Consider the following 57,671-nt stretch of genomic DNA (forward strand, 5'->3'; position numbering starts at 1 on the left):
CATCGCCGCGTGCGCGATCGGCCTGGCTCAGGCGGCGCTGGACGAGGCGCTGTCGTACGCGGCGCAACGGCGCCAGTTCGGCAAGCCGATCGCCGACTTCCAGGGGCTGCGCTTCATGCTCGCCGACATGGCGACGCAGATCGAGGCGGGGCGTGCGCTCTACCTCGCCGCGGCCCGGCTGCGCGACGCGGGCCGGCCGTTCGCCCGGCAGGCGGCCATGGCCAAGCTGCACTGCACCGACACGGCCATGCGGGTCACGACCGACGCCGTGCAGATCCTCGGCGGCTACGGCTACACCGCCGACTTCCCGGCCGAGCGCTACATGCGCGAGGCCAAGGTGCTGCAGATCGTCGAGGGCACCAACCAGATTCAGCGCATGGTCATCGCCCGCCATCTCGTGGGTCCAGAGGAACGCTGAACTGGTCGAGGCCCCGCCAGGGCGCCGCGAGCCGCATCCACTCCGGGTCGTGCCGGCCCGGCAGGGTGCGCCCGCCCGCGGCCCAGGTGCGCATCAGGTCGCGGTAGATCGGCGGGTCCTGATACCGCGGCGGACCCGGCCGAACCGATTCTGCGGGCGGCGGGACGTACAGGAGGCGCTGACGCCCGGTCGCTGAGGAGATGGGGGTCATACCCGGGCAACGCGGCAGAGGCCGGACAGGTCACCGGGTGGGGGAATCGGGCGTGCGTTCCCCGGGCCCCCGGCCGCGGACGCACCAGGCCCGCACCACGGCCGTCAGGGAGCCGCGGCGCGGGCCGGTCATCGGGGTGGAGCGGGCGGGCGGTGCGGGCCCGCGCTCAGGCCGCGTCGCGGCGCATCACCGGCACCCTCATCGGGCGCGAGCCGGGGCCGCCGACGTGCGAGAAGGGCTGGGTCCGCCAGTCGAGTCCCTGGGGGAGCGTCAACAGCAGGGCGGTGTCCTGCTCCTGCGGAGCCACGGACTCGTCCGCGGGGCGGGCGTCCGCGGCCCGGCGGCCGGTGCCGGCACAGACCGTGAGCCCGAACGGGTTCCACGGCGAGGCGCACAGCGCGTGCTCCGGCAGCACCTCCTCGTCCGCCAGCAGGGCGATGGGCTGCGCGCAGTCCGGGCAGACGACCCGGAACATCTCGAAAGTGTCGTAGGCGTCGAGTTCGTCGTCGAACGGGTCGGGTTCGACGCCCTCCGGCTCGGGCTCGACGACGAGCTGCGGCCGCTTGGGTGCGGTGCGACCAGGGCGCTTGAGACTCTGCATTGGGTACTCCCCCTCGGGCTGGGCCGTATCAGGCACTGCGGCCTCGACCACAGCAAGCACTTCCCGTCCCCCCTGGGTGGTAATCACGAGAACATCACGGAGACTGTTCGAGCCCTGTGGCGTTCGTCACATGCCGCGCGCGGGTGTTCCCCGGGGCGGGTTTGTCCCCCGGACGGCGGACCGTCGGCTTCCGGCCACATCACGAACCGGGTATGACCTGCGCTCCTGAGGTATCCGAGGAGATCAACCGCCCTGTAGGTTCTTGCGCCATGGAGGAGCTGGACCGACAGATCGTGCAGCTGCTCGTCAAGGACGGGCGGATGAGCTACACCGACCTGGGCAAGGCCACGGGGTTGTCCACCTCGGCCGTGCACCAGCGGGTGCGGCGGCTGGAGCAGCGGGGGGTCATCCGGGGCTACGCGGCGGTCGTGGACCCGGAAGCCGTGGGGCTGCCGATGACCGCGTTCATCTCGGTGAAGCCCTTCGACCCGAGCGCGCCGGACGACATCGCGGACCGGCTGGCCGGGGTGCCGGAGATCGAGGCGTGCCACAGCGTGGCCGGCGACGAGAACTACATCCTCAAGGTGCGGGTGGCGACCCCGCACGAGTTGGAGGAACTGCTGGCGCGGGTGCGGTCGCTGGCGGGCGTGTCCACGCGCACGACGGTGGTGCTGTCCACGCCGTACGAGGCGCGGCCGCCCAGGATCTGACCGGCGGCTCCACCCCTCGGCTGCGGTTCGCGAGCGGGGCCTGTGAAACTGTGCTCCATGAGTGAGTCCCCTACGCCGCCCCAGACCGTCCTCCTGCGCCGCGGAGAGGTGCACAGCCCCGCCGATCCGTTCGCCACCGCGATGGTCGTGGAGCGGGGGCAGGTCGCCTGGGTCGGTTCCGAGGGTGCCGCCGACGCCTTCGCGGACGGGGTCGACGAGGTCGTCGACCTCGACGGAGCGCTGGTCACCCCCGCGTTCACGGACGCGCATGTGCACACCACCGCCACCGGCCTCGCCCTCACCGGCCTCGACCTGTCGAACGCGCCCTCCCTCGAAGCCGCCCTCGCCCTCGTCCGGGACTTCGCCGCCGCCCGTCCGCAGGACCGCGTGCTGCTCGGCCACGGCTGGGACGCCGCACGCTGGCCCGGCGGGCGCCCGCCCACCCGGGCCGAGCTCGACGAGGCCACCGGGCACCGGCCGCTCTACCTCAGCCGGATCGACGTCCACTCGGCCGTCGCCACGACGGCTCTGCTCGACCTGGTCCCGGACGCATCCCGCGAGGACGGGCCGCTCACGGCCGACGCCCACCACGCCGTACGGGCGGCCGCGTTCGCCGCCGTGACGCCCGCCCAGCGCACCGAGGCGCAGCGCGCCGCCCTGGCGCACGCCGCCGCGCTCGGCATCGGCACGCTCCACGAGTGCGCCGGCCCCGAGATCTCCTCCGAGGACGACCTCACCGGCCTGCTGCGCCTGGCCGCCGAGGAGCCCGGACCGCGCGTCGTCGGCTACTGGGCCGAGCAGGACGTCGCCAAGGCGCGCGAACTGGGCGCGATCGGCGCCGCCGGGGACCTGTTCGCCGACGGCGCCCTCGGTTCGCACACGGCCTGCCTGCACGAGCCGTACGCCGACGCCGGGCACACCGGCCGGGCGTACCTGGACGCCACCGCGATCGCCGCGCACGTCGTCGCCTGCACCGAGGCCGGGCTCCAGGCCGGCTTCCACGCCATCGGCGACGCGGCCGTGGACGCCGTGGTCGAGGGCGTGCGCGCCGCCGCCGAGAAGCTGGGACTCGCCCGGGTCCGGGCCGCCCGGCACCGCGTGGAGCACGCCGAGATGCTCACCCCGGAGTCGATCGCCGCCTTCGCCGAACTCGGGCTCACCGCCTCCGTCCAGCCCGCCTTCGACGCCCTGTGGGGCGGCGAGGAGGGCATGTACGCCCAGCGGCTCGGAGCGGAACGCGCCCGCGGCCTCAACCCCTTCGCGGCCCTGCTGCGGGCCGGCGTACCGCTCGCCTTCGGCTCCGACAGCCCGGTCACCCCGCTCGACCCCTGGGGCACGGTCCGGGCCGCCGCCTTCCACCGCACGCCGGAGCACCGCGTCTCCGTGCGCGCCGCGTTCACGGCGCACACGCGCGGCGGCTGGCGGGCCGTCGGACGCGACGACGCGGGGGTCCTGGTGCCGGGCGCCCCGGCCGACTACGCCGTCTGGCGCACCGGCGAACTCGTCGTGCAGGCTCCGGACGACCGCGTCGCCCGCTGGTCCACCGACCCCCGCTCCGGCACCCCGGGGCTGCCCGACCTGACCCCGGGCCGTGACCTGCCCGTCTGCCTGCGGACCGTCGTCGGCGGGCGCACGGTCTTCGTACGGCCGGGCGAGTGATCTACGGGGGTGGCGCGCACGCGATCGTGCGCCGCGCCCCCCGCGCGCGACCTGCGCATCCACCGCACTGACCAGGGCTTTGCCGCACAAGGCGCAGGTCAGAGGGCTGTTGACAGGCAGCCGCAGGGGGCCGGTAGGTTCGGCCGAGTCCACCACCGGACGCCCGACCGGGGAGCGTTCGCACACTCGCCGCAGCGCCGCCGGGTCAGGGACGGTGTGCCGCACCGGGGCACCGCCACTGGGAGCCAGGCTCAGGCCGGCGCAGCGCCGAGGGAGCGTTCCGGCCGGTCGGGGAGGTGTGACCCGGGTGGGGCCCGGCCGCTCAGTAGACAACGGCTTTCGGTCGATCCGCAGCCGGCGGATCCCAGGCCGGCCCGAAGGGCGCCGGGCCCCCATCCGCCGTCCGCGCGCGCCGCGAGGGCGCATTCCTCCCCGCGTTCCGCGGATTCGACGCCACCATTCGAACGTCCTGTCACGTCGGCGCAGGCGGGGGCCACTATGGTGGACCCCTGCGTACGGACATGAAGGGGCAGCAGTGAACGACGGCGACGGCACCCTCGCGGCAGGAGCCCAGGGGAGGAAGTTCGGCCCGCTCGGCACGGCCTTGGTGATCATCCCGACCTACAACGAGGCGGAGAACATCAAGAGCATCGTCGGCCGGGTGCGCGAGGCCGTCCCGGAGGCCCACGTGCTCGTGGCCGACGACAACAGCCCGGACGGCACCGGCAAGCTCGCCGACGAACTGGCGGTCTCGGACGACCACGTCCACGTGCTGCACCGCAAGGGCAAGGAGGGCCTCGGCGCCGCCTACCTGGCGGGCTTCCGCTGGGGCCTGGAGCGCGACTACGGCGTGCTGGTCGAGATGGACGCCGACGGCTCCCACCAGCCCGAGGAGCTGCCCCGGCTGCTCACCGCGCTCAAGAGCGCCGACCTGGTGCTGGGCTCGCGCTGGGTGCCGGGCGGCCGGGTGGTGAACTGGCCGAAGTCGCGCGAGGTGATCTCCCGGGGCGGCAGCCTGTACTCGCGGCTGGCGCTCGACCTGCCGCTGCGGGACATCACCGGCGGCTACCGCGCCTTCCGCCGCGAGACCCTGGAGGGCCTCGGCCTCGACGAGGTCGCCTCGCAGGGCTACTGCTTCCAGGTGGACCTGGCCCGCCGCGCGGTCAAGGCCGGCTACCAGGTCGTGGAGGTGCCCATCACCTTCGTCGAGCGCGAACTCGGCGACTCCAAGATGAGCCGCGACATCCTCGTCGAGGCGCTGTGGCGGGTCACGGCGTGGGGCGTGGGAGAGCGGGTCGGGAAGGTCACGGGGCGCGGCGCCAAGCAGTCCAAGCCATCCGTGCCGTAGCACCCGAGGGCCCGCCCGGCGTACCGGAACGCCTGCTCGGGGCCTTATCCCGCGCTGAGCAGGGGCCAGGCACACTGGAGTCATGACGACTGGCGCTCAGACCCCCAGCCACCCCGCCCGGCCCCGGCGCTCCCGCCTGCTCAGGTTCCTGCCGCTGGGGATCGCCGCATGGCTCGTGCTGGAGGTCTGGCTGCTCACGCTGGTCGCCGGGGCGTCGAGCGGGCTCGTGGTCCTGCTGATCCTGCTGGCGGGCCTGGTCCTGGGCTCCGTCGTCATCAAGCGGGCCGGCCGGCGCGCCTTCCGCAAGCTCTCCGAGACGCTGCAACAGCAGCAGGGCGGGGCGATGCCCGCGTCGGCCCGGCCGAACAGCGAGGGCAACGGCCTGATGATGCTGGGCGGTCTGCTGCTGATCATCCCCGGCCTGCTCTCGGACGCGGTGGGTCTGCTCCTGCTGCTGCCCCCGGTCCAGAAGGCCGTGAGCCGCTCCGCCGAGCGCACCTTCGAGCGCAAGCTCCGCGCGGCCGGCCCGGGCAGCCTGGGCGGCGCCTTCCAGCAGGCGCGCATGTACCGCCCGGACGGCAAGGTCGTCCAGGGCGAGGTCGTCCGGGACGAGCCGGCCGGCGGCGCCGCCGAGCGGCCGCGTCCGCCGCTGACGCACTGACCGGGCCGGGGGGAACGGCCGGGGGGAACGACCGCATGAGACTGATCCGGCCGGGAGAACGACGGCATGAGAAAACCGCGGGCGCCGTACATGACGTACGGCGCCCGCGGTTACCGGTGTGCGCTGATCAATCCGCCAGGCCTTGCAGGGACCTAGGCCGACTTGCGGCTGTCCCGGGGATGAACAGCGATGTTCATCGCACCGGAGCGGAGAACCGCCAGACGCTCCTCGAGGACCTCTTCGAGTTCCTCGCGGGTACGCCGCTCCATCAGCATGTCCCAATGCGTACGCGCGGGCTTGGCCTTCTTCTCTTCCGGGCCGTCGCCGTCCACCAGGAGTGCCTGGGCCCCGCAGACCTTGCACTCCCACTCCGGCGGGATCTCCGCCTCGACCGAGAAGGGCATCTCGAAGCGGTGCCCCTTCTCGCATGCGTACTCCACGGCCTGGCGCGGGGCCAGGTCGATGCCGCGGTCCGTCTCGTAGCTGGTCACCACGAGGCGCGTGCCGCGAAGAGCTCGCTCACTCATGAATCGTGCCTCCCGGGCTTGTCGCCCACAGGACAGGTGTCGCTGTCGTCGTCATCCGGTCAACGTCCGGTCGGCGGTAAAGATTCCCGTTCCGAGTCCCGTTCCGGGTCATGCGTCGCCGTCGTAGCCGCCCTTGTTGTACCCACCAGCGCCCGGTTTGTCACATCTGCTAGCAGATGTAACCCACCGTTTCGGCATCTTTGACGCGCAGTAACGGTACGCCTGGCAGGCCAAACGCGTACACTACAGCCCTTTCGCTTCGAGTGCTAAATCCTGTCAGGAACCGGATTCCCCGCTTCTTCGATCGCACGCCGAACCGGCACCCGGGCGAGCAGGGCGAATCCCAGGACGAAGAAGATCACCAGCGAGATGATCGCGTCCCGGTAGCTCCCGGTGAGCTGGTAGGTGAGCCCGAACAGCAGCGGACCGAGCCAGCTCATGCCCCGGTCGCTCAGCTCGTACGCGGAGAAGTACTCGGCCTCCTTGCCCGGCGGGACCAGGTGGGAGAACAGGGACCGGGACAGTGCCTGGCTGCCGCCGAGGACCAGACCGATCCCGGCGGCCAGGACGAAGAACCACACCGGCGCCCCGGCGGGCAGGAAGAATCCGGCCGCGAGCGTGACCGTCCAGGCGATCAGCGAGCCGAGGATCGTGCGCTTGGCGCCGTAGGCCCGGGCCAGCCGGCCCATCGACAGGGCGCCCGCCACGGCCAGCACCTGCACCAGCAGGACGGCGCCGATCAGGGTGGACTGCCCGAGGCCCAGTTCCTTCGAGCCGTAGACCGAGGCCTGGGAGATCACCGTCTGGATGCCGTCGTTGTAGACGAGGTAGGCGAGCAGGAAGGCGAGGGTCAGCGGGTGGCGGCGCATGTCGCGGACGGTCGCCGCCAGCTGCCGGAAGCCCGGGAGGGCCGCCTCCCGGGCGGGGGACGCGCGGTCGCGCAGCCGGGTCAGCGGGATCAGCGCGAAGGCGCCCCACCACAGGCCCGCCGACGCCAGGCAGATGCGCACGGCCGCGCCCTCCGAGAGGCCGAAGCGGTCGTGACCGGTGTACAGGACCAGGTTGGCGACGAGGACGAGCGAGCCCGCCGCGTACCCGAAGGCCCAGCCCCGTGAGGACACCGCGTCCCGCTGTTCGGGCGGGGCGATCTGCGGCAGGTAGGAGTTGTAGAGCATCATCGCCACGGACTGCGCGGCGTTGGCGACGACCAGCAGGGCGCCGCCGAGCAGGTAGCGGTCGCCGTCCAGGAAGAACATGGCCGTCGTCGCCCCGGCGCCCGTGTACGCGGCGGCCGCCAGGAGCGGCTTCCTGCGGCCGGTGCGGTCCGCTGCGGCGCCCACCAGGGGCATCACCAGCACGGCCACGATCACCGACAGGGACACCGAGTACGCGAAGAAGGATCCGGCGCGCACGGGGATGCCCAGCGGGTGGACGTATCCGTCGCCGTCCGCGGCCGACTCGGCGACCGACGTCAGATAGGGGCCGAGGAACACGGTGAGCACGCTCGTCGAGTAGACGGAGCAGGCCCAGTCGTAGAAGTACCAGCCGCGCTGCTCGCGTCTGAGATCCGCCCCGCCGGCGGGCGGTGTCCGCAGGGTGTCGGTGCCCACCCGTGCCCTCGCTTCCCCGTGAACGCGCGAAGGCGCCGGGCCCGGGCTCTCAGACCCAGACGCCGCGGTCCTCCATGACCTTGCGCAACGTGTCGATGTGATCGGTCATGATGCCATCCACACCGAGGTCGAGAAGCCGGTGCATGCCGCCGGGGTCGTTGACCGTCCAGACGTGCACCTGGAGCCCGCGCGCGTGGGCGGCGCGGACGAAGCGGGGGTCGACGACCTGGATGCCGGACTGGACCTCCGGTACCTGCGCGGCGACCGCCGAGCGGCGCACCGCCGCCGGCAGCCCCCAGGAGCGCAGCCGCAGCCCGAGCACGCCCCGGGTCCCGTACGAGGTGGCCAGCCGCGGGCCGGCCAGGCGCTGGGCGCGCACCACCCGGGCCTCGGAGAACGAGCCGAGGCAGATCCGGTCCCAGGAGCCGGTCCGGCCGACCAGGTCGAGGAAGGGGAGCAGGGCGGCCTCCGCCTTGACGTCCACGTTCCAGCGCACGTCCGGGAAGGTCTCCAGGAGTTCCTCGAAGAGCGGTACGGGTTCCCGTCCCGCGACGCGCGCCCGGCGCACCTCGGACCACGGCAGGTCGGCGATGCGGCCCGTGCCGTCGGTCACCCGGTCCAGGGTCGTGTCGTGGAAGGCGACCAGATGGCCGTCCCGGGTGGTGTGCACATCGGTCTCGATGTACCGGTACCCGGCCTCGACGGCGGCGCGGAACTGCCGCACGGTGTTCTCCAGGCCGTCCGCCGCCCCGCCCCGGTGGGCGAAGGGGATCGGGCCGGGATGATCGAGGTAGGGATGGCGTATCCGCGGGGTCACGGACGCAGTATCGCTCCTTCGGGTTGACCGGCGGCAACGACCGTGCCGCCGGCGGGTGCCGCCGGGACGGCGAACATCCGCAGGAACAGCTGGGCGAGCGGGCCGATGGCCAGCGCGTACAGCAGGGTGCCCACGCCGACGGTGCCGCCCAGGGCGAAGCCGGTCGCCACGACCGTGAGCTCGATCCCCGTCCGCACCAGGCGGATCGACACACCCGTGAGCTGGTGCAGGCCGGTCATCAGGCCGTCGCGCGGGCCCGGGCCGAAGCGCGCGGCGATGTAGAGGCCGGTCGCCGCGCCGTTCAGCACGATCCCGGCCGTCATCTCGCTCACGCGCAGCGCCCAGCCGTGCGCGTCCGGGACCAGGGCGAGGGTCGCGTCCATGGCCATGCCGATGACCAGCACGTTGGAGATGGTGCCGAGGCCCGGCCGCTGGCGCAGCGGGATCCACGCGAGCAGTACGGCGGCGCCCACGATCGTCAGCACCACACCGATCGACAGTCCCGTCCGCTCGGCCAGGCCCTGGTGGAGCACGTTCCACGGCTCCAGCCCCAGCCCGGACCGGACCAGCAGGGCCGAACTGGCGCCGTACAGCGCGAGACCGGCGTACAGCTGGACGAGCCGCCGGGCGAGATGTCCCCGCGTGGCCATGATGTGCCCCCGTGTGGTGGTAGTGGACTGCCGCATGACACCCTGTGGCGTGGATGGAGCGGCCATCCAGGGCCAATCCGGGGAAGGTGGACTGATTCCGATGGCGCAGTGGACCTCGGCCGTGGGGGCGGCACAGCTCGCCCGGCTGCTCAAGTCCCAGCAGGACCGCCCGGCCGGGCCCGGTACGCGCCGCCCGCCGGCCTATCGCGCGCTCGCCGACGGCATCCGCCTGCTGGTGCTGGAGGGGCGCGTCCCGGTGGCCGCCCGGCTGCCCGCCGAGCGGGAACTCGCCCTCTCCCTCTCCGTCAGCCGTACGACGGTCGCCGCCGCCTACGAGGCGCTGCGCAGCGAGGGCTTCCTGGAGTCACGGCGGGGCGCCGGCAGCTGGACCGCCGTCCCCGCCGGGAACCCGCTGCCCGCGCGCGGGCTGGAGCCCCTGCCCCCGGAGGCCCTCGGCTCGATGATCGACCTCGGCTGCGCCGCGCTGCCCGCCCCCGAGCCCTGGCTCACCCGGGCCGTGCAGGGCGCGCTGGAGGAGCTGCCGCCGTACGCGCACACGCACGGCGACTATCCCGCGGGGCTGCCCGCGCTGCGGGCGATGATCGCCGAGCGGTACACCGCGCGCGGCATCCCGACCATGCCCGAGCAGATCATGGTGACGACCGGGGCGATGGGCGCGATCGACGCGATCTGCCATCTCTTCGGCGGGCGGGGCGAGCGCATCGCCGTCGAGTCGCCCTCCTACGCCAACATCCTCCAGCTGATGCGGGAGGCCGGAGCACGCCTGGTGCCCGTCGCGATGGCCGAGGGACTCACCGGGTGGGACATGGACCGCTGGCGGCAGGTCCTGCGCGACGCCGCGCCCCGGATCGCCTACGTCGTCGCCGACTTCCACAACCCCACGGGCGCGCTCGCCGACGAGGACCAGCGGCGGCGGCTGGTGGACGCGGCACGGTCCGCGGGAACCGTGCTGATCGCCGACGAGACGATGAGCGAGCTGTGGCTCGATCCGGAGGTGGACATGCCGCGGCCGGTGTGCGCCTTCGACCCGGCCGGGTCGACCGTGATCACGGTGGGCTCGGCGAGCAAGGCCTTCTGGGCCGGCATGCGCATCGGGTGGGTGCGGGCGGCGCCGGACGTGATCCGCAGCCTGGTCGCCGCGCGGGCCTACGCCGATCTGGGCACGCCCGTGCTGGAGCAGCTGGCCGTGAACTGGCTGTTCGGCACGGGAGGCTGGGAACGGGCCGTGGAGGTGCGCCGGGACCAGGCCCGGTCCAACCGGGACGAGCTGGTGGCCGCCGTCCGCCGCGAGCTGCCCGGGTGGGAGTTCGAGGTGCCGCAGGGCGGGCTGACCCTGTGGGTGCGGACCGGTGGGCTGTCCGGGTCGCGGCTGGCGGAGGCGGGGGAGCGGGTGGGCGTGCGGGTGCCGTCCGGACCGCGGTTCGGGGTCGACGGGGCGTTCGAGGGGTATGTGCGGCTGCCGTTCACCGTGGGCGGGGCGGTGGCCGAGGAGGCGGCGGTGCGGCTGGCCGCGGCGGCGGGACTGGTGGAGTCGGGCGGGGTGGGAGGCACGGAGGCGCCGCGCACCTTCGTGGCCTAGGCCGTGTCCGTAAAGTCCCGTCGTCCGCCCGGAGGGCGGGCCCTGCGGCAACCGTTAACAACGCTCGTGATCAATACACCTAGGGCCCGCCCGGCCGTTCCCGTCGTCGCCCGGGGGGAGCGGACGGGAGTGGCCGGGCAGGCCCTGGCGGGGTCGGCCGTCACGTCCCTGCGCGTGCGGACGGAGGACGGTCAGCGCCGTTCGGCCTCCGTCGGCTTGGTCAGGACCGGGACCGGGTTCGGCAGCGGGTCCTTGGTGAGGACCGGCACCGGTCCGGGCTGCGGCTCCGGCGGCTCCGTGGTCGCCGTCGCGGGAGAGGGCTCCGCGGTCACCGCCGCGGGCACCGGCTCCGCGGTTGCCGTCACAGGTACCGGCTCCGCGGTCGCCGTCGCGGGAGTGGGCTCCGCCGTCGCCGTCGCCGGCACCGGTTCCGCCGGCAGGTGGTCCGGTTGCGGTGTCGGGTCCGTCGGCAGGGGCTCCGGCTCGCCGGGTGACCCGTCCGGCTCCGGGACCGTCTCCCCGTCCGCCGGTGTCGTGCGGGGCGGGAGGAGCGCGAGGACCGCCTCCCGGTGCGCCGCGGGGGTCGCGTCGTCGTAGGGGTTCGGCGTGGCCGGGACCTGGACGCGGTGGACCGGACCCGTGCCCAGGCGGGCGTACCCGCGGCCGGGCGGGATCTCCTCGATGGGCGTGCTGTGCGGGGGCGCGCCCAGCACCGACTGGAGCTGGTCGGTCGTGGCCGGGCCGAGGACCACCCGTGCGCGGGTGTGCCGGCGTACCGGCTCGCCGAGCGCCTCGAAGCAGTCCAGCTGGTCGGCCACCACCACCGTCACGTTCGCCGGGCGGCCGTGCCGCAGGGGCACCTGGAGGAGCGCCTGCGGGTCCTTGCGGTCCTCCGCCGCGGCCAGGTGGGTGAACGCGGTGGGCCGGTCGAGGAGGACCCACAGCGGCCGCTTGGTGTCGTCGGGCGGGGGATGGCCCGCCTGGTGGGCGCGGTTGGCGGCGATGAGGCGGCGCTCCGTCTCGGTCGCCACCCACTCCAGGCTGGCCGTCGCCCCGCTGAGACCGCACTCGACCGCCAGGACGCCGTCCCGGCCGGTCAGGCAGGCGTACTCGCCGGTGCCGCCGCCGTCGACGATCACCACGTCGCCGTGCTGGAGGGCCTGCAGTGCGAGCGAGCGCAGCAGCGTCGACACGCCGCTGCCCGGCTGGCCGAGGACGAGCAGATGCGGCTCGGTGGAGCGCAGCCCCGTGCGCCAGACGACCGGGGGTACGTCCCGCTGCTGCGCGCCCTGGCCGACGGGCAGCGTGCGCCGCACGTGGGTCGGGTCGGTGAAGCCCAGGACCGTCTCGCCGGGAGCGGTGACGAAACGCTGGGCGGTGATGTCGACGGGCAGGGGCAGCAGCACGCCGAGCGTCAACTGGTTGCCCTCCTCGTCCCACGTGAAGTGGTACTCGCGGCCACGGCCGGACTTGGCCGCGAGGAGGTGCTCGATCCGCGCTCTGGCCTCGGCCTCGCCGTCGGTGAAGTACGCCGGGTAGCGCACCACCAGGTGGGAGATCCGGCCGCCGCCGTCGAAGGCGTAGGTGGGGAAGGCCTTGTCCCACGCGCCGCCGTGCGCGTACAGCGGCTCGGGGTCCTCGGCGGTGGAGAAGTACGGCACGAGCGCCTCGAACAGCGACTTCAGGCGCTCGGTCTGCGACTCGTCGGGCCCGTCGGGAGCCGCCGGAGTGCGGTCCCGGCCCTGCCAGGCCGCGGCCGCCATCAGGGTGATGGCGGCCAGCAGCGGCCCGTACGGCACCAGAGCGACCACCAGGATCACGGAGGCCACCAGGAACAGCAGCGCCCCCCGTTTCTCCTTCGGGGTCTCGGTCCATCTGCGCCGGCCGGCCGCTGCCAGCCGGCGCAGACCCCGCATGATCGTGATCAGCGGGTGGAGGACGTCGGTGGCGCTGTCGGCGGCCGTCCGGGCCAGCTCCCGGCTCCGGGCGAGCTGGGCGCTGCCGTTGCTCAGAATGCGGGGGAGGGGGCGCCGGGCCACTGCTGCCTCCAGTCGGTGCGTACGGGCGGGGTGCGTACGGGGAGCGGGATCGTCAGAACTTGATGCCGCCGAGGAGGCTCGCCAGGCTCTCGCCGCCCGCCTTGATGCTCGGGGCGATGGCCGTGCTCGCCAGGTAGAAGCCGAACAGCATCGCCACCACCGCGTGCGAGGCCTTGAGGCCGTCCTTGCGGAAGAAGATGAAGACGACGATGCCGAGCAGGACCACGCCTGAGATGGACAGGATCATTTGAGTTCTCCTGGTTCGCGGGGACAGTCACCATGAGTACTTCCAGGCTCACAGGATGTATCCATACGATAAAAGGTGCAACTGGGTGAAATTCGGACGATTTCCCCCGCGTGGCGGAGTGGTCCGTGATCCGGTCGAGCTCGGCTGTTGCGCCCGGCCACGTCTGTGGTGATCTTTACCTCGGGCACATCGGGTCATGTGCCGCGCGAGCCAGTACCCTGGCGATTCACTCGTACGGCTGCACCCGGCGCAGGCGTACGCCCGGCGTGACGTGAGTGGAGAGGCGGTCCGGCAGATGACCGAAGTCCCCGACCCCGAGGTCGTGGAGCTGGCGACCAAGATCTTCGATCTGGCCCGGCGGGGACAGACCGAGGCGCTCGTCGCGTACGTCGACGCGGGCGTCCCGGCCGACCTCACCAACGACCGCGGCGACTCGCTCGTGATGCTCGCCGCCTACCACGGCCACGCCGACGCGGTACGCGCGCTGCTCGCCCGCGGCGCCGAGGCCGACCGGATCAACGACCGGGGCCAGACCCCCCTCGCGGGGGCCGTCTTCAAGGGCGAGACGGAAGTGATCAAGGCCCTCCTGGAGGGCGGCGCCGACCCGTCCGCCGGCACGCCCTCGGCCCGCGACACGGCCCGGATGTTCGGCCGGACGGAACTGCTCGAACTGTTCGGCGAGCAGTAGGACGACCGCTCCGACCTGGAACGACGCGAGAAACGGGGGAGGCGGAACGGGGCCGCCGAAATTTCGGTCGCGGCAGACGGAAGTGCCGAGTCATCATGACGACGTGGTTCACGGACGTGATGGTTGGGCAGGTGTTGCCGCACCGCGCGGGCCGTGACGCGGTCCGCAAGGGCCACCGACGAGAGGCAGAGGAAGATGGTCTACAGCAAGCAGGAAACGGCGGGCACTCCGACGTGTTGTCGCGCGGCCAGGTAGTACACGTCCCCGGTTGCGTCGACGCTTGATGTGAGGCTGTTTCCCATGTTCGATCCGGTCATAGCGCCCAGCGGTACGCTGCTCGGCCTGCTCCAGCGGGGCCGCGGCGACGGCACACTGCACGCGCTCACCGCCCCGCGCCCCGAGGCGCTCGCGGCGCTGAACCACTGCGTGCTGCGCGATCCCCGCCACGACTGGCAGGTGGAGAACCGCTCCCTCTACTACGCCCGCCTCTACCTCGACCTGAACGGCGAACTCGACGAGATCGAGGCGCACCTCTTCGACGCCGAGGACGTCCTCGACGCCGACGAGTCGCGCACCGGGCTGGCCCTCGCCGTCCTCGGGCACCTCGCCTCCTACGGCAGGCGCGACGCGCTCGAACTGCTGCGCAGATACGCCGCCCACGGCACCAACTGGGCCTGGGCCCTCGACGAGCTGGCCCTGCGGGACGACGACGCGGGCCTGCGCGCCCTCGCCGCCCCCGTCCTCGCGCGCTTCCCGGCCGACCCGGAGGGTGAGGCCGAGCTGGCCGCAGCCGTCCGGGACGCCTTCGAACCCCGGCCGTGGCGGCTGTGGGCGGAGGACCCCCGCGAATCCGTCGCCACACGCGTGCGTGCCGCCCACGAAGCCGGCTGTTTCGACCGCTGGCAGCGGCAGATGCGCCCGTCGGGGCCGCGCCCCGGATGGAGTGTGCAGGCCGTCTTCGAATGGGCCCAGCAGGGCCTCGACCGCGGCGCCGCACTGCACGTCCCGGCCGCCCGCTGTCTCACCGCGGTGGCGGGGCCCGAGGACCGGGCCGAGATCGTCCGCGCCGCGCGGGACGGCGGCGACGGTGCCCGGTGCACCGCCCTGCGCTACCTCGCCGACGGCAACGATCCCGACGCCCTCGACCTGATCGAGGGCGCCGTGACCACCGGCTCGACGGTCGTCGTGGACGCCGCCGTCGACGCCTTCGAACGGATGCGCTCCCTCGCCGCCGTCGACCGGGCGCGCGGCTGGGCACGGCGGCCCGACGCCCTCGGCGCCGCCGCCGGACGCGTCCTGGCCTGCCGCGGCGGCGCCCAGGACCGCGATCTGGTCCTCGCGGCCCTCAGGGAGGCCGTACGGGGCGAGGGCCCCGACGCGCCGACCCTGTGGACCCTCGTCGACGGCACCGGACGGCTCGGCATCGCCTGCGCCGCCCCCGTCCTGCGCCACGTCTACCGCGAAACCGCCTCCTCCCACCTGCGCGGCCGCACCGCCCGCGCCCTCGCCGCCACCGACCCCTCCTTCGCCACCGGCTTCGCCGTCGAATGCCTGTGGGACTGCGAGGAGACCACCCGTGAACTCGCCGCCCGGCACGCCGAGACCGGAGACGCCCGCGTCGTCGAGCGCCTGCGCCGGCTCGCCGCCGACCCCGCCGAGGAGGCCGAGGTCCAGACGGCCGTGCGCAGCCGCATCGGTCCCGGGGAGACCGCTGTGTGATCCCCCTCGCGCGGAAAAACCAAGGCGGAATCAGGCCGCGGAGGTGAACGGGGGGTGACCCGCGGGTCAGGCGGGCATGGACACGGTCCGACCTGGGCGGGACACCTCGGAACGCTCATGGGACGTTCCTCGTCCGGAAAGATCCACGTTGACGCGTCCACGTCCGGCACGGCGACAACACCGCTATGCGTGTCGTCATCGTGACCGAATCCTTTCCCCCCGACGTGAACGGCGTGGCCCACTGCGCGCTCCAGACCGCCCGGCACCTCGTCGAGCGCGGTCACGCCCCCGTCGTCGTCGCCCCGGCCCCCGCGCCGGGCAACAAGCCCGACGCGTCCGCGCCGTGCCCCGTCGTCCACGTCCCCTCCCTCCCGCTCCCCGGCTACCCCCAGGTCCGCGTCGCCCTCCCCAGCCGCCGCCTGGCCGCCACCCTCGCCGAGCACCGTGCCGACGTCGTCCACCTGGCCAGCCCCTTCGTGCTCGGGGTGCGGGGCATGGCCGCCGCCGCGCGCCTCGGCATCCCCGCCGTCGCCGTCTACCAGACCGACCTGGCCGGATACGCCCGCACCTACATGGGCGCCGGAGAGGCCGCCGCCTGGCGGCGCATCCGCTCCGTCCACGGCGCCGCCGACCTCACCCTCGCCCCGTCCAGCGCCGCCCTGAACGACCTCGTGTCCCACGGAGTGCCCCGGGTCGAGCTGTGGCCGCGCGGCGTGGACACCGAACGGTTCCGGCCCGACCGCCGTGACGAGGCCCTGCGCCGCGAACTCGCGCCCGACGGCGAGCTGATCGTCGGCTACGTCGGCCGGCTCGCCCCCGAGAAGCACGTCGAACTCCTCGCCGGCGTCTGCGGCCTGGACGGCGTCCGGGTCGTGGTCGTCGGTGACGGCCCGAGCCGGCCCGGCCTGGAGCAGGTGCTGCCCGGCGCGGTCTTCCTCGGCCGGCGCACCGGTGACGACCTGGCCCGGATCTTCGCCTCGTTCGACGTCTTCGCGCACACGGGCCCCTTCGAGACCTTCTGCCAGACCGTCCAGGAGGCCATGGCCAGCGGCCTGCCCGTCGTGGCGCCCGCCGCGGGCGGGCCGCTCGACCTGGTCGCCCACGGGCACACCGGGCTGCTGGTGCCCCCGCGCGAGCCGGCCGCCGTCCGGGACGCGGTACGGGCTCTCGCCGCCGACCCCGGGCTGCGGGCCGCCTTCGGGGCCGCCGGGCGGGCCACGGTCGAGGGCCGCACCTGGGTGGCCGTCGGAGACCGGCTGATCGGGCACTACACGGACGTGCTCGCCGGGCGCCGGACGGCGGTGGCGGCGTGAACGCGAACACCGCCGACCGCCGGTCGCTGCGGATCGTCCGGCTGGCCAACTTCGTCGCGCCCGCGTCCGGCGGGCTGCGCACCGCGCTGCGCGAACTCGGCAAGGGCTTCCGGGCCGCGGGCCACGAGCCCGTCCTCGTGATCCCCGGCGAACGGACCAGCGACCAGGAGACCGAGCAAGGGCGGGTGATCACCCTCCCCGGGCCGCTGCTGCCCGGCACCGGCGGCTACCGCGTGCTGGCCGACAAGCAGCGGGTGGCCCGGCTGCTGGAGGAGCTCGCGCCCGACCGTCTGGAAGTGTCCGACCGGACGACCCTCAGATGGACCGGCAAGTGGGCACGGCGGGCCCGGATCCCGGCCGTGATGGTCTCCCACGAGACCGCCGACGGCGTCCTGCGCACCTGGGGCCTGCCCGAGGGGGCCGCCCGGCGCGCCGCCGACGCCCTCAACGTCCGTACGGCCCACTCGTACGCGCGCGTGGTGTGCACCACCGAGTTCGCCGAGCGGGAGTTCGTGCGGATCGGGGTCCGCAATGTCGTCCGGGCCCCGCTCGGCGTCGACCTGGTGCAGCGCCACCCGGCCCTGCGCGACCCGGGGCTGCGGGCGCGGCACGCGCGCGAGGACGAGACGTTGCTGGTGATGTGCTCGCGCCTGTCCGTGGAGAAGCGGCCCGGCACGGCGCTGGACGCCCTGGGGGCGCTGCGGCGGCGCGGGCGCCGGGCGGTGCTGGTGGTGGCCGGGGACGGCCCGCTGCGGCCCCGGCTCGAACAGCGGGCGCGCGAGAGCGGCCTGCCGGTCACCTTCCTCGGGCACCTGGCCGACCGTGCCCTGCTCGGCGCGCTCCAGGCGTCCGCCGACGTGGCTCTGGCCCCCGGGCCCGCCGAGACCTTCGGACTCGCCGCGCTGGAGGCCATGGCCTGCGGCACGCCCGTGGTGGCGAGCGTGTCGTCGGCGCTGTCGGAGGTGATCGGTTCCGCCGGAGCCGTCGCCGCGGACCACGGGGAGGCCTTCGCGGACGCCGTGGACCTGCTGCTGGAACGTCCGGAGGCGGACCGCCGCGAGGCCGCACGCGCGCGTGCGGAGTGCTTCGGCTGGGACGCCGCGGTCGACGCGTTCCTCGCCGCCCATGACGCCGCCGTCCCCGTGCGGCCGTCCGCTCCCGTGCGGCCGTCCGCTCCCGTGCGGCCGTCGGTCCCGGTGCGGCCGTCCGTTCCCGAGCGGCCGTCCGTCCCCGGGGGCGTGGCGTGAGACCCGCGCCGGACGGGGAGGCGTCCCTGCTTCGGGAGGGGGAGGTGCGGTTCGTGGCCCTCGGGGACTCGCTGACCGAGGGCGTGGGAGACCCGGCGGGCGACGGGTGGCGCGGCTGGGCCGCCCTGCTCGCCGCCAGGCTGCGGACGGGAGGCGTCCGGTTCACCAACCTCGCGGTGAGCGGGGCGCAGACCGGGGACGTGCTGGAACGGCAGCTGCCCGCCGCGCTGGAGTTGCGGCCCGGCCTCGTGTCCGTCGTCGTCGGCGTCAACGACACCCTGCGCTGCACCTTCGACATCCGGGCCGTGGCGGCCCGGCTCGACCAGGTCTACGCGGCCTGCGCCGGGCAGGGCGCGGTCCTGCTCACGGCGTGCCTGCCCGACCCGGGCACGATGCTCGGGCTGCCGGGGGCGCTGGCGCGTCCGCTGGCCCGGCGGCAACGGGCCGTGAACGCGGTGGTGCACGCCCTGTCCGAGCGGTACGGGGCGCTCCACCTGCACGCCTGCGAGGGCGACTGGGTCACCGACCGGGCCATGTGGAGCGCGGACCGGCTGCATCCGGGGGAGCGGGGGCACCGGCAGCTGGCCCTGCGCTTCCACACGCTCCTCGCGGAGCACGGTCTCGCCGCCGGGCCCGCGCCCTCGCCGGAGCCGGGGTCCCCCGGCCCCACGAGGGCGGTGAGCTGGTGGTGGCTGGCCACGGCCGGCACCGGATGGGTGGCTCGGCGGTGCACCGACCTGCTGCCCCAGCTGCTGACCCTCGCCGCCGACGAACTCCGGCACCGCGCCCGGGGCACGAGTGCCCGGCTCGACCTGCGGGCGTCGGCGGCCGTGTCCGCGGCCCTGGCCGCCCTGTCGGCGGCGGAGCGGACGGAGGTGGCCTGACCGGGCGGCGGATCCGCGTCCCCAGGGGCGCGGGGAACCGCGCGGACACCCCCGCCGTCCCGCGGACGGCACACGACCGCAACCTGCTGCCGGGGTACGCCCGCCGGTCCGGCCGTGTCCGGCATCCTGAGGTGTCTCCCGGGGGGCGCAGCCGGTATGCGCTTGCCGGGCGGGGTGTGTCCGGTGCCCTGGCGCGTATGGCACGTCTGGCGCGTCTGGCGGGGGTGGGGCCGCCGTCTCCGATACCCCCGCGCGTCTGCCGGGGGCGGGGCCGCGCCCGGTAGTGCTCGCCGGTCCGGCCGTGTCCGGTACCCCGCAGCATCCAGGGCCGCCCTGCCGGCGCGGCCGACCTAGGTCGTGTCCGTAAAGTCCCGTCGTCCGCCCGCAGGGCAGGCGGAACTTTACGGACACGGCCTAGCGGCGGCGTACCGCCACGAACCGTACCGGCGTGCCCGGCGGCGCCTGGGCGGCGGCCGGGAGGTCGGCGGAGCGGACGACGGCGATCACCGGGTAGCCGCCGGTCGTCGGATGGTCGGCCAGGAACACCACCGGCCGCCCGTCCGGCGGGACCTGGACGGCGCCCAGCACCATGCCCTCGCTGGGCAGTTCACCCGGCCGACCGCGCTCCAGGGCCGGCCCGTCCATGCGCAGGCCGATGCGGTTGCTCGCGGGGGACACCCGGTAGGTGCGGGACACGAAGGCCTGTACGGCGCGCGGCGTGAACCAGTCGTCGCGCGGGCCGAGTGTCACCCTCAGGACGAGCTCGGCCGGTGGCCCCGGCTGCGGGGCGACGTCCACGCGCGCGTGGACGCCCGTGGGCCGGCCCAGCGGCAGCACCGTGCCGTCGGTGAGGGGGACCGGGCCGAGGCCGGACAGCAGGTCGGTCGAGCGGCTGCCGAGCACCGGCTCGACCGCGATGCCCCCCGAGACGCCCACGTAGGCGCGCACGCCGGCGAGGGCCGGGCCGATGTCCAGCAGCGCACCGCCCGGCACCCGCACCGGCGCGGCCCAGGCGACGGGCCGTCCGTCCACCGTGACCCGGCAGGGCGCGCCCGCCACCGCCACCGTCACGTCGGAACGCGGCCGGACGGCACAGCCGTCGAGGGTCGTCTCCAGCACGGCCGCTCCGGCCGGATTGCCGGTCAGCCGGTTGACGAGCTCCGCCGCCGGCCCGTCCAGCGCCCCGGAGCGGGGCACGCCGAGGTGCGCGTGCCCGGGGCGGCCCCGGTCCTGCACGGTGGTGAGGGCCCCGGCGCGCACCACGGCCAGCGCGCGGTCCGTCATGACCCCGCCTCGGGGACGAACCGCACGCGCGCGCCGGGCGACAGCAGCGCGGCCGGCACGCGCGCGTGGTCCCACAGGACCGCGTCGGTGGTGCCGATCAGCTGCCAGCCGCCCGGCGAGGAGCGCGGGTAGACGCCCGTGTACGGGCCCGCGAGCGCCACCGACCCGGCCGGGACCGCGGTGCGCGGGGTGGCGCGGCGGGGGACGTCGTAGCGGGGCGGCAGGCCGGTGAGGTAGCCGAAGCCGGGTGCGAAGCCGCAGAAGGCGACCCGGAACTCGGTGCCCGCGTGGACACGGGCCACTTCGCGCTCCGACATGCCCCAGTGCGCGGCCACGTCGGCCAGGTCCGGGCCGTCGTAGCGGACGGGGATCTCGACCACGTCGCCGGCCGGCGGGGGAGCGGGCGGGAGGTCGGCCGTGGTCAGTTCGGCGGCGATCCGGGCGGGGGCGTCGAGGCCGTCGAGGAGGACCGTGCGGGCCGCCGGGACGATCTCGCGCGCCGCCAGCGAGCCCTCGGCGCGGCGCCGCAGCAGCTCCGCGTGCAGGGCCTGGGCCTCGTCGCCCGAGGAGACCTCGACGAGCAGGGCGTCGTCACCGACGGACAGCACCTTCATGCGAAGGCCTCCACCCGGACTCCGGAGGACTCCAGCCGCTCCCGGACCCGGCGGGCCAGCTCCACCGCGCCGGGCGTGTCGCCGTGCAGGCACAGGGACCGCGCGCGTACCGGGATGCGGGCCCCGGACTCGGCCACGACCTCACCGGAGGAGGCCAGCCCCAGGGACCGCTCCACCACGGCGTCCGCGTCGGTGATCACCGCGCCCTGCCGGGAGCGGGGCACCAGGGTGCCCGCGTCGGTGTAGGCGCGGTCCGCGAACGCCTCCGTGACGACCGGCAGCCCGGCCTTCCCGGCCAGCTCCAGCAGGCGCGAGCCGGGCAGGCCCAGGACGGGCAGCGCGGGGTCCGCGAGGAGCACACCGTCCACGACCGCGGCGGCCTGCTCCTCGTCGCGCACGACCCGGTTGTAGAGCGCCCCGTGGGGTTTGACGTAGGCCACGCGGGAGCCGGCGGCCCGCGCGAACACCTCCAGGGCGCCGATCTGGTAGGCGACCTCGGCCGCCAGCTCGGCGGGCGGCACGTCCATCGCGCGCCGCCCGAACCCGGCCAGGTCCCGGTAGGACACCTGGGCGCCGATGCGCACCCCGCGCTCGGCCGCCAGCGCGCACACCCGGCGCATGGTGACCGCGTCCCCGGCGTGGAAGCCGCAGGCCACGTTGGCGCTGGTGACGACGGACAGCAGGCGTTCGTCGTCGGTGAGCTGCCAGCGGCCGAAGCCCTCGCCGAGGTCGGCGTTCAGGTCGATGCAGGCCATGATTCCAGTGTCTCCTGTCAGGCCACGCGGTACTGCTCGTCGCGGGCGTCGGTGAGGAACATCTGCCCGGGGGCGTGGGTGAGGGCGAACGGCGGGCGGGAGGCCATGACGGCCGCCTGCGGGGTCACCCCGCACGCCCAGAACACCGGGATGTCGTCCGGCTCGGCGTCCACCGGGTCGCCGAAGTCGGGGCGGCCGAGGTCGTCGATGCCGAGCCCGGCGGGATCGCCGCAGTGCACCGGGCTGCCGTGCACCGCGGGCAGCAGGCTGCTCTCCCGGATCGCCGCCGACAGGTGCCGGGGCGGCACCGGCCGCATCGACACCACCAGGGGTCCGTGCAGCCGCCCCGCCGGACGGCACTGCCGGCTCGTCACGTACATCGGGACGTTGCGGCCCTGCTCGACGTGGCGGATCGGCACGCCCGCCTCGCCCAGCGCCCACTCGAAGGTGAAGCTGCACCCGATGAGGAACGACACCAGGTCCTCGCGCCAGTACCCGCGCACGTCGGTCGGCTCGTCCACCAGCTCGCCGTCCCGCCACACCCGGTAGCGCGGAAGATCGGTGCGCAGGTCGGCGCCCTCGGCGAGCACGGTCGTCCAGGACCCGGCGTCCGTGACGTCCAGGACGGGGCACGGCTTGGGATTGCGCTGGCAGAACAGGAGCATGTCGTAGGCCCAGTCGGCGGGCACCGAGATCAGGTTCACCTGGGTGTGGCCGCCCGCGACCCCGGCCGTCGGGCCGGTGAGGCCGTCGCGGAAGCGGGCCCGGGCCGTTTCCGGGCTCCACGCGCGCGCGTGCTCGTCGACCAGGACCACGGGGCGGTCCCCGGCGCTCGTGCGGTTCACGTGAGCTCCTTCCCGCGCGTCTCGGGCAGTCCGAGCAGCGCCAGCGCCGCGATGCCGTAGCCGATCGCGCCGAAGACCAGCGCGCCGCCCACGCCCCAGCTGTCCGCCAGGAAACCGACCGTCGTCGGGAACACGGCACCCACCGCGCGCCCGGTGTTGTACGTGAAGCCCTGCCCCGTGCCGCGCACCGCCGTCGGGTACAGCTCGCTCAGGTACGAGCCGAAGCCGCTGAAAATCGCCGACATGCAGAACCCGAGCGGGAAACCGAGCACCAGCAGCAGGGTATTGGCGCCGCTCGGGATGTTCGCGTACGCCAGGATGCACAGCGCCGACAGCAGGGCGAAGAGCCAGATGTTGCGCCGCCGGCCCAGCTTGTCCGTGAGGTAGCCGCCGGTGAGGTAGCCGATGAAGGCGCCCGAGATGAGGAACGTGAGATAGCCGCCGGTGCCGACGACCGACAGGTCGCGCTCGGACTTCAAATACGTCGGCACCCAGGTGGCCAGCGTGTAGTAGCCGCCCTGGACGCCGGTCGACAGCAGTCCGGCGAAGAGCGTCACGCGCAGCAGGCCGGGCCGGAAGATGGCCTTGAACGAGCCCTTCTCCGCGCTCTGTTCGCGTGCCGCGGTCGCCCCGGGCGCGTCGTGCACGCTGCGCCGCAGCCAGATGACCAGCAGCGCGGGCAGCGCCCCGGTCCAGAACATGATGCGCCAGGCCAGGTCGTCGCCGGCCAGCGAGAAGATGACGGTGTAGGCGATCACGGCCATGCCCCAGCCCACCGCCCACGAGCTCTGGATCGCGCCGAGCGTACGGCCCCGGTGCCTGGCGCTCGCGTACTCGGCGACCAGGATCGCCCCGACCGCCCACTCGCCGCCGAAGCCCAGGCCCTGCAGGGCGCGGAAGACCAGCAGCGTCTCGTAGTTGGGCGCGAAGCCGCAGGCGACGGTGAAGACCGCGTACGTGATCACGGTGATCATCAGGGCCTTGACCCGGCCGATGCGGTCGGCGAGGACGCCCGCGAGGGCGCCGCCGACCGCGGACACCACCAGGGTGACCGTCGTGAAGAGGCCCGTCTGGCCGCTGTTCAGGCCGAAGTAGGCCGACAGCGCCACCATGCTCAGCGGCAGCGTGAAGTAGTCGTAGGAGTCCAGGGCATAGCCGCCGAAGGCGCCGGCGAAGGCGCGGCGGCCGCGCGGGCCCAGGGCCCGCAACCAGCCGAACGCCCCGTCGTCCGGGGTGCGTTCGGCCGCCGCGGGAGGTGTCCCGTCGGTCAGGGCCTGCGGTGGAGGAGTCGTGCTCATGGGCACCTCGCAGAGGGAGGACGGAGGGTGCTTTCGGGTGAGCGGGCCGTGCGGGAGCGGTCGGGGCCGCGGTGAGGGAGCGGCGCCCTGCCCAGCACCGTAGAGGATTGTTCAACGATCCCTCAATACCCATGTTGGTTCGTTCTTGGGATCTGCGGTTGAATCCCGGCATGGCAGAGCAGCTGAAGGACCTCGCCGACGACCGGGCCCTGCTCGGGCGCACCAGCACCGCGGAACGGGTCGCGGACATCCTCAGGAGCCGCATCGCCGAGGGCTACTTCCCGCCCGGGACCCGGCTGTCGGAGGACAGCATCGGCGGCGCGCTCGGGGTCTCGCGCAACACGCTGCGCGAGGCGTTCCGGCTGCTCACCCACGAACGCCTGCTCGTCCACGAGCTGAACCGGGGCGTCTTCGTCCGGGTGCTGACCGTGGAGGACGTCGAGGACATCTACCGCACCCGGCGCCTGGTCGAGTGCGCCGTCGTCCGGGGCCTGGGAGAGCCGCCGTACCGTCTCGACGGGCCGGCCGCCGCCGTGGAGGAAGGGCGGCGCGCGGCCCGCGACGGCGACTGGAAGGGAGTGGGTACCGCGAACATCCACTTCCACCGGGAACTGGTCGCACTGGCCGGAAGCGAACGCACGGCCGAGCTGATGCGCAGCGTCTTCGCCGAACTGCGCCTGGCCTTCCACGTGGTGGACGAACCACAGCGGCTGCACGAGCCGTACATCGCGCGCAACGTCGCGATTCTCCAGGCCCTTCAGGCCGGGGACCGGGAACAGGCCGAGAAGCTGCTCGCCGGCTACCTCGACGACTCGCTGGAGCGGGTCGTCGAGGTGTACCGCCGCCGCGTCGGAGAGGACGGCTGAGCACCCGGCGGCGCGGGGGCCAACGCGCCGTTTGGGCCGATGTCGGACCCAGGACCTAGTCTGTGCACCGTGACTTCGCCTGCATCGACGGACAGCGTTCCGCCCCAGCTCAGCGCGGGGCCGCGCCCCGCGCCGGGGCCGGCCGCCGACGAGGGCCTGGCGCGGCGCCTGCGCGCGCTCGCCTGCACCGCGCCGCTGCACGACCTCGACGCGCGCAAGGCCAACCTCGCCGGCGAGTACTCGGTGTACGGCATGGCGGAGATCGCCCTCGCGGCCATCGACCTGGTCACCCTGAACATGGACTTCGACACGGGCGCGGACCACGACCAGATCGTCGCCCGCCTCGTCCCCCGCATCGCCGCCCAGGCCCCGCAGCGCCCCGCCGCCGAGCACGAGCGCGTGGCCCGCTGGGTCCTGGAGAACCTGATCAACGTCGGCAGCGTCGACCGCGGCTTCCGCGCCGTCTACGGCACGTTCGGCCCGGACGGCACGTACGTGCGCCGCGACTACGACTTCAAGCTGATCGAGGAGGTCCCCGGCCCCGGCGGCACGGTGTACCTCCGCACGACGGACGAGGCGGTCAACGTCCTCGTCGGCGCCCTCGACACGGACGTCACCAGCGCGCAGATCGCCGCCGAGGTCAAACTGGAGGTCCTGATCAGCCGCGGCCGGCTCGCCGACGCCCAGCTCGCCGCCGAACAGGCCCGCTACCGGACCGTGCAGTACTCGGAAACGCTGCGCAGGGCCCTGGACGCGACCCGGCGCAACGTCCGCGCGGTCGACTGGCTCCGTGCGGTCCCTGACATGATCGCCGAGGCCCTGGAGCACGTCGCCGACCGCTACCGGCACGAGAACGCGATCCTCACCAACATCCGCAAGGCACGCGACGAGTCCGAGGACCCCGAGCACAAGCGCCGCGCCGCCGAGCTGGTCGACATCGTGAAGGACTGCATCCGGCGCCACACGCAGCTGCAGTCCCGGCTGCTGGAGGCCGGGCCGCTGTTCCGCGCCGAACAGGACCGGCAGGCCTTCGCGACGCCGATGACCACGGCGGGCACAGACGTGTACGGGCATCTCCTCGCGCCCGTGCTGCCGCTGCCCCTGGAGCAGGCCGTGCGCGTCACGGACGCCTTCTTCGGGCACGGCACGGGCCTGCGCACCCCCGTCTCCGTCCGGGTCGGCGACCTGGTCGACATACTGCTGACACCGCCCGTGGAGCGGGAGCACCTCGGCGCCGAGATGCCCGAGCCGGACCTCATCGCCACGCCCGACGACAGCCGGTTCAGCGAGGAGCAGCTGGCCGCGGCGCAGGAACTGCTGGACCTGCCGGCGGACGCGCCGCGCCGGTTGTCCGGACTGCTGGCCGAGGCCCGCCGGAAGGACCCCGACCTGCCGTACCTGGTGGCACTGCTGGCGGTGCACGCCGCGAGCCCGCCGGTCGGCACGGCCTACCGGCAGGGGGAGCAGAAGCTGCTGTTCGCCGTGGACGACGGGACGGAGCTGGACGACCCGGAGTTCGGCGGTGCGGACCTGATCGTCGGGACCGCGCTGCTGGACGCGGCGGGGATGGCGGCGGACCGGACGGAGGCCGCGTGATGCTTGCCCCGGTGGCCGGCCGCGGCGCCGTCGTGGCCGGCCGCGCAGTTCCCCGCGCCCCTGAGGGCGTGGCCCGCACTGTCGTCCACAAGATCAAGGAGTTCACGTCGTGAGCGAGCACGTCGAGTGGAGTGAGCCGGAGGGGACGGTCCCCGCGGCCACCGCCGCCGTCACCCCCGCCGACGCCGCCGACGCGGCCCGGCTCGTCTCCTTCGGGCTGCAGCCCAAGCTGCAGCCCGCCCGCGACCAGGAGTACGCGGACCTGCTGCGGCGCTACCGCGAGGACCCGCCGTTCGCGCGGCTCGCCGACGCCGTGGCCACCGGTCTCGGCCTGATCGTGCTGGAGGTGTCCCCGCGCGCGGGCATGGCCGTGACCGCCGCCGAGGACTCGGTGTTCGCCGTCCGCATGGGCGACTACGCGCGTCGTACGTCCGCCGACGGCGGCGACCGCTTCCTGCACGGACTGGCCCATCTCGCCGTCGCCGCCATGGCGTTCCCCCGCCCCGAGGACCTCGCCGACGACGGCTACATCGGCCGCGTCACGGTCAACGGCGTCGACGCCTTCGTGCGCCAGGCCTGCCGCCGCCTGGAGGAGCGCGCCGCCGAGCAGGGCGAGAACACCGACCCGGCCACCGACGCGCCCGGCCTGGAGGCCGCCTGGCGCATCTGGGTGCGGCGCAGCGCCACCGGCGCCACCAAGGACGCCCGGCGGCTCGCCGGTTCCACCACCGGCATCGTCGCCAAGGCCGTCGCCTTCCTCACCGACTCCGGCTTCCTCCAGCGCACCGGCGACGACAACGGCGGCACGTACCGCACCACCGCCCGCTACCAGCTCCAGGTCCGCGACATGGCCGGCAGCGCCGCCCTGGCCGAGCTGCTGGACCTGGGCGTCGTCCCGGTCACCGACGGCACGCCCACGCTCCTGCCCCCCGAGGAGAGCGACGCCCTGGACCTGGTCGCCGACGCCGGTCTGCCGTTCCACTCCGCCTGAACTCCCCCCATCTGACGAAGACTTCGAGAGTCCGCCATGTACGAGCTGTCCCGCGTCCGCCTCTACTCCATCGGGCCCGCCGGTGCGCGCTACGCCGACACCGTGCTCGACCTGCGGGGCGTGGGCGACCTCGTGCCCGACCCCGCGCCCACGCAGGCGGAGTTCTTCGAGGACGAGCCCGTCGGCCCGCCCCGCCGCCCCGCACCCGCGGGCGTGCTGTTCCTGGAGAACGGCGGCGGCAAGTCGGTGCTGCTCAAGCTGATCTTCTCGGTGATGCTGCCGGGCCACCGCAACACCCTCGGCGGCGCCAGCTCCGGCGTGCTGCGCAAGTTCCTCCTCGCCGACGACTGCGGGCACGTCGCGCTGGAGTGGCAGCACGTGCTGACCGGCGAGTGCGTCGTCGTCGGCAAGGTCAGCGAGTGGCGCGGACGGCAGGTCTCCAACGACCCGCGCAAGTTCGCCGAGGCCTGGTACTCCTTCCGCCCGGGGCCCGGGCTGAGCCTGGACAACCTCCCCGTCGCCGAGTCCACCGCCGTACGTCCCCCGGCCGAGGGCCAGTCCGGGGCCCGCGGGCGGCGCCGCACGATGAAGGGCTTCCGCGACGCCCTCACCGAGGCGGGCAGGACGTACCCGCACCTGGAGGTGCACTGGGAGGAGATCCACGACCGCTGGATCGAGCACCTCGGCGACCTCGGCCTCGACCCCGAACTCTTCCGCTACCAGCGCGAGATGAACGCCGACGAAGGCGAGGCCGCCGGTCTCTTCGCGGTCAAGAAGGACGCCGACTTCACCGACCTGCTGCTGCGCGCCGTCACCGACACCCGCGACACCGACGGGCTCGCCGACCTCGTCAGCGGCTTCGGCAACAAACTGGGCCGGCGCGCCGAGCTGATCGCCGAACGCGACTTCACCGCCGGCTCGGTCGACCTGCTCGGACGGATCGTCGAGGCCGCCGAGGCCCGCTCACGCGCGCGGGACATCCACGCGGCGGCCGAGCGCCGCACCCGCACCCTGGCCCGCAGACTCTCCGCGCGCGGTGTGCGGGAGCGGGCCCGCGCCGCCGACCTCGCCCAGCGGGTCACCGCCGCGGCGTACGCCGTCACGCACGCCGAGGCGGCCCGCGAGCGCAGCGCGCTGATCTCCGCCGAACTCGCCTACCGGCACGCCTCCCTGGCGCTCGCGGCCGCGGAGAAGTCCGCCGCCGCGCAGAAGCGCGAACTCGCCGACGCCCGCACCCTGTACGCGGCCTGGCAGGCCGCCGAGGCCGTGCTGCGCCACCGCGCCGCCGCCGACCGCGTCGCGCGCGTGTCCGCCGCGATCCAGGAGGCCGAGCGCGACGCCGCCCCGGCCCTGGCCGCCCGCGCCAAGGCCGCCGTCGACCTCGTCCGGGCCCTGCACGCGGCCGCCGAGAAGGCCGAGCACCACGCCAACGAGGAGGAGGAGCGCTCCGCCGCCCTCCAGGAGGTCAGCGACGCCGCCTACCGGGACTCCACCGCCGCCGCCACCCAGGCGCAGCGGGCCCGCAGCGAGATCGGGCACCTCAAGCAGCGCCTGGCCGAGGTCGAGCAGGAGACCGCCGAGGCCGTCCGGGCCGGCTGGCTCGACGACAGCGCGCCGGACGCCGACCCGGCCCGCGCGGCCCTCGCCGCCAGCGACGCCGAGAAGACCGCCGTCGCGGCCTGGGACTCTGCCCGCGAGGCCTCCCGCCGCGCCACGGAGCACGCGCGCGAGGCCGCCGCCACCGAGACCCGGGCCGAACTGACCGCGGCCCGCGCGGCCGACGCGGCCACGGCCGCGGAGCGGGCCTACGAGGCCGAACGCCGCACGGCCGAGGCCCTGGCGGGCGAGGAGCGCCTGGTGGAGCTGCTCGGCCTGACCCCGGCGACCCGCCCCGGCATCCCCCAGCCCCGCCACGGCACGGACGGCGAGCAGCCCGCCCCGACCGCCCCCGCGGAGCCGGGGCTCACCCCCGAGGAGCTCGACCGCAGCGCCGACGACCTGCGCGCCCTCCTCGACGACGCCGTCTCCTCCGCCGAACGCCAGCTGTTCGACCTGCGGACGGCCGCCGCCGACGACGCCCGCATCCTCGGCGCGCTCGGCGACGGCGGGCTGCTGCCGCCCGGCCCGGACGTGCTGGCCACCGTCGAGTTCCTCGGCGAGCACGGCATCCCCGCCCTGCCCGGCTGGCGCTACCTCGCCCAGGCCGTCGACCCGGCCGACCACGCGCGCGTGCTGGCCGCCCGGCCCGAACTCGTCGACGGCGTGATCATCACCGACCCCGGCTCGCACGCCCGCGCCCGGGAGGCACTGGGCGACGCGGCGCTGCTGCCCCGCTCCGCCGTGGCCGTCGGCACCGCCGCCGCCCTGCTCGCCCCGACACCCGCCCCGGACACCGACGACGGCGAGGTGTTCCTCGTGCCGCCGAACCCGGCCATGCACGACGAACACGCCGCCGACGAGGAACGGCAGGCGCTGCGCGCCCGGGCCACCGAGCGGGACGAGGAGATCCGCACGCTCGCCGCGCGGCTCGGCAAGGACCGCGAGCTGGCCGCCCGGCTCGCCTCCTGGCGCACCGGCTGCCCCGCCGGCCGGCTCACCGAACTGGCCCGGGCGGCGCACGACGCGCGCGCGTTCGCCGAGGAGGCGGAGGCCGAGCTGGCCGAGGCGCGCACCGTCCGCGCCGAGGCCGACGAAGCCGCCGCCGAGGCCGCCCGCGTCCGGGACGAGCGGCAGGAGGCCGCCCAGAAGGCACGCCGCTCCGCCGACGCCCTCGCCGGGCTCGCCTTCCGGCTGCGCGAACGGGCCGGCTGGCAGGTCAAACTGCGCGAACTGGCCGACGAGGCGGCCGAGTCCGAGGCGGGCGCCCAGGCCTGCCTGGACCGCGCCCGGGCCGCCGACGAGGACCGGCGTGCCGCCCAGCGCGCCGCCGACGACGCCCGCCGCACCGCCCGCGCCCTGCGCGCCGAGCGCTCCGAGATCGCCGGCGCGCCCGACGACGTGCCCGAGGACGGCACCGGCACCCCCAAGGCGTCCCTGCCCGCGCTGCGCGAGGCCTACCGGGCCGCGTCGCAGGTGTACGAGAAGGTCGGGGTGGGCGCCGACCTGCGCGCCGAGCAGGCCCGCGCGGAGAGCGACGAGAGCGCGGCCCGCGCGGAGCTGGACCGGCTGAGCAACAAGGTCCGCACGCGCGCGGAACAGCTCCTCGAATCCCCCGACGGCTCCGACGGCCCCAGCCGCCAGGCCGCCGCCGCCCGGGCCGAGGAGCTGGTGCAGCTCCTGGAGACCCGCATGTCGAGCGCGAGCGAGCAGCTCGGCCGGCTGCGCGGCGAGGCCGAACGGCTCGCGCCCGAGGACGGCGAGGCCCACACCGACCTGCCCGAGGAGCTCCGGCCGCGCGACGCCGAGCACGCCCAGACCCTGCTGCGCACCGCCACAGCCGAACTGGCCTCCCACACCGAGGCGCTGAACCAGGCCCGCGAGGCGCACGCCGAACTCCTCGACGCCCACCGCGCCGCCGAGGACGCGGCGAGCGGCTTCGACGAGATCGCCGCGATGCTCCGCGACCTGCTGCGCGAACACGGCACCGAGGAGGAACAGGAGGAGACCGAGCCCTACCCCGGCAGCCCGGAGGAGGCCCGGCAGTCCGCCGCCGAGGCCCGCCGCTCGCTGCGCGGCTGCGCCGCCGACCTGTCGGCCGCCGAGGCCGCGGTCCGCGAGGCCAGTGACATCCTCGTCCGGCACGCCAACTCCACCCGCTACGAGCAGGTCCGCACCCCGGCCCGGCAGCAGATCCGCGAACTGCCCGCCTCCGCGCTGCCCGAGCACGCCCAGAAGTGGGCCGACGCCTTCGCGCCCCGGCTGAGGGTCCTCACCGACGAGCTGGCGCAACTGGAGCGCAACCGCGACTCGATCGTGGACCGGCTGCGCGGCCTCGTCGAATCGGCCCTGGCCACCCTGCGCTCCGCCCAGCGGCTCTCCCGGCTGCCCGAGGGCCTCGGCGAGTGGTCGGGGCAGGAGTTCCTGCGCATCCGCTTCGAGGAGCCCGACCAGGCCACGCTCACCGAGCGGCTCGGCGAGGTCATCGACGAGGCCACCCGCGCCGCCGTGAAGAAGAACTCCGACCTGCGGCGCGACGGCATGTCCCTGCTGCTCCGGGGCGTCGCGGCGGCGCTGCAGCCCAAGGGCGTCGCCGTCGAGATCCTCAAGCCGGACGCGGTGCTGCGCGCCGAGCGCGTGCCGGTCGGGCAGATGGGCGACGTCTTCTCGGGCGGCCAGCTGCTCACCGCCGCCATCGCCCTGTACTGCACGATGGCCGCGCTCCGCTCGAACGACCGGGGCCGCGACAAGCACCGGCACGCGGGCACGCTGTTCCTGGACAACCCCATCGGCCGCGCCAACGCCACCTACCTGCTGGAGCTCCAGCGGGCGGTGTCGGACGCCCTCGGCGTGCAACTGCTCTACACCACGGGGTTGTTCGACACGACGGCGCTGGCGGAGTTCCCCCTGGTCATCCGCATGCGCAACGACGCCGACCTCAGGGCGGGCCTGAAGTACATCAGCGTCGAGGAACACCTGCGCCCGGGACTGCCGCAGCAGCCCCGGGCGGGGGAGGCGGTCCACAGCGAGATCACGGCGACCAGGATGTACAGGCGCCCGGTCTCCTAGGCCGTGCCCGGCCCGGACCCGGGCGTGCTGCCGTCCGATCGGCGCGCGTGCCGTCCCGGCGGCCCTCCTTCAGTCGGCCGCCGGTGCGGCGAGGGGAGCGGAGGCCGGGACCTCCGAGCGGTGCTCCGCGAGCACACCGGTGCGGTGCCGCTGGACGAACCAGTAGTAGGCGAAGCCGCCGCCCGCGATGACCGCGACGAACAGCACCGCCCCCCAGCGCAGGTACCAGTGGTAGGGCTCCGTGGCGTTGTAGACGGCGGCCCGCGGCCAGATCAGGTTCAGTGTCATGGCCCCGCCCCACAGCACGGCCAGGATGTTGACCGGAAGTCCCCAGCGACCCAGCGAGAAGCGGCCCTCGCCCGCGGGCCGCCACGTCCCGCGCAGCCGGGCGACCAGCAGCGGCACGGTGACGCCCAGATAGGCGAGGTAGATCATGACGATGCCGATGCTGGTGACGACGGTGAAGATCTGCGGCTGACGGATGTTGACCACCAGGATCGCCAGCGCCAGGATCCCGATGATCACGGTGGGCAGGACCGGCGTGCGGAACCGGGGATGGCACCGGGCGAGCTTCGCGGACGCCGGCAGGTTGTTGTCACGGGCCATCGCGAACGCCAGCCGGACCGCCGCCGTGTGCACCGCCAGCGCGCACACCGTCACCGCGATCAGCACGCACCACAGCATCGCCTTGCCGGCCGTCGGGCCGAGCACGTCCAGCACGATGTACTGCAGTCCGTCCGTGGACAGCTTCTCGCCGTCAAGAGTGGACACGCTCATCAACGCGAGCAACAGGATCAACCCGCCCAGGACGAAGGACGCGACGATCGCCCGGATGATCGCCCGGGGCGCGTTCCGGGTCGGGTCCAGGGACTCCTCGCCGAGCGAGGCGGCGGTGTCGAAGCCGTACATGACGTACGCCGAGGCCAGCGAGGCCACCAGGAAGGCGCCCAGGTACCCGTTGCCGTACCCCGCGCCGGTCCCGTGCGTCTCCATGACGACCTGCGGCCCGCGCGTGATGTGGACGGCGAACAGGACGATCAGCACGACGGTGGCGATCAGCTCGATGAACACGCCCGCCGTGTTGATCCGGGCCATCAGCTTGACGCCGAAGGCGTTCACCAGGGTCGTGAACAGGATCAGCACCGCGGCCAGGACGACCGCGTTGGTCGCCACGTCGTACGTGCCGGTGCCGTCCCCCACGAACTGGAAGAACGACGAGATCTGCGGCAGCGTCAACTGATAGGCCAGCGCCACGGCCGCTATGGACACGATCGAGGCGATCAGCATCATCCAGCCGGCGAGCCAGCCGAGGTGCGGATTGCCGATCTTCTTGGACCAGTTGTAGACGGAACCGGCCACGGGGTGGCGGGCGGCGAGCTCCGCGAAGCACAGCGCGACCATGAACTGGCCGGCGAAGACCATCGGCCACGACCACCAGTAGGCGGGGCCGCCGCTGCCGTAGCCGAAGTAGAACAGCTGGAACGTTCCGGTGAGGATGGAGATGTAGCTGATGCCGGCGGCGAAGGTGTGGAAGGTGCCGAGGGTGCGTTTCAGCTCGGGTCTGTAGCCGAACTCGGTCAGTTCGGCGTTGTCGTCGGCGGTGTGGGTGCCGGTGGACTGCGGGGCCTGTCTCATGGGCGGTTCCTCGATGGGTGGTCCCCTGGAGCGGTTCGGTCGGTCGCACCAACCCTGGGGGGTGGGGCGGGCGTCGCGCCAGATCCGGATGCCGCTCACCGCCGAGGGACAGGACCGGCGGGGTCGCCTCCCAGCCGGTCGAGGAGCCACGCGTGGAAGATCCCGATGTGGTGCTCGCTGGGGACCAGCACACCGCCCTCGCGGTACGCGCGGGAAGCCATCGACGGCTGCGTCCTTTCACAGGCGGCGAAGTCCTGCGCGTTGACCCGGTGGAAGAGCTCGACGGACTTCGACACGTCCGCCCCCGACGCCACGACCTCCGGCGCGTACAGCCAGTCGCACTCGACGACCGTGCGGTCCTCGGCGAGCGGGAACACGCGGTGCAGGATGACGTGGTCCGGGACGAGGTTGACGAACACGGCCGGCTTGACCGTGATGGCGTAGTAGCGGCGGTCCTGCTCGGCGCCGAGCGCCGGGAGCCTGCCGAAGCCCTCGCTGCCGTCGACCGTGAAGCCCTGGACCGCCTCGGCGAACTCGGCGCCGTGCCCCACGTAGTACTGGGCGGCGTAGCCGTCGGCGAACTCGGGCAGCACAGCGGTCAGTTCGGGGTGGATCGTCGCGCAGTGGTAGCACTCCATGAAGTTCTCGACGATCAGCTTCCAGTTCGCCTTCACGTCGTAGGTGATGCGCTTGCCGAGCGCGAGGCCGTCCGTGCCGTAGTGCTCGATCGCGGCGATGTCGCCGAGCCGCTCGACGGCGGCGTGCACGACCGTGTCCTCGAACGAGGGCGGTTCGTCCGCCAGGCACACCCAGGCGTAGCCCAGCCACTCGCGCAGCTCCACCTTGATCAACCCGTACGCGACCCGGTCGACGTCCGGCATCTTGATCAAGTTGGGTGCGGCGATCAACGTGCCGTCGAGGTCGTACGTCCACGCGTGGTACGGGCACTGGAGGGTGCGGCGGACCTCGCCCGACTCCTCCGTGCACAGCCGGGCCCCGCGGTGGCGGCAGACGTTGAGGAAGGCGCGCAGGTCCCCCTTGCGGGTCCGGGTGATGACGACGCTCTCACGGCCGACCTGGACGGTGCGGAAGGCGCCCGGCCGGTCCAGGTCGGCGCTGCGGACCGCGCAGAACCACAGCGACTCGAAGACGTGCTCCTGCTCCTGCCGGAAGACGTCCGGGTCGGTGTAGTAGTGGCCGGGGAGGGTGGCGATCAGACTCGGGGTGATGGGGGTGGTCGTCACGGACAAACGCCTCCTACCGGCGCATGCGGGTCATCTTCGGGTCGAACAGCGGTTCGTCGGCGACCGTGGCCGGGACCTTCTCGCCGAAGTACTCGACGTGCACGCCCATGCCGGTGGCGAGCCCGGCGGGCAGCCAGGCGTAGGCCACGCACCGGCCGAGCGTGTAGCCGTACGACGCGCTCGTCACGTAACCGGCGGGCCTCCCGCCGACGTGGACGGGCTCCTTGCCGAGGACGACGGCGGCCGGGTCGTCCAGGAGCAAGGGCGTGAGCCGGCGGGTGGGCTCCGGGCGCTCCCGCAGCGCGGCCTGCCCGGCGAAGCCCTCCTTGTCCATGCGCACGGCGAAGCCGACACCCGCCTCGAACGGGTCGTGCTCGTCGGTCATGTCGATGCCCCAGGCCCGGTAACCCTTCTCCAGGCGAAGGGAGTTGAACGCCGAGCGGCCCGCCGCGACCACGCCGAGCTCCCGGCCGGCCTCCCACAGCGTGTCCCACAGCCGCAGCCCCAGGTCGGCCGTGGTGTACAGCTCCCAGCCCAACTCTCCGACGTAGCTCAGCCGCAGCGCGGTCACCGGGACGTGCCCGATGTACGTCTCCTTCGCCCGGAAGTAGCCGAACGCCTCGTGCGAGAAGTCGTCCGGGCTGAGCGGCTGGACGAGGTCCCGGGCGAGCGGGCCCCAGACGCCGACGCAGCACGTGCCGGAGGTGATGTCCCGGACCCGGACACCGGCCGGGGCGTGGCGCAGCAGCCGGTCGAGGTCGGCGGGGGAGTTGGCGCCGATCTGGAAGCGGTCGGGGCCGAGCCGGGCCACGGTGAGGTCGGAGCGGATGCCGCCGGACTCGTCGAGCAGCAGGGTGTAGGTGACCGCGCCGGGCTTCCTGCAGAGGTTGTTGCTGGTCATCCGGTCGAGGAAGGCGAGGGATCCCGGGCCGGTGACCTCCAGGCGGCGCAGGGGCGTCATGTCGTAGAGCGCGACGCCCTCGCGAGTCGCCCTCGCCTCGGCCGCCGCGATCGGGGACCAGTGGCGGGCCGACCAGGCGTCCCGCGCGGGGAGGGGGCCGAGGGCGTCCACGAGCGGCGCGTTCGCCTCGTACCAGTGCGGACGCTCCCAGCCGCCGCCCTCCAGGAAGTACGCGCCGAGCTGCTGCTGGCGCGCGTAGAAGGGGCTGACCCGCAGGGGGCGCGGCCGTTCCATCGGCTGGAGCGGATGGATCACGTCGTACACCTCGACGAACTGCTGCGCCCCGCGCTCCAGGACGTACGACGGGGAACGCTGCGCCTCCTCGAAACGCGTGAGGTCGCACTCGTGCAGGTCGAGCGAGGGCCGCCCGTCCACCATCCACTCGGCGACCGCCCGGGCGACCCCCGCCGAGTGCGTGACCCAGACGGCCTCGGCCAGCCAGAAGCCGCGCAGCTGCCGCGACTCGCCGAGCACCGGCATGCCGTCCGGGGTGAAGGAGAACACACCGTTGAAGCCGGTCTCGATCTCCGCGTCCCGCAGGGCGGGCATCAGGCGCCCGCAGTGGTCCCGGACGGGGGCCCAGTCCTCCGCCGTGAAGGGGTACGAGGACGGCATGTCCATGTTCCGGGCCCGGGCCTCGTCGTACGGCAGGACCGCGAACGGGTCGACGGGCAGGGGCCGGTGCGCGTACGAACCGATGCCGATGCGGTCGGTGTGCTCGCGGAAGTACAGGTCCCGGTCCTGGAAGCGGAGGATCGGCTTCGAGGCCTCCGCCGAGGCACCGCTCAGCGCGGGCAGCGGCCCGGTCCTGGCGTACTGGTGGGCCAGCGGCTGCAGCGGCACGTCGACCCCGGCCATGCGGCCGATCATCGGGCCCCAGAAGCCGGCCGCCGAGACGACGTGGTCGGCCGGGAACGTACCCCGGTCGGTGACGACGGCGGTCACCCGGCCGTCCTGCCGTTCGATGCCGGTGACCGTGTGGCGCTCCAGGAACCGGGCGCCCCGCGCGGTGGCCCGGGCCGTCTGGGCGCGGGCCGCGAGCAGGGCGCGGGCCAGACCGTCGTCCGGGGTGTGGAAGCCGCCGAGGACCACCGACCGGTCGATCAGCGGCCACAGTTCCTTGCAGCGCGCGGCGTCGACGACCTCGCCGCGCACGCCCCAGGAGGCGGCGTACCCGGCCCTGCGGTGCAGCTCGGCGAGGCGCTCGGGGGTGGTGGCCAGCTCCAGCCCGCCGACCTGCTGGAAACAGGAGACACCGTCCACGTCGAGGGAGCCGAACTTCTCGACCGTGTAGCGGGCGAAGGCGGTGAGGGTCCTGGACGGACTGGTCTGGAAGACCAGGCCGGGCGCGTGCGAGGTGGAACCGCCCGGGGCGGGCAGCGGACCCTGTTCCAGGACGGTGACGTCGGTCCAGCCGCGGGCGGTCAGTTCGTCGGCGAGGCAGCAGCCGACGATGCCGGCGCCGACGACGACCACGCGGGGGTGATCGGGTGTGCTGGACATGCCCCTCCTTGCCGGGACGGTGTGAGGGCGGTGGGGGAGCGGGGCGGTCGGGGCGAGCCGGTCAGGACCCCCGGGTGGAGCGGGTTCTGCACGGAGGGCCGGTTCCAGGGCCCCGGCCCCGGATCGGGGACCACGACCGTCCGCACCTCGACGGGCACGCCCTGCCCGGCGGCGACCATGGCACGGATCTCTGCGGCACCAACCTCTGCGGCACGGACCTCCGCGGCACGGACCTCGTGTGGCACGACCAAGCTCCTCTGCTTGTTGCGCAGTGCACGATGGGTTGCGTGGTGGGGAACATCGTGGGAGCGCTGTCCGGAGCCGTCAAGAGGCACGGAGCCGGTTCAGGTCACCGTGGGCCGGGCCGCTCGCGACCCACGAAACCCGCCTGCCACACGTCAGCGCGGGACCAGGCGTTCCACCTGATCCCGCGCTGTGCGTCCTGCGCCGCGGGCCGCCGGCCCGGGTTGCGTCAGAAGCCGTAACCCATACGGCGGGACAGCTCGGCCGCCGCCGCCTCGGTCCGCTTCGCCACCTCCGGCAGACGCTGTGGACTCAGCCGGTAGACCGGCCCCGAGACGCTGAGCGAGGCGATGACCTTGCCGTCGTGCCCCCGGACCGGGGAGGCCGCCGCCGCCAGGCCGATCTCCAACTCCTCGACCGTGATCGCGTAGCCCTGCTGCACCACCGTGTCCAACTCGCCGCGCAGCATGGACGCGGCCGTGACCGTGCGCTCCGTGAAGCGGTGCAGCGGACGGGCCAGCAGCCCTTCGCGCAGGGTGGGCGGGAGGTGGGCGAGCAGGACCTTGCCGCTGGCGGTGGCGTGCAGCGGGGTGCGGCGGCCGAGCCAGTTCTGCGCGGTGACGGCCGCGGTGCCCCGGGCCTGCATGATGTTGACCGCCGCGTCGTCGTCCAGCACCGCGATGTTGACCGTCTCGCCCAGCTCGTCGGCGAGTTCCCGGCAGACCGGGACGCCTTCCTGGGACACGTCCAGGCGCACTGCCGCCGCCCCCGCGAGGCGCAGTACGCCGGCACCCAGGTAGTACTTGCCGCGGTCCTTCGCCTGGGTCACCAGGCCGCGGTTCTCCAGGACGCCGAGCAGCCGGAACGCCGTCGACTTGTGCACGTCCAGCTCGTCGGCGATCTCGGTGACGCCCGCCTCGCCGTGCCGCGCGAGGATCTCCAACACGCTCACGGCGCGGTCCACCGACTGGACGGCACTCGCCGCGCCTCTGCCGCTCTGTTTCGCCCCGCTGTCCGTCGGATGCTCCTCGCGGGCGGACTGCTTCTGCGTGCGGACCATGGCCAACTCTCACCACCTGCCGGCCCTGTTCGGGCCGCATCTGCGGGAACCCCTTGACGCGACGGTCACCCCGCGCGGATTCTGTTGCGCATAGCGCTTGCTCATGCGCCATATGCAACATCATGTTACCGATGGGTCCGTCCCGGAAGGGGGACGAGCGCCCACCCGGGGGCTCACCTCCGACGGGGCCGGACGACGTGCAGCATCACCCTTTCGTGCCCGGAGCCACCCCGGTCCGGCGCTTCACACACCGTCCACAGTCTGGCCGAGCGGTCCGGCCCGCACCCCGGACCGAGAGGGGGGCCCGTGATTCCCGTCTGCCGCCTCGAAGACCTCCCCGAGGGCGAGTCCGTCCGGGTCGAGACGACACCGCCCGTCGCCGTGTTCCACACCGACGAGGGCGAACTCCACGCCATCGACGACACCTGCACCCACCAGGACGCCTCCCTCTCCGAAGGCTGGCTGGAGGGCTGCCTGATCGAATGCCCGCTGCACGCCGCCGCGTTCGACCTGCGCACCGGCATGCCCACCTGCCTCCCGGCCCGCCGCGCCGTCCGCACCCACCGCGTCACCGTCGAGGACGGTGTCATCCACGTCCACCTCACGGCGGAGGAAGGGACGGCCGCGTGAACGGAGGTGAGGGCGACCGGCCCTCTGCCCCGAGGAAGCTCCGCGCGGCATACGGCAACGGCCCGTCCCGCAGGACGAGATGCGGCAACGGCCCGTCCCGCAGCGCGATGAGGCTCCCCGCCACCGTGACTATCGGTGTCGCCTCACTCTCGGGCCTGTACGCCGCTCGGGAGTAGCCAGGGAGCGGCCCTGGCGCCGGTGCGGCCCCTACGAGTGGGACAGCTGCCCGGCCCCGCCCCGTCGGCGTATCCGCTCCTGCGTCCGCGCCGTGACCCGCTCCTGGCGCCGGGCCCGGCGCCGCTCGCGCCGCAGCGCCCGGGCCGTGCTGCTCGGCACGGACACCACGCCGTGGCGCTGATTCCAGACCTGCCGGGTCACCCACACGTCGAGGGCTCCCCACGTGGCCGCGATCGTGCTGACCACGCTGCTGATCACCATGGGGAACGCCAGCCAGGACCCGGCCATGGTGCACAGGAAGGCCACCATCGCCTGAATCAGCGTCACGGCTATGAGGAGCACCGCCCGTACGGCCGCCGTACGGACCGGATCCGGCAACCGTCGCCGCCGCGCCGGCTCCTCGACCCAGAGGGGCCGGTAGTACTGCTGCTCCTGCCGCTTCTCCCCCTCCCGCACCGGGGTCTCCGCCTCGTCCGCCGCATCGCCGCGGAAGGTCGCCTCGGAGATCCGATGCCCCGTCCCCCGCGTCCCGCCGGCCCTCGGCGCTCCGCGCCGTTCCGCCGTGCCCATCACCGTGTCACTCCCCACCGCCAGCAGACCGCTCGCTCGTTTCCGAAGACCCGTGCTCCCCAGTGGCTGCCCGGCTTGCGCTGTTTTACGCCGCCCGGGTGCAGGATGCGGCTCCTGTTGCCGATTCCGCCCCCGTTTCCCGTAGTGAAGTACGAACGACTCGTCACGAAGATTCCCGGGAAGCGAAAAAAATCGGCCAACCGCCTTGGCCCGCCCCGTGGACGACCCGGCGCTGTCACCATCGGTTTCGGGGAGACAACTCCCGCAATGCCCGGACAACTCGGCATGCCTCGTCGCTGGCGCGGAAGTTCGGCCTCGAGCCCGGTCTTCGAGTTCCCTGTGCGTCGGTAGTAGGCTCGCGCCGTTTGTTGACGCACACGTGTACCCCCGGTAGCCCCCGGGGGGCCCGAGCTGGGGGAGGCCATGCGCTTTCGCGGGAAGTCCATCCGCCGGAAGATCGTGGCGCTGCTTCTCGTGCCGCTGGTTTCCCTGACCGCGATCTGGTCCTTCGCCACCGTGCTCACCGGGCGTGAGGCGGCCGACCTGTTCAACGTGTCGACCGTCGTGGAGAAGATCGGCTACCCCATCGAGGACACCGTCCGCGTCCTCCAGGAGGAACGCCGCCAGACCCTCGTCCACCTCGCCGACCCCCGCGCCTCCGACGGTCTCGCCGCGCTCCGGCGCAGCCGCGCCGCCACCGACGAGGCCGTGAGCGGCATCCGCCGCAACGCCCGGGACCCGGATGTGCGCGACGCGATGGGCGAGGCCACCGGCGAGCGGCTGACCGCCGTCCTGGACGCCTTCGAGGGCATCGAGTCGCTGCGCCGCAGCGTCGAGGACGGCACCGTCAACCGCTCCCAGGCCCTCGACCTCTACAACCGCCTCGTCGACCCGTGCTACGTCCTCCTCGCCAACCTGCACGTGGTCGACAACGTCGAACTCGACAAGCAGTACCGCGCGCTGGTCAACCTCGCCCGCGCCCGCGAACTGCTCTCCCGCGAGGACGCCCTGCTCGGCTCCGCCCTGATCGTCGGCCGCATCACCCACTCCGAAGAGCGCGACATCTCCGACCTGGTGGCCCAGCGCACGCTGATGTACGACGTCAACCTGCAGCTGCTGCCCGTCGCCGAGCGCGACCGCTACCAGACCTTCTGGAAGAACGCCTCCTCCGCACCGCTGCGCGTGGCCGAGGAAGCGGCCCTCGACTCGGGGACCGGGACGCCCCGCGGCGTCACCGCCAAGAGCTGGGACAGCGCCGCCGGCAACGTGCTCGACGAACTCGGCACGCTCAACGACCAGGCAAACGACCGCTACCAGGACCGGGTGCACCCCGTGGCCGTGGGCGTCATCACCAAGGCCGTCATCGCCGGCGCCCTGGGCCTGATCGCCCTGCTGCTCTCCCTCGTGCTGTCCGTGCGCGTCGGCCGCACCCTCATCCGTGACCTGCGGCAGCTGCGCCTGGAGGCCCACGAGGCATCCGGGGTGCGGCTGCCCAGCGTGATGCGCCGCCTGTCCGCGGGCGAGCAGGTCGACGTAGAGACCGAGGTGCCGCGCCTGGAGTACGACAAGAACGAGATGGGCGAGGTCGGCCAGGCCCTCAACACCCTGCAGCGCGCCGCCGTCGAAGCCGCCGTCAAACAGGCCGAACTGCGCGCCGGAGTCTCCGAGGTCTTCGTCAACCTCGCGCGCCGCAGCCAGGTCCTGCTGCACAAGCAGCTCACCCTGCTCGACGCCATGGAGCGGCGGACCGAGGACACCGAGGAACTCGCCGACCTGTTCCGGCTCGACCACCTGACCACCCGTATGCGCCGGCACGCCGAGGGCCTCGTGATCCTCTCCGGAGCCGCGCCCTCCCGCCAGTGGCGCAAGCCCGTCCAGCTCATGGACGTCGTCCGCGCCGCCGTCGCCGAGGTCGAGGACTACGAGCGCATCGAGGTCCGCCGCCTGCCGCGGATCGCCGTGACCGGCCCGGCGGTGGCCGACCTCACGCACCTCGTGGCCGAACTGCTGGAGAACGCCACGGTGTTCTCCCCGCCGCACACCGCCGTCCAGGTCCTGGGCGAGCGCGTCGCCAACGGCTTCACCCTGGAGATCCACGACCGCGGTCTCGGCATGGCGGCCGAGGCGCTGCTCGACGCCAACCTCCGGCTCGCCGAGACACCGGAGTTCGAACTGTCCGACACCGACCGGCTCGGCCTGTTCGTGGTCAGCCGTCTGGCGCAGCGGCAGAACGTCCGGGTCTCCCTGCAGCCCTCCCCGTACGGCGGCACGACCGCCGTCGTCTTCATCCCCGACGCCCTGCTGACGGACGACGTGCCCGACACCAACGGCGTCGGCTTCCGGCTCGACCGCCCCCAGCTGACGGCACACGACACCAGGCCGCAGGAGGGCCGCCGCACCTCTTTGTCCAAGGCAGCCGCGCCACGGCCCGGCCTGCCCGCCTCCCTCCTGGACGGACCGGTCGAGCTGGAGGCCCCCGTCGATCTGGACGCCCTCGACGACTTCCCTGGCGTCCTCGACGGCGAGGACGGCGAACACGGCGGACTCTTCCGCCCCCGCCACTCCCTCGTCCGCGCCGAGGACGAGACCGCCGGCCGCCGTGCCGATGCGCAGCAGCAGGCCGCCGACGCGTCCCGCGCGCGGGAACGCGCCGACGCCGAGGACGGGCTGAGCGCCCCGGTCCCGCTGCCCCGCCGCCACACCCCCAAGCTGGTCAGCTCGCACGGCCGCCCGGTCACCGAGCAGCGCCCCCGGCGGAGCAGGGCCGACGAGGAGAACACGGACACCGGCCGGGCCGGAACCGGGCCCGCGGCCGCGCTCCCGTCACGCCGCCGCGGCGAGACCCAGCCGGACGCGCCCCCGCCGCTCCCGGCCCGCCGCCGCGGGACCGACTCCGCCGTCCGCGGCATCGGTGCGGCCGGCCGGGACGCGGTGCGCGGGCAGGCGCCGGGCCCGTCCGGCGGTGCCGTCGGCGAGGGCGCTGCGGCGGAGTCGTCCGCCCTGCCCCGCAGGACCCGCCGCGCGGAGATCGCCTCCGGCGGCCCCGACGGATCCGGCCACGGCACCGCACGGCAGGGCGACAGCACCGCACGGCCGGAAGGCCGCGCCGGACGTCCGGGCGCCGCCGCACGGCCGGACGACGCCACCCCACGTCCGGGCACCACCCCAGGGCCGGAGGACGGCGCCGCACGGCCCGGAGACGGCGCCGCACGTTCGGCCGAGGGCGCCGGCACCGCGCCGCTGCCCCGGCGCGTCCGGCAGGCCAGCCTCGCCCCACAGCTCAAGCGGGGACCCGATCCGCGTACCGAGGCCCGGGCCGAGCCCGCCGAACGGGACGCCGAGGAAGTACGCAGCCGTATGGCTTCGCTCCAGCGCGGCTGGCAGCGCGGCCGTAGGGAGAACGCCGCGGGCGATGCCGCCCACAGCGGCACAGCACCACAAGGAACGACAGAGGGGGACGGTCGATGACCGCACCGAAGGCGACCGGCCACACCGCGGACGGCAAGGGGGAGCTGAACTGGCTCCTCGACGACCTGGTGGACCGCGTCGCGAGCATCCGCAAAGCCCTCGTGCTCTCCGGCGACGGTTTGCCGACAGGCGTGTCCAGGGACCTGACCAGAGAGGACAGCGAGTACCTCGCCGCCGTCGCCTCCGGGTTCCACAGCCTCGCCAAGGGCGTGGGACGCCACTTCGAAGCCGGCAACGTCCGCCAGACGGTCGTCGAACTCGACGACGCCTTCCTGTTCGTGACCGCGGCCGGCGACGGCAGCTGCCTCGCCGTCCTCTCGGACGCCGACTCCGACGTCGGCCAGGTCGCCTACGAGATGACGCTCCTCGTCAAGCGCGTCGGCGTGCATCTGGCCGCCGCTCCGCGCACCGATCTGCCCGCAGGCGGGTAGTGGGATGACATGAGCGCTGACGGTCAGGGAAGAAGCCACTGGTTCGACGACGAGGCCGGGCCGGTCGTCCGTCCGTACGCCATGACGCGCGGCCGCACCAGCAGTCAGGGCCAGCACCGCCTGGACCTGATCGCGGTCGTGGTCGCCGAGCCGCACGCCGACGACCCGGAGGCGGACCACATGCTCTCCCCGGAGCACGTGGACATCGTCGAACTGTGCCGTGAGGACCCGCAGTCGGTCGCCGAACTCGCGGCGGAACTCGATCTGCCGATCGGGGTGGTACGGGTCCTCGTCGGAGATCTCGTGGACGCCGAATTCGTCCATGTGAACCGGCCCGTGCCCCCGGCCGAACTGCCGGACGAGAGTATTCTGCGCGACGTCATCAACGGCCTGCGGGCGCTGTGAGCGTCTCGACCCGGCGGCGGAGGCTGCGGACCGCCGTCGCCCGACCCCATCAAGCAGGAGAAGAGACCGATGATCTTCGGGCGTTCTGAGCGCGGCAAGCCTCCGGTCGAGCCCGTCACGCTCAAGATCCTGGTGGCCGGCGGCTTCGGCGTGGGCAAGACCACGCTCGTCGGCGCGGTCAGCGAGATCCGACCGCTGCGCACCGAGGAACTGCTCACCGAGGCCGGGCGCCCGGTCGACGACCTCAGCGGCGTGGAGAACAAGCACACCACGACCGTGGCCATGGACTTCGGCCGCATCACGCTGCGCGAGGACCTGGTGCTCTACCTCTTCGGCACACCCGGGCAGGAACGGTTCTGGTTCATGTGGGACGAGCTCTCCGAGGGCGCGCTCGGAGCCGTCGTACTGGCCGACACCCGCCGCCTGGAGGACTGCTTCGCCGCCGTCGACTACTTCGAACGGCGCTCGATACCCTTCCTCGTCGGCATCAACTGCTTCGACGGAGCCCCGCGTTACCCCGTCGAGGACGTCCGCCAGGCCCTCGACCTCGACCCCGGCGTACCGCTGCTGATGTGCGACGCCCGTGACCGCGAGTCGGTCAAGGAGACCCTCATCGGCGTCGTCGAGCACGCGATGGCCTACGCGGCCGACCGCCGCCAGACGGTGACCAGCTGACGTCCCCCACCCCCGGGCACGGCCCGTACCCCCGCCGACAGGGGTACGGGCCGCGGTACGGAAAGCCGCTCCACGCGCGCGTGGTCGACGGAAAGCCGCTCCACGCGCGCGTGGTCGACGGAAAGCCGCTCCACGCGCGCGTGGTCGACGGAAAGCCGCTCCACGCGCGCGTGGTCAGCTGTCGCCCTCCTCCCAGCCGAAGCTCTTCTCCACGGCCTTGCGCCAGTTGTGGTACTCGCGGTCCCGCACCGACGCGTCCATGGACGGTGTCCACTCGACGTCCTTCTGCCAGTGGGCCTTGAGTTCGTCCAGGTCGTTCCAGACGCCGGTGGCCAGTCCGGCCGCGTAGGCGGCGCCCAGACAGGTCGTCTCGGAGACCTTCGGCCGCACCACCGGAACGTCGAGCACATCCGCCTGGTGCTGCATGAGCAGGTTGTTCTTCGTCATGCCGCCGTCGACCTTCAGGGTGGTGATCCGCACCCCGGAGTCCTGGTACATGGCGTCCACGACCTCGCGCGTCTGCCAGCTCGTCGCCTCCAGCACCGCGCGCGCGAGATGGGCCTTGGTGACGTACCGGGTGAGACCGGTGACCACACCACGCGCGTCGGAGCGCCAGTACGGCGCGAACAGACCCGAGAACGCCGGCACGATGTAGGCGCCGCCGTTGTCCTCCACGCTCGCGGCCAGGGGCTCGATCTCGTCGGCGGTGCGGATGATGCCGAGCTGGTCGCGGAACCACTGCACCAGCGCGCCGGTGATCGCGATCGATCCCTCCAGGCAGTAGACCGGCGCCTCACCGCCGATCTTGTAGCCCATCGTCGTCAGCAGACCGCTCTTCGACGCCACCGGCCGGTCGCCCGTGTTGAGCAGCAGGAAACTGCCCGTGCCGTAGGTGTTCTTCGCGGTGCCCACGTCGTAGCAGGCCTGGCCGAACACGGCGGCCTGCTGGTCGCCCAGCGCCGACGCCACGGGCACGCCGGAGAGCTGGCCGACGGCGGTGCCGTACACCTCCGCCGAGGACTTGATCTCGGGCAGCATGGCCTCGGGGATGTTCATCGCCGAGCAGATCGACGCGTCCCACTGGAGGGTCTCCAGGTTCATCAGCATGGTGCGCCCGGCGTTGGTCACGTCCGTGACGTGCTGCCCGCCGTCCGTACCGCCGGTGAGGTTCCAGATGAGCCAGGAGTCCATCGTGCCGAAGGCGATCTCGCCGCGTTCGGCCCGGGCGCGCAGATCGGGCACGTTGTCGAGCAGCCAGGCCGCCTTGGGCCCGGAGAAGTACGTGGCCAGTGGCAGCCCCGTCTGCTCGCGGAAACGGTCCTGCCCGTCCGAGCCGCCCAGTTGGTTGCACAGGGCCGCCGTCCGCGTGTCCTGCCAGACGATGGCGTTGTGCACCGGCTTGCCCGTCGCGCGGTCCCACAGCAGCGTCGTCTCGCGCTGGTTGGTGATGCCCATCGCGCTGAGCTGGTCGGCCCGCAGACCGGCCTTGGCGAGCGCGCCGGCCACGACCGCCTGCGTCTTGGACCAGATCTCGGTGGCGTCGTGCTCCACCCAGCCCGGCTTGGGGAAGATCTGGCGGTGCTCGCGCTGGTCGACGGCGACGATCGCGCCGTTCCGGTCGAACACGATGCAGCGGCTCGACGTGGTGCCCTGGTCGATGGCCGCGACGTACTTCTCGGCGTTGTCCGTCATGACTACCCCTCGTCGGGCTCGTTCAGAAGGCTGCGTTGTAGATGACGCCACCCAGCAAACCGCCGATCAACGGCCCGACGACGGGGATCCACGAGTAGCCCCAGTCGGACGTGCCCTTGTTCGGGATCGGCAGGACGGAGTGGATGATGCGCGGTCCGAGGTCACGTGCCGGGTTGATGGCGTAGCCGGTGGGACCACCCAGGGACAGACCGATGCCGACGACCAGGAGGGCGACCAGCAGGATCACGATGCCGGATCCGTAGATGCCCTCCCCCTGACCGGCGATCTGCCCGATGCCGATGCCCTCCACGTGCCGGTTGTTGCCGACCAGGGCCAGCAGGGGCAGCACCAGCGCGATGGTCGCGAGGATCTCGGTGATCAGGTTGGCGACCGGGTTCCGGATCTCGGGGATCGTGGAGAAGATGCCCAGCGTCGGGACGGGTTCGTCGACCGTTCCCTCGGTCGTTCCGCCCTTGCGGGTGTTGGCCTGGAACTGGGCGAAGTACACCAGGTAGGCCAGCACGGCCCCGAGCATGGCACCGGCCATCTGCCCCAGGATGTACACCCAGACCTTGTCCCACACCCCGGTGTCGACGGCGAGGCCCAGCGTCACGGCCGGGTTGAGGTGCCCTCCGGAGAGGGGAGCGGCGGTGTACGCGCCGGCCAGCACGGCGAAGCCCCAGCCGAACGCGATCACGATCCATCCGGAGGCGCGCGCCTTCGAGAACCTGAGGGTGACGGCGGCGCACACTCCGGCGCCGAACAGGATCAGGATCGCCGTGCCGATCAACTCGCCGAAGAATATGTCTCCGTTACTCATGGCGGCTCCTAGGCCGTGGCCCGGGACCATTCGCCCCGGTCCTCACGTGCAGGGTGCGTTTCCCATGGCTACTTCCGCCGAAGGCAGGGAGATCCCGCGCCCCGCCCGGCATCCGTGACGAGCGTGCCGTCGCAGCCGGCCGGCCTGTGGGGGAAGGGGCCTTGGCGCAGGCGCGCCCGCGCGCCGTGGTGCCGGAATACGCCGATTATGTACGGCGATGTCGACTGACACCGGAAGTGTTCACCGGCACCCCAGAGGCGTCAAGGTCGCCGACCGCAACGGTTGACGGCCATGTGACGGTCGCCCGGGCTCCTGCCGGGCCGGGGCCGGTTGCACGGCCGGGGCGGCGCCCGGTGGGTCGTTGTTCGGATCTGGTCGGACCCGCGCGCCTCGGTGAGCCGCACGAGCCCTGGCGGATGGTCTCCGGCCTCCACCGGGTCTCCGGCCCGCACCGACCCTCGCCGTCGGCGATCGCTCAGCCGTTGCCCGACACCCGGCTTGCTCGTGTCCAGGATCCACCTGACCTGGCGGCTTCTCAACCGGACGAGCCGATTCCCCCACCGGACCGCGGTACGGGGGCGCATCCATGGCCTCGGGTGTGACAGCGGGACGGGGCGCGCTCCGCGGGTAACACCCCTACGCGCCTCACGCCCCACCCCGCGCCAGGCCCCCCGCGCCGGGCCCTCCCGCGTCAGGCCCTCCCCGTGGGCCACGCCCTCCCCGTGCGTCACACCGAACGCACCACACGTGTGCACCGAAGGAACCAGACGGGCAGGCAGCAGGCATGACACGACTCACCACCGCGGTACGCGGCCTGCTCACCACGCTCGCCGCGTTGCTGACGGCGACCGTCCCCACCGCGACCGCCCAGGCGACGACCGAACCCACAGCGCCTCAGGACTTCGTGGCCCTGAGAACCATCGACCCGACGATCCTCCAGGAGATGCGCTACTTCACGCCGCACAACTTCGTCGGCGAACGCATCGACGGCTACGTCCAGCCGACCTGCATCCTCACCCGTCCCGCCGCCGACGCTCTTCACCGGGCACAACGCAAGCTCCTCCGCCAGGGCTACACGCTCAAGGTGTACGACTGCTACCGGCCACAGCGCGCCGTGGACCACTTCGTCCGCTGGGCGCAGGACCTCGACGACCAGGCGATGAAGGGCGAGTTCTACCCGGACGTCGACAAGACCCGGCTGTTCACCGACGGCTACATCGCCGAGAAGTCCGGCCACAGCCGCGGCTCCACGCTGGACGTCACCCTCGTCCGGCTCCCGGCGAAACCGACCCGGCCCTATCATCCCGGGGAACCCCTCGTGTCCTGCATCGCACCCCAGGGCGAGCGCTTCCCCGACAACTCGGTCGACATGGGGACCGGCTTCGACTGCTTCGACACCCTCTCGCACACCCTCGACCCGCGCGTCCAGGGCGCACAGCGCGCCAACCGGCTGCTCCTCAAGAACACCCTCGAAGGCCAGGGGTTCGTGAACCTCGCGGAGGAGTGGTGGCACTACACCTTCACATCCGAGCCCTACCCGGACACTTACTTCGACTTCCCGGTGTCCAGGAAGTCGCTCACGCGCGCGCACTGAGCCTGCCCGCGACGCCCTCTCCGTGATCGGTTACAGTCCGCGCGTGTCCGAAACTCAGCACTCCATGACCAACTCCGCGCCGAACTCCCACTGTTCGAGCTGCGGCGCGCCCTACGGAGAGGGCGTCTCCGGCTGGCCCCGCACCTGCCCGGCGTGCGGCGCCGTGGCCTACCGCAACCCCCTCCCGGTCGCGGTGGCCCTCCAGCCCGTGTACGACACCAAGGGCACCGCCCTGGTCGTCATCACCCGAACCGTGGCTCCCGCGCGCGGGGGCATCGCCCTGCCCGGCGGCTACATCGACGACCGTGAGGACTGGCGGCAGGCCGTCGTGCGGGAGCTCAAGGAGGAAACCGGCATCGACGCGGCCGGCCGGGACGTCCGCCTCGTCGACGCCATGAGCTCGCCCGACGGGCACCTGCTGCTCTTCGGTCTCCTCCCGGAACGCCCGGCCGAGGGCCTGCCGTCCTCCACCGCCACGGACGAGACGGAGGGCTGGCACCTCCTGCGTAGGCCCGAGGAACTCGCCTTCCCCTTGCACACCGTGGCCGTACGAGCCTGGTTCGAGGGCCGCTACTAGACCGGGCGCTCCCCGGCGCCGCGGACGCGCACGGGGTGGGGCGGCTCGTTCCCGCCGTCCTCACCCTCGCGTTCGACGACCACCCGCGCGCCCCTCCACCGAGCGGTGTAACGCTCGATCTCCGGCTCGTCCCACCCCTCGCCCCCGTCCGGCACGACCAGCCCGCCCCCGGTCCGCCCCCGGGCGGGCGCCCACACCTCCAGCTCGAGGCCGCCGTCCTCCCCGCGGACGGGAAGAACGGCACCCGCGCGCGCGAACACCGGGATCCGCGACAGCGGCGCCTCGACCACCACCTGCGCCGGCCCTTCGTACGCCCGCTCCGTCAGCGTGTCGAACCAGCGCCCCCGCGGCAGCCGCACCGCACGCCGGGTCGCGCCCGGGTCCAGCACCGGCGCCACCAGCAGACAGTCGCCCAGCAGGAAGGCGTCCCCGCAGTCGCGCAGCGCCCGGTCCTCCGGCGCCGTCCACCACACCGGCCGCACATAGGGCGCCCCGGTACGGCGCGCCAGATGCGCCAGCGTCACGAAGTACGGCAGCAGCCGGCGGCGCTCCATCAGCGCCACGCGTGCGTGCTCCAGCACGTCGGGACCGAACTCCCAGGGCTCGCGCCGCCCCGCCCGGGCACTCGCGCGCGTACGGAACAGCGGCAGCAGGGAGCCCAGCTGGAACCACCGCAGATACAGCTCCGGCGACGGATCCCCGTCGAACCCCCCGATGTCCGGACCCGAGTACGGGACACCGCACAGCCCGAGCCCCAGCACCAGCGCCAGGGACGCCCGCAGACCGGGCCAGCCGGTCGCCACGTCCCCCGACCAGGTCCCGCCGTAGCGCTGCATCCCGGCCCACCCGGAGCGCGAGAACAGAAACGGCCGCTCCTCGGGGGCGAGCCCGCGCACCCCCTCGAACCCCGCCCTGGCCATGCACAGCGCGTACACGTTGTGCGCCTCACGGTGGTCCCCGCCCCGCCCCTCCAGGGCGTGCCGGGCGGACCGCGGCAGCGTCGACTCCCCGAAGGCCGAGAACGACGTGGGCTCGTTCATGTCGTGCCAGAACCCCGCGAACCCCTGCGCGAGCCGCTCTTCGTAGAGACCGCCCCACCAGGCACGCACACGCGCGTGCGTGAAATCGGGGAACACCGCCTCCCCGGGCCACGCGACCCCCTCCACGACCGCCCCGGACGCGTCCCGTACGAACGCGTCCCCAGCCGTCCCGCCGTCGTACACGGCGTTCCCGGGGACGGCCTTGACGGCCGGGCCGACGATCGACACCAGCCGGATCCCGTCCCGCCGGAGCTCCTCCGCCAGGACGCTCAGTTTCGGGAAACGGTCCTGGTCCACCGTGAACACCTGATGCGCGTCCAGGTGATCGATGTCGAGGTGCAGCGCGTCGAGCGGCAGACCGTGCTCCACGTAGTCCGCGACGATCCGGCGCACCTCCTGCTCACCGCCGAACCCCCACCGCGCGTGATGATGGCCCAGCGCCCACACGGGCGGCAGCGTGGGAGCCCCCGTCAGCGACGCCCAGGCGAGCAGCACGCGCGCGGGGGTGCCCACCATCACCCAGCAGCGCAGGGGACCGCCGTCCATCCGCAGCTCGCTCGACCCGGCCCGGTCGTGCCCGGACCCCGCGCCCTCCTCACCCTCGCGCAGGATCACCGTGCCGTCCCACGTGCAGTCGTGGAACACCAGATGCGTACCGCCGTCGGCCACCACCAGCTGCACCGGCATCGTGATGGACAGCGGGTCGTCACCGGGCCCGAAGGCATGACCGGGGTCGGTGTTCCACAGCCGGTACGTGCCGTCCGGCAGCCGCGGACCCGACGCCCGCCCGCCCAGCCCGAAGAACCGCGCGTCGGCGGCCACCTCCGACCGCTGCATCCACCGCGCCGGCCCGCCGTCGACCGGCTCCCACCACCGGGGCGGCAGATCACGCCGCAGCGTCACACCGCCGGGCGTGCGCACCTCGACGGCACCGAGCCGCGAGACCACGACCGTCACCCGCTCCGCCACCACGCGCCAGCCGCCGTCCTTGTCCGGCTCCAGCACCGCCCGGGGATCCGGCTCCGGACAGCGCCCGGCCAGCGCGTACGACGGCTCGGGCTCCGCACCGTCCCAGCCCCAGAAGACCGCACCGTTCACCGCGACGAGAATCCGCAGGTCGGACCGGCTGAACCGGAGGACACCGCCTCCCGGCCCCGGCTCCGCCTCCCGCACCGGACCGGGCACCCGCGCCCGCTCCGCCCCCCGCACCGGCAACCCGGTGGCGTCGGCCCGCCGCCTGCGCCACGCTGCTCGTACGGTACGCACACCCTGCGCCGCCCCCACCGAAGCCACCGCTTTCACCGAACGCACCAGGTCACGACCGTTCATGCTGCTCACCCTGCCACTGACCGCCGCCCGAGAGCGTGTCGTTCAACTGCCGTTCACCCGTGCCAAGACCACATCTTCACGACACGGACTATGTGGGGCGCGCCCTGGTGTGGAAGTCGATCACATGGCATTGTCCGTCCCAGCCGCGTCACGCGCACACCCCAGCTCGTGCGCGGAGGACGCACACGACGCGCACAGTCCGGGAGCCGACCATGCCGACCGAAAGTCCTCAGCCGCTCTGGCAGCCAGACCCCGAGCGCATCGCACGGGCACGGATCACCAGGTTCCAGGCCTGGGCGGCCGAGCACCACGGCGCCCCCGCCGACGGCGGATACGCCGCCCTGCAACGCTGGTCCGTCGACGACCTGGACGCCTTCTGGACGGCCGTCACCGAGTGGTTCGACGTCCGCTTCTCGACCCCCTACGCGCGCGTGCTCGGCGACCGCGCCATGCCGGGCGCCCAGTGGTTCCCCGGTGCGACCCTCAACTACGCCGAACACGCCCTGCGCGCCGCCGCCGACCGCGCCGACGAACCCGCCCTTCTCCACGTCGACGAGACCCACGAACCGCGCCCCGTCACCTGGGCGGAACTGCGCCGCCAGGTGGGCTCCCTGGCCGCCGAACTGCGCGCCCTGGGCGTCCGCCCCGGAGACCGCGTCAGCGGCTACCTCCCCAACATCCCGCAGGCCGTGGTCGCCCTCCTCGCCACGGCCGCCGTCGGCGGTGTCTGGACCTCCTGCGCCCCCGACTTCGGAGCCCGCAGCGTCCTCGACCGCTTCCAGCAGGTCGAACCCGTGGTGCTTTTCACCGTCGACGGCTACCGCTACGGCGGCAAGGAACACGACCGCCGCGAGATCGTCGCCGAACTGCGCAGCGAACTGCCCACCCTGCGCGCCGTGGTGCACATCCCCCTCCTCGGCACCGACGCACCCGAGGGCGCCCTGGACTGGTCGGCCCTCACCTGTGCGGACACCGACCCCGTCTTCGAGCAGGTGCCCTTCGACCACCCCCTGTGGGTGCTCTACTCCTCCGGCACCACCGGCCTGCCCAAGGCCATCGTCCAGTCCCAGGGCGGCATCCTCGTCGAGCACCTCAAACAGCTCGGCCTGCACTGCGACCTGGGCCCCGAGGACCGCTTCTTCTGGTACACCTCGACCGGCTGGATGATGTGGAACTTCCTCGTCTCCGGCCTCCTCACCGGCACCACGATCGTCCTCTACGACGGCAGCCCCGGATACCCGGACACCGGCGCCCAGTGGCGGATCGCCGAACGCACGAAGGCCACCCTCTACGGCACCTCCGCGGCCTACGTCATGGCCTGCCGCAAGGCCGGCGTGCACCCGTCCCGCGACTTCGACCTCTCCTCCGTCCAGTGCGTCGCCACCACCGGCTCGCCCCTGCCGCCCGACGGCTTCCGCTGGCTCCACGACGAGGTCCGCGACGACCTGTGGATCGCCTCCGTCAGCGGCGGCACGGACGTGTGCTCCTGCTTCGCCGGAGCCGTACCGACCCTGCCCGTCCACGTCGGAGAACTGCAGGCCGCCTGCCTCGGCACCGACCTGCAGTCCTGGGACCCGAGCGGCAGCCGGCTCATCGACGAGGTCGGCGAACTGGTGGTCACCAACCCCATGCCGTCGATGCCCATCCACTTCTGGAACGACCCGGACGGCAGTCGCTACCACGACAGCTACTTCGACACCTACCCCGGCGTCTGGCGGCACGGCGACTGGATCACCGTCACCTCACGCGGCTCCGTGATCATCCACGGCCGCTCCGACTCCACGCTCAACCGCCAGGGCGTCCGCATGGGATCCGCCGACATCTACGAAGCCGTCGAGCGCCTCCCCGAGATCAAGGAATCCCTCGTCATCGGCATCGAGCAGCCCGACGGCGGCTACTGGATGCCCCTCTTCGTCCACCTGGCCCCCGGCGCCACCCTCGACGAAGACCTGCTCGACCGCATCAAGCGCACCATCCGCGAGCAACTGTCACCGCGGCACCTCCCCGACGAGATCATCGAGGTCCCCGGCATCCCGCACACCCTCACCGGCAAGCGCATCGAGGTCCCCGTCAAGCGCCTCCTCCAAGGCACCCCCCTGGAGAAGGCGGTCAACCCGGGCTCCATCGACAACCTCGACCTGCTGGGCTTCTACGAGGACCTGGCCCGCAAACGGGCCTGACCCGCACTCCCTGTCACCGGCACTTCAGGCGCAGGTCGCGACGGAACCCGTCGTGACCTGCGCCTTCGCCCCCTTCTCCCGCCCGCGGGATCGCTCGCCTTCCCTGATTGTCAGTGCCGCCGGTTACTGTGAGTGAGCATTGATCGACCGTGCACAGGGGGAAACACATGGCGCACACCGACAGCCGGACCATGCGACGCGTCCTGCGCCGCGAAATCGCCGGCACCATCGGCCTGCTCACCGACGAGCAAGACTTCCGGGCCATGCGGCGCTACCGCACCTTCACCTTCGCCGACCACGACACCTACCTCGAACAGGTCGAGGGCCTCCTCAGGACACGCGCCCTGCAAGGCAGCCACACCACGGTCGCCCTCTTCGACCCCGAGGACTACGCCGACTTCTGCCGACGCGAAACCCTGGACCCCGACCTGCCGTCCAGCCGCACCCGCTTCACGGCACACCTCGCGCTGACCGGCCCGACCCTCCCGTACGAGGGCCAGCCGCTCGCCGACCTCCTCGCGGCCCTGGTCGACGAGGCCGTCCGCCAGGCCACCTGGGAGTACGCGACGACACTCCTCGCCCGCCTGGGCCCCTGCACCTCCTGCGGCGAGGACATCGGACGCGCCGCCTTCACCCGAGCCTCCGACCTCCTGGCCCGCATCCTCGACACGGCCCCTCCCGGAAACCGGCACCTGGTCTGCAGCGTCACCGGACCACCCGAAACCCTCGTCGCCGCCCTCCACACCACCGACACCAGCGGGACCACGGAACTCGACGAGGCCGAAGCCCTCGAATTCACCACCGTCCTGGCCCTCGGCCTGGCCACCGAAAGCCCCGGCGGACTCGTCATCCGCGTCAGCGCCCCCGGCACCCCCGACCGCGTCTACGGCTGGCGGCTCCGCTCCTACGGACTCCACCCCCTCACCGCGGCAGAGGTCTTCGACGCCTACTGCACCGACATCGAATCCGGCGACCTCATCTCCCCGGAATCCAACGTCGACTACTGCCGACCGCCCGACCTCGGGGAGGAGAAACCCGCTGGGGGGCACCACCACTGAAACGCCGAAGGGGCGCTCCACCGTGGTGGAGCGCCCCTCCTGGGCAACCGTCAGCCGGCCCGGCCGGACCTACTCGCCCGACAGCACGGCCTGCGCCGCACTCCGCGCGTCCTCGGCGCTGTCCGTCGCGCGCGCCGCCGCAGCGGCACGCTCGCACTGCGCCAGCGTGTACTTCGCGAGCGTCGCCCGCACGTAAGGAATGGACGCCGCACCCATGGAGAGGGAGGTGACGCCCAGACCCGTCAGCACACACGCGAGCAGCGGGTCGGACGCGGCCTCACCGCAGACACCACAACTCTTGCCCTCGGCCTTCGCCGCCTCGGCGGACAGCGCCACCAGGTCGAGCAGCGCGGGCTGCCACGGATCCTGCAACCGGGAGACCGCACCCACCTGACGGTCGGCGGCGAAGGTGTACTGCGCGAGGTCGTTCGTCCCCAGCGACAGGAACTCCACCTCCTGCAGGATCGACCGGGCCCGCAGCGCGGCCGACGGGATCTCGACCATCGCGCCGAACTTCGCCCGCAGCCCCGCCTCACGGCACGCGTCCGCGAAAGCCCGGGCATCCGTACGGTCCGCCACCATCGGGGCCATGACCTCGAGGTAGACCGGAAGCCCTTCCGCGGCCTTGGCGAGCGCCGTCAGCTGCGTGCGCAGCACCTCCGGGTGATCGAGCAGGGTCCGCAGCCCCCGCACACCGAGCGCGGGGTTCGGCTCGTCGGACGGCGTCAGGAAGTCGAGCGGCTTGTCGGCCCCGGCGTCCAGCACCCGCACCACGACACGCCCCTCGGGGAACGCCTCCAGCACCTGCCGGTACGCGGCGATCTGCTTCTCCTCGGACGGCGCCTGCTTGCTGTCGTCCAGGAACAGGAACTCGGTACGGAACAGGCCCACCCCCTCGGCACCGGCCTCGACGGCGGCCGGCACATCGGCAGGGCCGCCGACGTTCGCCAGCAGTGGCACCTTGTGCCCGTCCGCCGTGGCACCCGGACCCGTCGAAGCGGCGAGCGCCGCCCGCCGCTCAGCCGCCGCGGCCTCCAGCTGGGCCTTCCTCTCGTCGCTCGGCTCCACGAAGATCTCACCCGTGCTGCCGTCGACGGCGATCATCGTGCCCTCGGCGAGCTCACCGGCACCCGGCAGTGCCACCACGGCCGGAACGCCGAGCGCCCGCGCCAGGATCGCACTGTGGCTCGTGGGACCGCCCTCCTCGGTGACGAAACCGAGCACCAGAGTCGGGTCGAGCAGCGCCGTGTCGGCGGGCGCGAGATCACGGGCGACCAGAACGTAGGGCTCGTCACTGTCGGGCACACCCGGCATGGGGACGCCCAGCAGCCGGGCGACGATACGGTTCCGCACGTCATCGAGGTCGGCCACGCGGCCCGCGAGGTACTCACCGGCGTTCGCCAGCAGCTCGCGGTAGGAGGCGAAGGCGTCGTACACGCCACGCTCGGCCGTGCTGCCGACGGCGATCCGGCGCTCCACATCGGCCATCAGCTCCGGGTCCTGAGCCATCATGGCCTGCGCCTCGAGCACCGCCTGGGCTTCGCCCCCGGCGAGATTGCCGCGCGCCATCAGGTCGGCGGCCACGGCTTCCACGGCCTTGCGGGCGCGCCCCTGTTCACGCTCCGCCTCTTCCGCGGGTATCTGCTTCGCGGGCGGCTCGAGCACCGCCGTTCCCATGTGCCGAACCTCGCCGATCGCCACACCGTGGCTGACCCCGACGCCTCGCAGCGTTGTCTCCATCTCACCCGTCTCCGATAGTGCGGCGGGTCCCGCCGCCGCGGTGGTTGTCGTACTCGCCGTCACAGGACGGCATGGACCGTCACTTCCAGAGGAAGAGGCTGTCGCCGGCCTTCACATCGCCGCTGTCGCGAAGCTCGGAGAGGGCCTCCGCCGTGGCCTCCAGCGCCACGACCGGGCAGACCGCGGACTTGCCGGCGGCCTCGACGGCGGCAGGGTTCCAGCGCACGACGCCCTGCCCGCGACGGACGGTGTCGCCCTTGTTCACCAGCAGCTCGAAGCCCTCGCCGTTGAGCTGCACGGTGTCGATGCCGAGGTGGGTGAGCACGCCGTGTCCGCTCTCGTCGACCACGACGAACGCGTGCGGGTGCAGGGAGACGATGACGCCGTCCACGGGAGAGACGGCCTCGGAGGGCTCACGTACGGGGTCGATGGCCGTGCCCGGGCCGACCATGGCCTGGGAGAAGACCGGATCCGGCACGGCTGCCAGTCCGATGGCGCGTCCAGCGAGCGGGGACGTCACGGTGGTCATGGGAAGCCTCCCAGGGATGGAGATCGATAGGGCCGTCCCTGTAGGTACCGGACGGCACACTGTTCAGCAGCGTAAGTCACCTGAAGTGCCGGTTCCGCGCGAGCACTCCGAAGTGGTCTAGACCATACCGCATATCGATTTGCACCCGCTCCGCGGCCGCGTGTACAGTCGTACTCCTGCTCGGGGCTGGCCGACGCGAGTCCGCGTCTCGGCCCGGCAGCATCCAACTTGTCAGATCCTATCTCTG

At 73.3% G+C, this 57,671-nt stretch carries 47 protein-coding genes (1 of these 47 cut by a window edge); 24 read left to right on the forward strand and 23 right to left on the reverse strand.

The features are described from left to right. Positions 1–418, forward strand: partial view of an acyl-CoA dehydrogenase gene (locus tag ACIGAN_RS19970; RefSeq protein ID WP_399859096.1) — the end only. Its footprint begins 755 nt before the window's first position; only the last 418 of its 1,173 coding nucleotides appear in the window; the start codon falls outside the window, past its left edge; its stop codon occupies positions 416–418. On the opposite strand, the gene ACIGAN_RS19975 is transcribed toward ACIGAN_RS19970, so the two are convergent. Continuing rightward, positions 381–629 carry a hypothetical protein gene (locus ACIGAN_RS19975; RefSeq protein WP_399859099.1) on the reverse strand — a complete coding sequence of 83 codons (249 nt, stop codon included), beginning with the start codon at positions 627–629 and terminating at the stop codon, positions 381–383. The genes ACIGAN_RS19970 and ACIGAN_RS19975 overlap by 38 nt on opposite strands. A gap of 166 nt (positions 630–795) precedes the next feature. After that, positions 796–1,230 carry a hypothetical protein gene (locus ACIGAN_RS19980; RefSeq protein WP_399859102.1) on the reverse strand — a complete coding sequence of 145 codons (435 nt, stop codon included), beginning with the start codon at positions 1,228–1,230 and terminating at the stop codon, positions 796–798. A 269-nt stretch (positions 1,231–1,499) separates the two neighbouring features. Between ACIGAN_RS19980 and ACIGAN_RS19985 the strand changes: the two genes are divergently transcribed. The 4 genes from ACIGAN_RS19985 (at position 1,500) to fxsA (ending at position 5,608) form a co-directional block, all read left to right on the forward strand. Beyond that, positions 1,500–1,940 carry an Lrp/AsnC family transcriptional regulator gene (locus tag ACIGAN_RS19985; protein WP_006136660.1) on the forward strand — a complete coding sequence of 147 codons (441 nt, stop codon included), beginning with the start codon at positions 1,500–1,502 and terminating at the stop codon, positions 1,938–1,940. 57 nt (positions 1,941–1,997) lie between these two features. Then, entirely contained in the window at positions 1,998–3,599 is a 1,602-nt protein-coding gene (locus tag ACIGAN_RS19990; protein ID WP_399859104.1) for an amidohydrolase, read from the forward strand. 535 nt (positions 3,600–4,134) lie between these two features. Beyond that, positions 4,135–4,947, forward strand: a complete 813-nt coding sequence (locus ACIGAN_RS19995) for a polyprenol monophosphomannose synthase (protein WP_365096907.1) — start codon at positions 4,135–4,137, stop codon at positions 4,945–4,947. Positions 4,948–5,029: 82 nt separating this feature from the next. After that, positions 5,030–5,608 carry an FxsA family membrane protein gene (fxsA, locus tag ACIGAN_RS20000; protein ID WP_399859106.1) on the forward strand — a complete coding sequence of 193 codons (579 nt, stop codon included), beginning with the start codon at positions 5,030–5,032 and terminating at the stop codon, positions 5,606–5,608. A gap of 152 nt (positions 5,609–5,760) precedes the next feature. Here the strand turns inward: fxsA and ACIGAN_RS20005 are convergent, their stop codons facing one another. The 4 genes from ACIGAN_RS20005 to ACIGAN_RS20020 all read right to left on the reverse strand — a co-directional run bounded on the left by ACIGAN_RS20005 (position 5,761) and on the right by ACIGAN_RS20020 (position 9,248). Next, positions 5,761–6,135 carry an RNA polymerase-binding protein RbpA gene (locus tag ACIGAN_RS20005; protein WP_003977404.1) on the reverse strand — a complete coding sequence of 125 codons (375 nt, stop codon included), beginning with the start codon at positions 6,133–6,135 and terminating at the stop codon, positions 5,761–5,763. A gap of 266 nt (positions 6,136–6,401) precedes the next feature. After that, entirely contained in the window at positions 6,402–7,745 is a 1,344-nt protein-coding gene (locus ACIGAN_RS20010) for an MFS transporter (protein WP_399859108.1), read from the reverse strand. A 49-nt stretch (positions 7,746–7,794) separates the two neighbouring features. After that, positions 7,795–8,562 carry a glycerophosphodiester phosphodiesterase gene (locus ACIGAN_RS20015; RefSeq protein WP_399859111.1) on the reverse strand — a complete coding sequence of 256 codons (768 nt, stop codon included), beginning with the start codon at positions 8,560–8,562 and terminating at the stop codon, positions 7,795–7,797. After that, positions 8,559–9,248, reverse strand: coding sequence for a membrane protein YczE (locus ACIGAN_RS20020; protein ID WP_399859114.1), 690 nt, complete (start codon positions 9,246–9,248; stop codon positions 8,559–8,561). The genes ACIGAN_RS20015 and ACIGAN_RS20020 overlap by 4 nt, the downstream gene beginning before the upstream one ends. A 64-nt stretch (positions 9,249–9,312) precedes the next feature. On the opposite strand from ACIGAN_RS20020, the gene ACIGAN_RS20025 reads away from it, so the two are divergent. Next, entirely contained in the window at positions 9,313–10,812 is a 1,500-nt protein-coding gene (locus tag ACIGAN_RS20025; protein ID WP_365096919.1) for an SCO1417 family MocR-like transcription factor, read from the forward strand. A gap of 191 nt (positions 10,813–11,003) precedes the next feature. On the opposite strand, the gene ACIGAN_RS20030 is transcribed toward ACIGAN_RS20025, so the two are convergent. Next, positions 11,004–12,851, reverse strand: coding sequence for a hypothetical protein (locus ACIGAN_RS20030; RefSeq protein ID WP_399859116.1), 1,848 nt, complete (start codon positions 12,849–12,851; stop codon positions 11,004–11,006). A gap of 52 nt (positions 12,852–12,903) precedes the next feature. Then, on the reverse strand, positions 12,904–13,098 hold the full coding sequence (locus ACIGAN_RS20035; RefSeq protein WP_030843336.1) for a hypothetical protein: 195 nt from the start codon (positions 13,096–13,098) through the stop codon (positions 12,904–12,906). A gap of 295 nt (positions 13,099–13,393) precedes the next feature. Here ACIGAN_RS20035 and ACIGAN_RS20040 point away from each other — a divergent pair, with 295 nt between their 5' ends. The 5 genes from ACIGAN_RS20040 (at position 13,394) to ACIGAN_RS20060 (ending at position 18,949) form a co-directional block, all read left to right on the forward strand. Continuing rightward, positions 13,394–13,786 (forward strand): ankyrin repeat domain-containing protein, encoded by a 393-nt coding sequence (locus ACIGAN_RS20040; RefSeq protein WP_365740804.1) that lies wholly within the window; start codon positions 13,394–13,396, stop codon positions 13,784–13,786. 300 nt (positions 13,787–14,086) lie between these two features. Continuing rightward, the gene (locus tag ACIGAN_RS20045; protein WP_399859119.1) at positions 14,087–15,505 is read left to right on the forward strand and encodes a HEAT repeat domain-containing protein; all 1,419 of its coding nucleotides are present in this window, start codon (positions 14,087–14,089) and stop codon (positions 15,503–15,505) included. 185 nt (positions 15,506–15,690) lie between these two features. Beyond that, on the forward strand, positions 15,691–16,818 hold the full coding sequence (locus ACIGAN_RS20050) for a glycosyltransferase family 4 protein (RefSeq protein ID WP_399859121.1): 1,128 nt from the start codon (positions 15,691–15,693) through the stop codon (positions 16,816–16,818). After that, positions 16,815–18,065: a glycosyltransferase gene (locus tag ACIGAN_RS20055; protein WP_399859124.1), complete on the forward strand. Its 1,251-nt coding sequence runs from the start codon at positions 16,815–16,817 to the stop codon at positions 18,063–18,065. Before ACIGAN_RS20050 ends, ACIGAN_RS20055 begins: the two co-directional genes overlap by 4 nt. 53 nt (positions 18,066–18,118) lie before the next feature. Beyond that, positions 18,119–18,949, forward strand: coding sequence for an SGNH/GDSL hydrolase family protein (locus ACIGAN_RS20060; RefSeq protein WP_399859127.1), 831 nt, complete (start codon positions 18,119–18,121; stop codon positions 18,947–18,949). A gap of 414 nt (positions 18,950–19,363) precedes the next feature. Here the strand turns inward: ACIGAN_RS20060 and ACIGAN_RS20065 are convergent, their stop codons facing one another. The 5 genes from ACIGAN_RS20065 to ACIGAN_RS20085 are packed head-to-tail and all read right to left on the reverse strand — an operon-like array spanning position 19,364 to position 23,745. Beyond that, entirely contained in the window at positions 19,364–20,233 is an 870-nt protein-coding gene (locus ACIGAN_RS20065; protein WP_399859129.1) for a biotin-dependent carboxyltransferase family protein, read from the reverse strand. Beyond that, positions 20,230–20,847 carry an allophanate hydrolase subunit 1 gene (locus ACIGAN_RS20070; protein WP_399859132.1) on the reverse strand — a complete coding sequence of 206 codons (618 nt, stop codon included), beginning with the start codon at positions 20,845–20,847 and terminating at the stop codon, positions 20,230–20,232. Before ACIGAN_RS20070 ends, ACIGAN_RS20065 begins: the two co-directional genes overlap by 4 nt. Next, positions 20,844–21,602, reverse strand: coding sequence for a LamB/YcsF family protein (locus ACIGAN_RS20075; protein WP_399859134.1), 759 nt, complete (start codon positions 21,600–21,602; stop codon positions 20,844–20,846). The genes ACIGAN_RS20070 and ACIGAN_RS20075 overlap by 4 nt, the downstream gene beginning before the upstream one ends. A 17-nt stretch (positions 21,603–21,619) precedes the next feature. Then, the gene (locus tag ACIGAN_RS20080; RefSeq protein WP_365099495.1) at positions 21,620–22,447 is read right to left on the reverse strand and encodes a putative hydro-lyase; all 828 of its coding nucleotides are present in this window, start codon (positions 22,445–22,447) and stop codon (positions 21,620–21,622) included. Then, on the reverse strand, positions 22,444–23,745 hold the full coding sequence (locus ACIGAN_RS20085; RefSeq protein WP_365740812.1) for an MFS transporter: 1,302 nt from the start codon (positions 23,743–23,745) through the stop codon (positions 22,444–22,446). The genes ACIGAN_RS20080 and ACIGAN_RS20085 overlap by 4 nt, the downstream gene beginning before the upstream one ends. Before the next feature lie 170 nt (positions 23,746–23,915). Here ACIGAN_RS20085 and ACIGAN_RS20090 point away from each other — a divergent pair, with 170 nt between their 5' ends. From ACIGAN_RS20090 to ACIGAN_RS20105, 4 genes are all read left to right on the forward strand, one after another. Then, positions 23,916–24,611, forward strand: coding sequence for a GntR family transcriptional regulator (locus ACIGAN_RS20090; protein WP_399859137.1), 696 nt, complete (start codon positions 23,916–23,918; stop codon positions 24,609–24,611). A 69-nt stretch (positions 24,612–24,680) separates the two neighbouring features. Further along, positions 24,681–26,207 (forward strand): hypothetical protein, encoded by a 1,527-nt coding sequence (locus ACIGAN_RS20095; protein WP_365740814.1) that lies wholly within the window; start codon positions 24,681–24,683, stop codon positions 26,205–26,207. Between the two features lie 109 nt (positions 26,208–26,316). After that, entirely contained in the window at positions 26,317–27,198 is an 882-nt protein-coding gene (locus ACIGAN_RS20100; protein WP_365099487.1) for a hypothetical protein, read from the forward strand. Between the two features lie 36 nt (positions 27,199–27,234). Continuing rightward, entirely contained in the window at positions 27,235–31,863 is a 4,629-nt protein-coding gene (locus ACIGAN_RS20105; protein WP_399859140.1) for a hypothetical protein, read from the forward strand. 69 nt (positions 31,864–31,932) lie between these two features. Here the strand turns inward: ACIGAN_RS20105 and ACIGAN_RS20110 are convergent, their stop codons facing one another. From ACIGAN_RS20110 to ACIGAN_RS20125, 4 genes are all read right to left on the reverse strand, one after another. Next, on the reverse strand, positions 31,933–33,498 hold the full coding sequence (locus tag ACIGAN_RS20110) for an APC family permease (RefSeq protein WP_399859142.1): 1,566 nt from the start codon (positions 33,496–33,498) through the stop codon (positions 31,933–31,935). A gap of 95 nt (positions 33,499–33,593) precedes the next feature. Then, positions 33,594–34,742: an aromatic ring-hydroxylating dioxygenase subunit alpha gene (locus ACIGAN_RS20115; RefSeq protein WP_399859145.1), complete on the reverse strand. Its 1,149-nt coding sequence runs from the start codon at positions 34,740–34,742 to the stop codon at positions 33,594–33,596. Positions 34,743–34,755: 13 nt separating this feature from the next. Next, a complete protein-coding gene (locus tag ACIGAN_RS20120) occupies positions 34,756–37,206 on the reverse strand; it encodes an FAD-dependent oxidoreductase (protein ID WP_399859147.1) in 2,451 nt (816 codons plus the stop codon). 472 nt (positions 37,207–37,678) lie between these two features. After that, entirely contained in the window at positions 37,679–38,509 is an 831-nt protein-coding gene (locus ACIGAN_RS20125; RefSeq protein ID WP_399859149.1) for an IclR family transcriptional regulator, read from the reverse strand. 306 nt (positions 38,510–38,815) lie between these two features. Between ACIGAN_RS20125 and ACIGAN_RS20130 the strand changes: the two genes are divergently transcribed. Further along, entirely contained in the window at positions 38,816–39,139 is a 324-nt protein-coding gene (locus ACIGAN_RS20130) for a bifunctional 3-phenylpropionate/cinnamic acid dioxygenase ferredoxin subunit (protein ID WP_365740826.1), read from the forward strand. 207 nt (positions 39,140–39,346) lie between these two features. Here the strand turns inward: ACIGAN_RS20130 and ACIGAN_RS20135 are convergent, their stop codons facing one another. Next, positions 39,347–39,886 (reverse strand): hypothetical protein, encoded by a 540-nt coding sequence (locus ACIGAN_RS20135; RefSeq protein ID WP_399859152.1) that lies wholly within the window; start codon positions 39,884–39,886, stop codon positions 39,347–39,349. Between the two features lie 423 nt (positions 39,887–40,309). On the opposite strand from ACIGAN_RS20135, the gene ACIGAN_RS20140 reads away from it, so the two are divergent. From ACIGAN_RS20140 to ACIGAN_RS20155, 4 genes are all read left to right on the forward strand, one after another. Then, on the forward strand, positions 40,310–43,354 hold the full coding sequence (locus ACIGAN_RS20140) for a nitrate- and nitrite sensing domain-containing protein (RefSeq protein WP_399859154.1): 3,045 nt from the start codon (positions 40,310–40,312) through the stop codon (positions 43,352–43,354). Continuing rightward, a complete protein-coding gene (locus ACIGAN_RS20145) occupies positions 43,351–43,785 on the forward strand; it encodes a roadblock/LC7 domain-containing protein (protein WP_399859156.1) in 435 nt (144 codons plus the stop codon). The genes ACIGAN_RS20140 and ACIGAN_RS20145 overlap by 4 nt, the downstream gene beginning before the upstream one ends. Before the next feature lie 9 nt (positions 43,786–43,794). Next, on the forward strand, positions 43,795–44,190 hold the full coding sequence (locus tag ACIGAN_RS20150; RefSeq protein WP_311687861.1) for a DUF742 domain-containing protein: 396 nt from the start codon (positions 43,795–43,797) through the stop codon (positions 44,188–44,190). Positions 44,191–44,259: 69 nt separating this feature from the next. After that, the gene (locus tag ACIGAN_RS20155; RefSeq protein ID WP_399859159.1) at positions 44,260–44,865 is read left to right on the forward strand and encodes a GTP-binding protein; all 606 of its coding nucleotides are present in this window, start codon (positions 44,260–44,262) and stop codon (positions 44,863–44,865) included. A 174-nt stretch (positions 44,866–45,039) separates the two neighbouring features. On the opposite strand, the gene glpK is transcribed toward ACIGAN_RS20155, so the two are convergent. Then, positions 45,040–46,557, reverse strand: a complete 1,518-nt coding sequence (gene glpK, locus ACIGAN_RS20160; RefSeq protein WP_399859162.1) for a glycerol kinase GlpK — start codon at positions 46,555–46,557, stop codon at positions 45,040–45,042. Positions 46,558–46,579: 22 nt separating this feature from the next. Continuing rightward, positions 46,580–47,377 (reverse strand): MIP/aquaporin family protein, encoded by a 798-nt coding sequence (locus tag ACIGAN_RS20165; RefSeq protein WP_365740838.1) that lies wholly within the window; start codon positions 47,375–47,377, stop codon positions 46,580–46,582. Between the two features lie 784 nt (positions 47,378–48,161). On the opposite strand from ACIGAN_RS20165, the gene ACIGAN_RS20170 reads away from it, so the two are divergent. Then, positions 48,162–48,971: a M15 family metallopeptidase gene (locus tag ACIGAN_RS20170; protein WP_399859164.1), complete on the forward strand. Its 810-nt coding sequence runs from the start codon at positions 48,162–48,164 to the stop codon at positions 48,969–48,971. Positions 48,972–49,014: 43 nt separating this feature from the next. After that, positions 49,015–49,548: an NUDIX domain-containing protein gene (locus ACIGAN_RS20175; RefSeq protein ID WP_399859167.1), complete on the forward strand. Its 534-nt coding sequence runs from the start codon at positions 49,015–49,017 to the stop codon at positions 49,546–49,548. Here ACIGAN_RS20175 and ACIGAN_RS20180 read toward each other — a convergent pair. Continuing rightward, positions 49,545–51,917 carry a glycoside hydrolase family 31 protein gene (locus ACIGAN_RS20180; protein ID WP_399859169.1) on the reverse strand — a complete coding sequence of 791 codons (2,373 nt, stop codon included), beginning with the start codon at positions 51,915–51,917 and terminating at the stop codon, positions 49,545–49,547. The two genes, ACIGAN_RS20175 and ACIGAN_RS20180, sit on opposite strands and share 4 nt — an antisense overlap. 212 nt (positions 51,918–52,129) lie before the next feature. On the opposite strand from ACIGAN_RS20180, the gene ACIGAN_RS20185 reads away from it, so the two are divergent. Together ACIGAN_RS20185 and ACIGAN_RS20190 are read left to right on the forward strand one after the other, a co-directional pair. Next, the gene (locus ACIGAN_RS20185) at positions 52,130–54,097 is read left to right on the forward strand and encodes an acetoacetate--CoA ligase (protein WP_399859172.1); all 1,968 of its coding nucleotides are present in this window, start codon (positions 52,130–52,132) and stop codon (positions 54,095–54,097) included. Between the two features lie 167 nt (positions 54,098–54,264). Then, positions 54,265–55,155 (forward strand): hypothetical protein, encoded by an 891-nt coding sequence (locus ACIGAN_RS20190; protein WP_399859175.1) that lies wholly within the window; start codon positions 54,265–54,267, stop codon positions 55,153–55,155. Positions 55,156–55,224: 69 nt separating this feature from the next. Here ACIGAN_RS20190 and ptsP read toward each other — a convergent pair whose 3' ends face one another. Beyond that, entirely contained in the window at positions 55,225–56,895 is a 1,671-nt protein-coding gene (ptsP, locus tag ACIGAN_RS20195; protein ID WP_399859209.1) for a phosphoenolpyruvate--protein phosphotransferase, read from the reverse strand. Positions 56,896–56,974: 79 nt separating this feature from the next. Next, on the reverse strand, positions 56,975–57,424 hold the full coding sequence (locus tag ACIGAN_RS20200; protein WP_365099290.1) for a PTS sugar transporter subunit IIA: 450 nt from the start codon (positions 57,422–57,424) through the stop codon (positions 56,975–56,977). Positions 57,425–57,671: the final 247 nt, after the last annotated feature.

It is taken from the genome of Streptomyces sp. NPDC085931 (assembly GCF_044540565.1).
In the GTDB taxonomy this organism is placed as follows: domain Bacteria; phylum Actinomycetota; class Actinomycetes; order Streptomycetales; family Streptomycetaceae; genus Streptomyces.

Coding starts and splice junctions, on each gene's coding strand:
- ACIGAN_RS20035 (WP_030843336.1), bottom strand. CDS start 13,098: ATGATCCTGTCCATCTCAGGCGTGGTCCTGCTCGGCATCGTCGTCTTC.
- ACIGAN_RS20050 (WP_399859121.1), top strand. CDS start 15,691: ATGCGTGTCGTCATCGTGACCGAATCCTTTCCCCCCGACGTGAACGGC.
- ACIGAN_RS19980 (WP_399859102.1), bottom strand. CDS start 1,230: ATGCAGAGTCTCAAGCGCCCTGGTCGCACCGCACCCAAGCGGCCGCAG.
- ACIGAN_RS19990 (WP_399859104.1), top strand. CDS start 1,998: ATGAGTGAGTCCCCTACGCCGCCCCAGACCGTCCTCCTGCGCCGCGGA.
- ACIGAN_RS20105 (WP_399859140.1), top strand. CDS start 27,235: ATGTACGAGCTGTCCCGCGTCCGCCTCTACTCCATCGGGCCCGCCGGT.
- ACIGAN_RS20110 (WP_399859142.1), bottom strand. CDS start 33,498: ATGAGACAGGCCCCGCAGTCCACCGGCACCCACACCGCCGACGACAAC.
- ACIGAN_RS20085 (WP_365740812.1), bottom strand. CDS start 23,745: ATGAGCACGACTCCTCCACCGCAGGCCCTGACCGACGGGACACCTCCC.
- ptsP (WP_399859209.1), bottom strand. CDS start 56,895: ATGGAGACAACGCTGCGAGGCGTCGGGGTCAGCCACGGTGTGGCGATC.
- ACIGAN_RS20190 (WP_399859175.1), top strand. CDS start 54,265: ATGGCGCACACCGACAGCCGGACCATGCGACGCGTCCTGCGCCGCGAA.
- ACIGAN_RS19975 (WP_399859099.1), bottom strand. CDS start 629: ATGACCCCCATCTCCTCAGCGACCGGGCGTCAGCGCCTCCTGTACGTC.
- ACIGAN_RS20185 (WP_399859172.1), top strand. CDS start 52,130: ATGCCGACCGAAAGTCCTCAGCCGCTCTGGCAGCCAGACCCCGAGCGC.
- ACIGAN_RS20120 (WP_399859147.1), bottom strand. CDS start 37,206: ATGTCCAGCACACCCGATCACCCCCGCGTGGTCGTCGTCGGCGCCGGC.
- ACIGAN_RS20090 (WP_399859137.1), top strand. CDS start 23,916: ATGGCAGAGCAGCTGAAGGACCTCGCCGACGACCGGGCCCTGCTCGGG.
- ACIGAN_RS20075 (WP_399859134.1), bottom strand. CDS start 21,602: ATGGCCTGCATCGACCTGAACGCCGACCTCGGCGAGGGCTTCGGCCGC.
- ACIGAN_RS20180 (WP_399859169.1), bottom strand. CDS start 51,917: ATGAACGGTCGTGACCTGGTGCGTTCGGTGAAAGCGGTGGCTTCGGTG.
- ACIGAN_RS20005 (WP_003977404.1), bottom strand. CDS start 6,135: ATGAGTGAGCGAGCTCTTCGCGGCACGCGCCTCGTGGTGACCAGCTAC.
- ACIGAN_RS19985 (WP_006136660.1), top strand. CDS start 1,500: ATGGAGGAGCTGGACCGACAGATCGTGCAGCTGCTCGTCAAGGACGGG.
- ACIGAN_RS20145 (WP_399859156.1), top strand. CDS start 43,351: ATGACCGCACCGAAGGCGACCGGCCACACCGCGGACGGCAAGGGGGAG.
- ACIGAN_RS20150 (WP_311687861.1), top strand. CDS start 43,795: ATGAGCGCTGACGGTCAGGGAAGAAGCCACTGGTTCGACGACGAGGCC.
- ACIGAN_RS20070 (WP_399859132.1), bottom strand. CDS start 20,847: ATGAAGGTGCTGTCCGTCGGTGACGACGCCCTGCTCGTCGAGGTCTCC.
- ACIGAN_RS20040 (WP_365740804.1), top strand. CDS start 13,394: ATGACCGAAGTCCCCGACCCCGAGGTCGTGGAGCTGGCGACCAAGATC.
- fxsA (WP_399859106.1), top strand. CDS start 5,030: ATGACGACTGGCGCTCAGACCCCCAGCCACCCCGCCCGGCCCCGGCGC.
- ACIGAN_RS20200 (WP_365099290.1), bottom strand. CDS start 57,424: ATGACCACCGTGACGTCCCCGCTCGCTGGACGCGCCATCGGACTGGCA.
- ACIGAN_RS20025 (WP_365096919.1), top strand. CDS start 9,313: ATGGCGCAGTGGACCTCGGCCGTGGGGGCGGCACAGCTCGCCCGGCTG.
- ACIGAN_RS20165 (WP_365740838.1), bottom strand. CDS start 47,377: ATGAGTAACGGAGACATATTCTTCGGCGAGTTGATCGGCACGGCGATC.
- ACIGAN_RS20045 (WP_399859119.1), top strand. CDS start 14,087: ATGTTCGATCCGGTCATAGCGCCCAGCGGTACGCTGCTCGGCCTGCTC.
- ACIGAN_RS20020 (WP_399859114.1), bottom strand. CDS start 9,248: ATGCGGCAGTCCACTACCACCACACGGGGGCACATCATGGCCACGCGG.
- ACIGAN_RS20135 (WP_399859152.1), bottom strand. CDS start 39,886: ATGGGCACGGCGGAACGGCGCGGAGCGCCGAGGGCCGGCGGGACGCGG.
- ACIGAN_RS20170 (WP_399859164.1), top strand. CDS start 48,162: ATGACACGACTCACCACCGCGGTACGCGGCCTGCTCACCACGCTCGCC.
- ACIGAN_RS20125 (WP_399859149.1), bottom strand. CDS start 38,509: ATGGTCCGCACGCAGAAGCAGTCCGCCCGCGAGGAGCATCCGACGGAC.
- ACIGAN_RS20140 (WP_399859154.1), top strand. CDS start 40,310: ATGCGCTTTCGCGGGAAGTCCATCCGCCGGAAGATCGTGGCGCTGCTT.
- ACIGAN_RS20065 (WP_399859129.1), bottom strand. CDS start 20,233: ATGACGGACCGCGCGCTGGCCGTGGTGCGCGCCGGGGCCCTCACCACC.
- ACIGAN_RS20155 (WP_399859159.1), top strand. CDS start 44,260: ATGATCTTCGGGCGTTCTGAGCGCGGCAAGCCTCCGGTCGAGCCCGTC.
- glpK (WP_399859162.1), bottom strand. CDS start 46,557: ATGACGGACAACGCCGAGAAGTACGTCGCGGCCATCGACCAGGGCACC.